This is a genomic window from Bradyrhizobium sp. BR13661 (assembly GCF_029892425.1).
Taxonomy (GTDB): domain Bacteria; phylum Pseudomonadota; class Alphaproteobacteria; order Rhizobiales; family Xanthobacteraceae; genus Bradyrhizobium.
The window spans coordinates 1-56,054 of sequence record NZ_JARXWB010000039.1; the positions used below are offsets into that span (position 1 = coordinate 1).

Sequence of the window (56,054 nt, forward strand, 5' to 3'; positions counted from 1 at the left end):
GACGCAGCGAGCGAGAAATAGATCGTCAAATCAACGGGAAACTCACACTCACTCACCCAGCTCCAAAGCCGAAACAGCATACTTTGGAATATATTTATCTCCAATTGGATCAGTTATTTAGCCAAAGACTCTGCCATTGCAGCTTCACTGGAGCGGCTTTCTGGACGCCGTAGCCTGAGCATCGATCGGCACCGTGCGCGCACCAGCGGCCTCGTCTGAAAGCCGATATTGCCGCGACCTTGTCCGGCTGCAATAAGCGAGCTTCGCGAGATCGCAGATGACCTTCTGGCCTGACGTCCGTATGGTTTGCATCTCACAACAAAAACAAACCTTCCGAGGAAGCAGACCCATGAGCTTTTCCCGCCGCACGCTTCTCAAGGCCTCCGCCGCGACCGCCGTCTTTGGCGGCGTCAGCGCGCCCTCAGTGGCCCGTGCCCAGGCCGCCGAGTTCTCCTACAAATACGCCAACAACCTGCCGGACACCCATCCGCTGAACGTGCGCGCCAAGGAGATGGCTGCGGCGATCAAGAGCGAGACGAACGGCAAGTTCGACCTCCAGATCTTCCCGAACAACCAGCTCGGCTCCGACACCGACATGCTGAGCCAGATCCGCTCCGGCGGCGTCGAGTTCTTCACGCTGTCCGGCCTGATCCTGGCGACCCTGGTGCCGGCAGCCTCGATCAACGGCATCGGCTTTGCGTTCCCGGATTACCCCACGGTCTGGAAGGCCATGGACGGCGAGCTCGGCGCCTATGTCCGCGGCGAGATCAACAAGGCCGGGCTCGAGGTCATGGACAAGATCTGGGACAACGGCTTCCGCCAGACCACGTCCTCGACCAAGCCGATCAACGGCCCTGACGATTTCAAGGGCTTCAAGATCCGCGTGCCGGTCTCGCCGCTGTGGACCTCGATGTTCAAGGCATTCGACGCAGCGCCCGCCTCGATCAACTTCGCCGAGGTCTATTCGGCGCTGCAGACCAAGATCGTCGAGGGCCAGGAGAACCCGCTGGCGATCATTTCGACCGCCAAGCTCTACGAGGTCCAGAAGTACTGCTCGCTGACCAACCACATGTGGGACGGCTTCTGGTTCCTGATGAACCGCCGCGCCTGGGCGGCGCTGCCGGACGATATCAAGACCATCGTCGCCAAGAACGTCAACGCGGCCGCGGTCAAGGAGCGCGAGGATACCGCCAAGCTGAATGCGGGTCTTCAGCAGGAGCTCGCGGCCAAGGGCCTGGTGTTCAATCAGCCCGAGGTCGGGCCATTCCGCGACAAGCTGCGCGCCGCCGGATTCTACAACGAGTGGAAAGGCAAGTACGGCGAGAAGGCCTGGGAGCTGCTCGAGAAGTCCGTCGGCAAGCTGTCGTAACGTGTAAGAAGCAATAGGGGCCTTGCCATGGCTCATGTCGACATGACGCCAGCCGTGACGCCCACCTTGGCCGGCGAGATGGTTGAGCCCCCTCGCCGCCGGTCTGTGCTCGGGTCCATCGAGCTTGGACTGAGATGGCTGGTCGAGATCCCGGCGGCGATCCTTGTCGTCGCCGAAATCGTGATCCTGTTTGCCGGCGTGGTCTCACGCTACGTGCTGCACGCGCCGCTGGTGTGGTCGGACGAGCTGGCCTCGATGCTGTTCCTGTGGCTGGCAATGCTGGGTGCGGCGGTCGCGTTCCGCCGCAGCGAGCACATGCGGATGACGGCGCTGGTCGCCAGCGCCGGCCCAAGGCTGTGGGCTTATCTGGACGTGGTCGCGACCTGTGCGGCGCTGGCGTTCCTGCTGCTGATCGTCCGTCCGGCCTACGAATACACCTACGAAGAAAGCTTCATCACCACGCCGGCGCTGCAGATCTCCAACAGCTGGCGCGCGGCAGCGCTGCCGGCGGGCGTCTGCCTGATGGTGCTGTTCGCGCTGCTGCGGCTGCTCCGCGTCAGCGATCTCAAGACGTTGTTGCTGGCCGCCGCCACGGTCATCATGCTGTGCGCTGTTTTCTGGTTCGCGCAGCCGCTGCTCAAGCCGCTCGGCAATATCAACCTGATCATCTTCTTCGTGGGCGTGGTCGGCTTCTGCGTGTTCGTGGGCGTGCCGATCGCATTCGCGTTTGGCCTCGCGATCTTCGGCTATCTGGCTTTGACGACGCGGACGCCGCTGATCGTGCTGGTTGGGCGGATGGACGAGGGCATGAGCCACCTCATTCTGCTCTCGGTGCCGCTGTTCGTGTTCCTGGGGCTGCTGATCGAGATGACCGGCATGGCGCGGGCCATGGTGGCGTTTCTGGCGAGCCTGCTCGGCCATGTCCGCGGCGGCCTGCATTATGTGCTGGTCGGCGCCATGTATCTGGTCTCCGGCATCTCCGGCGCCAAGGCGGCCGACATGGCGGCCGTTGCGCCCGTTCTGTTCCCTGAAATGAAGCAGCGCGGCGCCCGCCCCGGCGATCTCGTCGCCCTGCTCGCCGCAACCGGCGCCCAGACCGAAACCATTCCACCGAGCCTGGTGCTGATCACGATCGGCTCGGTCACCGGCGTCTCGATCTCGGCGCTGTTCACCGGCGGCCTGTTGCCGGGCGTGGTGCTGGCGCTGACGCTGTCGGGCCTCGTGTGGTGGCGTTATCGCGGCGAGGATTTGAGACACGTCACGCGCGCCACGTCCGCCGAGATCGCGCGCGCCTTCGTGGTGTCCATCCCCGCCCTCGCCCTGCCCTTTGTGATCCGCTACGCCGTGGTCGAAGGCATCGCGACAGCCACCGAAGTCTCGACCATCGGCATCGTCTACGCGCTGGTGATCGGGCTGCTGATCTACCGGCAGTTCAACTGGCGGCGCCTGTTGCCGATGCTGATCGAGACCGCCTGCCTGTCCGGCGCGATCCTGCTGATCATTGGTACCGCGACCGGGATGGCCTGGGGCTTGACCCAATCCGGCTTCTCGCGCGCGCTGGCGGCGGCGATGACGGGCCTGCCCGGCGGTGCCGCGAGCTTCATCGCCGTCTCGATCCTGGCTTTCGTGGTCCTCGGCAGCGTCCTCGAAGGCATTCCGGCGATCGTGCTGTTCGGGCCGCTGATGTTTCCGATCGCGCGGCTCGTCGGCGTGCACGAGGTGCACTACGCCATGATCATCATTCTGGCGATGGGTATCGGGCTATTCGCTCCGCCATTCGGCGTCGGCTATTATGCAGCCTGCGCCATCGGAAAGGTCGATCCGGCCGAAGGCATCCGGCCGATCTGGGGCTATCTGCTGGCGCTGCTGATAGGATTGATCATCGTCGCGGTCTTCCCCTGGATCTCGATCGGATTTTTGTAAGGAGGGTCCCGATGACTGAGCGGCAGAACCAGTACAATATCGGCCTCGACAAGACCCCCGCCAATTACGTGCCGCTGTCGCCGCTGAGCTTCCTCGCGCGCAGCGCCGCCGTCTATCCCGATCACATCAGCACGGTCTATGAAGGCCGCAGCTTCACTTGGGCTCAGACGCATGAGCGTTGCAAACGCTTTGCCTCGTATTTGGCCGGCAAGGGCATCGGCGTCGGCGATACCGTGGCGGCGATGCTGCCGAATATCCCGGCGATGAACGAGGCGCACTTCGCGGTGCCGATGACCGGCGCCGTGCTCAACGCGCTCAACATCCGTCTCGATGCGCCCTCGATCGCATTCCAGCTCGACCATGGCGGCGCCAGGATCATTCTGGTCGATCCGGAATTTTCCGGCGTGATCACCGACGCGCTCGCGCAGATGAGCGGACCGAAGCCGTTCGTGATCGACGTCGACGATGCCGCCTTCAGGGGCGGCAAGCGCATCGGCGAGATCGAATACGAAGCGGCCGTTGCGCAAGGCGATCCGGATTTTGCGGCGATCCCGCCGAGGGACGAATGGGATGCGATCGCGCTGAGCTACACCTCGGGCACGACGGGCAATCCCAAGGGCGTCGTCACCCATCATCGCGGCGCGTATCTCAACGCCGTCAGCAACATCCTTGCCGGCAATCTCGGCCAGCATCCGGTCTATCTCTGGACGCTGCCGATGTTTCATTGCAACGGCTGGTGCTTTCCCTGGACCCTGGCTGCGGCCGCCGGCATCAATGTTTGCCTGCGCAAGGTCGAGCCGACCAGGATCTTCGAGCTGATCAAGCAGCACGGCGTCACCCACATGTGCGGCGCGCCGATCGTCTACAACACGCTGATCAACGCGCCTGACGCGCCGAAAGGCAACGCAGCCCGCCGCGTCGTCGGACTGATCGCAGGTGCCGCGCCGCCGGTCGCCGTGCTCGAAGGCGCCGAAAGCATCGGCATCAAGCTCACGCATGTCTATGGCCTGACCGAAGTCTACGGCCCCGCCTCCGTCTGTGCCGAACAGCCCGGCTGGGACGAGCTGCCCGCCGCCGAGCGCGCGAAGATGAAGCGCCGGCAGGGCGTGCCCTACCCGCTCGAGGAAGGCGTCACCGTCATCAATCCGCAGACCATGCAGGAGGTGCCGCGCGATGGCGAGACCATCGGCGAGGTCATGTTCCGCGGCAACATCGTGATGAAGGGTTACCTCAAGAACGAGAAGGCGACCAAGGAAGCGTTCGAGGGCGGCTGGTTTCACACCGGCGATCTCGGCGTGCTCGACGAGCAAGGCTACGTCACCATCAAGGACCGCTCCAAGGACATCATCATCTCCGGCGGCGAGAACATCTCCTCCGTCGAAGTCGAGGACGTCCTCTACAAGCACCCCGCCGTGCTGTTCGCCGCCGTCGTCGCCAAGCCCGATCCGAAATGGGGCGAAGTGCCCTGCGCCTTCGTCGAGCTCAAGGACGGTGCAATCGCAACCGAGGCGGACATCATCGCCTTCTGCCGCACGCATATGAGCGGCTTCAAGACGCCCAAGGCGGTCGTGTTCGGACCGATCCCGAAGACGTCAACGGGCAAGATCCAGAAGTTCCTGCTGCGCAATGAAGTCGGATCTGCCAAGGCGATTACAGCTTAAGGCCCGCTTCAGCGTCAGACACAATTAGAAACACATATTGTTTCGCCGCGTCGTCGTCCTGAAATGATTTTGTACGTTTGACGACACCGCGACATCGCAGGAAAAGATTGGAAAACGTTAGAGACGCATTTACGTTTTGCTCCCGTCGGATTCGCTGATTCCACATGATTCGTCGCGCTAGCTGCGCGAACGGCGGCCGGCGCGGTTGGGGCGCTTCATGCGGTTCATGTCGTGAGCACAGACGTGCGTGCGCGTCTGGCGCTGCTGCTATTGACGGCCGGATTGCTGCTGCCGCGCGCGGCGGGTGCGCAGGTCACGCGTGAATCGGGCGCCTTCGCCGTGTCCGAGAATTTTGGTCCTGCCGGTCCGCGCGCACCGGGCGGTTTCGGCAATTCTGGTGGCGGCAACAATTTTGCTGGCATGGGTGGCCCGGTGTTCGGCGCTCCAAGCGGTCCGGGGATGCAGCCCAACTATGGCTGGAACGGCGAACCGCCGGGCCTCGCCGGGACCGGCAGGTTCGGCATGCGGCAGGCGTTCGGCGGCGGCTCCACGGGGCCGTCGCAGACCGAGACAGCGCAGGCCACGTTTCTGGCAATGAAGCAGTTCACCCAGACCCTGCTCGACCCGACCATCGACGGGCGCGGCACCGGCCGGCCCGAATTCGACTCGGAGCTCTCGGCCTATACCGATCTTGGCAACGATCGCACGCATGGCGGCATCGGCCGCGAAGCCTATGAGGCGATCTACGGCAAGCCGTCGCTCGCGGCTCAGCACTGGAGCATCTGGGCTGCGGGCTTCGGCGGCTCGCAGACAGCGACCGACGGCAGCGGCTCGTCGGCCCGCAGCTTTGCAACCGCCGTCGGCGCCGACTATGCGCTCTCACCGCAGACGCGAATAGGCTTTGCGCTCGCCGGCGGCGGCACCGGCTTTGCGAATAGTTTCTCCAGCGGCCGTTCCGATTTGTTTCAGGCCGGTAGCTTCGTCAGGCACTCCATCGGCGCAGCCTATGTCGCGACTGCGCTCGCCTATGGCTGGCAGGCCATCAGCAGCGACCATCAAGTGACGCCTGCTGGCAGCGACCAGCTCAACTCGGCCGTCAATGCCAATGCCTATTCGGGTCGCATCGAGAGCGGCTACCGGATCGCAACGCCCTGGCTCGGCATGACGCCCTATGCGGCTGGCCAAGTCACCATGTTCCGCCTCTCCGACTATACCGCGCAGCCGGCATACGCCGCAGATCAATCGGCGCCGTCGAGCAGCAACAGCTTCATTGACAGTCGCAGCGAACTCGGCCTGCGCACCAGCACGTCGTTCGCACTGGCTGGCAGTCTATTCGATCTGCGAGGACGCTTTGCCTGGGCGCATGATTTCAGCGCGACGCAGTCGATGCCTGCGGTCTTTCAGGCGATCACAGGCCAACGATCCGGCCAGGTATCCAGCCAGGCATCCGGCCAGGGCTTTGTCATCGGCAGCACAGCGCTTGCGCCAAACTCGGTCCTGGCAGGGGTCGCGCTCGAGCTGCGTGGCACCAACGGCTGGTCCGCGAGTGCGAATTTCGACAGCGAGCTGTCGAACCTCGTGCGCGCCTATACAGGCAAAGCCGTCGTCCGCTACGCTTGGTAAGGGTTACCTAGAGCCATTTCCGTTCCGACAGAATCGGAACGGGGCTCTAGCTTCTTGTTTTGTCGCGTTTTCTTCACGCGAACCGGTATCCACTTCGCTCGAAAACGCTCTAGTGCGTCTCAAGCCTTAAGCCGTCATAGGCCGGCACCACGCCCGCAGGCAATTTCTGCCTGATGACCTCGTAGTCGACATCGGCCGTCATGTTGGTGATGACGGCACGCTTCGGCTTGAAGCGTTCGATCCAGGACAGCGCATCGTCGATGCTGAAATGGCTGGGATGTGGGGTATAGCGCAGGCCGTCGACGATCCAGAGATCGAGGCCTTCCAGGGCGCCCCAGCTCTCGCGCGGGATGTCGTTGAGGTCGGGCGTGTAGGCGGCGTTGCCGATGCGATAGCCGAGCGCGGGAATATTGCCGTGCTGGACGAGGAACGCGGTCATCGTGACGTCGCCACCCTTGCCGCTGATGATCTGGCTCCCGCCGGCCTCGATCGAATGGCGGCTCAGGATCGGCGGATAGTCGCTGCCCTCCGGCGCGATGAAGCAGTAGGAGAATCGCGCCATGATGTCCTTGGCGGTCGACTGGTTGAAATAAACGGGAATGCGCTTGCGCATGTGGATCACGACGGAGCGCAGATCGTCCATGCCGTGGGTCTGGTCGGCATGCTCATGGGTCAGGAACACCGCATCGATATGATCGACATCGGTCGAGATCAACTGCTCGCGGAGATCAGGTGCGGTGTCGATCACGATGCGCGTAGTGCCGTGGTGTGATGTCCGCTCGACCAGCAGCGAGCAGCGGCGGCGGCGGTTCTTGGGGTTCGAGGGATCGCACGCACCCCAGCCGAGGGCGGGACGCGGCACGCCGGCGGAGGAGCCAGAGCCCAGGATGGTCAGCGTCAGCGTCATGCGGCTTCCTTACACTTTCACCTTGGAGAACAGGCGGAAGAAGTTTTCGCTGGTCTGGCGCGAGATCTCGTCGAGCGTCACGCCGCGGGTCTCGGCCAGAACCTTGGCGACTTCGACCACATAGGCCGGCTCGTTGCGCTTGCCGCGGAACTTGCCCGGCGCAAGGTAGGGCGAGTCTGTTTCAACCAGAATACGGTCAGACGGCAGTTCGGCCGCGAGCGCACGCAAGGCATCCGACTTCTTGAAGGTCAGGATGCCCGTGAAGCCGATATAGAGCCCGAGCGAGACCGCCTTCAGCGCCAGCTCGCGCCCACCGGTGTAACAATGCAGCACGGCGCGAAACGATCCGCGTTCCGCCTCCTCCTCCAGGATACGAGCGCAATCCTCGTCCGCCTCGCGGGTATGGATCACCAGCGGCAGGCCGGTGGCGCGAGCCGCCGCAATGTGGGCGCGAAAGCCCCTCGCCTGCGCCTCCGGGGAGCCGTCGTCGTAGAAATAATCGAGCCCGGCCTCGCCCAGCGCGACCACTTTCGGATGCTGCGTCAGCGCGATCAGCTCGTCCGGCGAAATACCGTCTTCCTCATCCGCGTGGTGCGGATGAGTGCCGACCGTGCAATAGACGTCGTCATAGCGCCCTGCGATGGCGAGAAGCTGATCGAGCTTGCGCACCCGTGTCGAGATCGTGACCATGCGACCGATCCCGGCCCCGCGCGCACGCGATACGATCCCGTCGAGATCCTCCGCAAAGTCCGGAAAATCCAGATGGCAGTGACTGTCGACCAGCATTCCAAGTACCGCTTTCCCAAGAAGCCCCGAGGCCGGCCGCGACCAGCCTTTCACAGGTAGGGGAAGCGTGTGGGGACGTCAACGGGACCGAAAATGGATGGTTCGACTGGTTCCGGAGCGCGTCCACCGAGCGCGGAGAGTAGGTGTCGCCGCGCGATCAGAGATCTAAGACTTCGCGCACCTTTTGCGCGAGCTTGTCGCTCCTATAGGGTTTTTGCAGCAGATGCACCCCAGGATCGAGGCGGCCATGATGGACGATCGAGTTCTCGGTGTAGCCCGACGTGTACAAGACCTTGATACCGGGTGCCATCTGCCCGACCCGCTCAGCGAGTTGCTTTCCAGTCATGCCGCCAGGCATGACAACGTCCGTGAACAATAGATCGGGGACACCGGAACGCGACACTTCCTGCAGTGCGGAGGGTCCGTCGCAGGCCTCGGTGACCCGATAACCCAGGCGGCGCAATTGCTGGACCGCGAACATCCGTACATGAGGATCGTCCTCGACGACGAGGATCGTTTCAATACCGGTCGCAAGGGTTGCAGGAGTTCGGGACGACTGAACGGCAGTCGGCGCATCGGCCTTGGCACGTGGCAAGAAGATCTTCACGCAGGTGCCGTGTCCGATCTCGCTGTAAATCTGGGTGTACCCACCTGTCTGCTTGACGAAGCCGTGCACCATGCTCAGCCCAAGTCCCGTTCCCCTGCCGACCGGCTTGGTCGTGAAGAACGGCTCGAAGATTCGATCGAGTATCTCCGGTGCTATGCCGCTTCCCGTATCGGACAAGGCCATCATGACGTATTGGCCCGGAGTCACCTCCACGTTGTGGGCGGCATATTCTTCCGACACGTCGACATTAGCCGTCTCAATCGTCAGCTTGCCTCCCTGCGGCATCGCATCGCGCGCGTTGAGGACGACGTTGACGATTGCGGTCTCCATTTGACGGATATCGGCGGTCACGGTCCACAACGGCTTCGTCAAGCGGAGATCGACTTCGACATTTTCCCCTATGGTCCGCCGCAACAGGCTGTTCATGTGCGTCACGACCTCATTCAAGTCGAACGTGCTCGGCTCGAGCGTCTGGCGTCGGGCGAAGGCGAGCATCAGCTGCGTCAGGCCTGCGCCGCGTTCGGCGGCGGCAAAAATCGGCTCGACCAGCTTGCGATGCGGATCGTCGCTCTTCATCTCGTCCAGCAGAACCTCTGCATTGCCGAGAATGACCGTCAGCAGATTGTTGAAGTCGTGGGCCACACCGCCTGTCAGCTGTCCAACTGCTTGTATTTTCTGCGCCTGCAGCAGTTGCGCTTCCACTCGCTTGCGATCGGTGATGTCCTCGGTCAAGAATGCGACGCCACCGATGTTGCCAAGGGTGTCAAACCATGGTCGCACCTCCCAGCGCAGCCATTGCACGCGTCCGTCGGCTCTCGTGAACGAGTCCTCTTCGGCATGAAGCGTCTCGCCCGCAAGGGCGCGGCGGTGAATCGCGCGCCAGCGATCCGGGATTTCGGGAAAAACTTCATAATGTGACAGGCCGTGCAAATCTCGGCCGACGAGGCCGTAGTCCGTAAGCCATCGGTCGCTGTAGACGAGGTAGCGCAGGTCTTTGTCGAGTATCGCAATCGCGGCCGGAGCGTACTTGATGAAATATCTCAGACGCTCCTCGCTTTCACGCAAGGCTTCGACTCCCTTTTGCTGAAGAGCCTCAAGAGCCCTGCGGGTTGAAATGTCCCTCACCGCTGCAATCGCTGCGGACCGATCTGCCATTGCAATTGGACTGAGGCTGATCTCGGCCGGGAATTCGGTCGAGTCTTTTCGTCGCGCCCATAACAACAGCCCTCCACCCATCATTCGCGTCTTGGGTTGCGTGAAGTAGGCGCCCAGATGGCTCAAATGTGCCTTGCGAAATCGCTCCGGGATCAGAATCTCGACGGGCTTGTCCACGAGTTCTTCGGGCGCGTACCCAAAAATGTCCGAGACGCGGTCGCTGGCGAACTCGATCACACCGGCATCGTTGACCATCAGGACGGCGTCTGGACTCGCAGCGAGGACGCCTTTGAATCTCGCCTCGCTTGCGTGCAAATCGGCTGCTGCCTTGGCCCGATATACGCTCCCCTTGCCGCGTCCCAGGTTGCGCAGCCGCTGTTGTAGTCTGAGCCACAACGAGGTTCCGAGCCTTCCGGAATCCTCGCCATCGTCTCGGGTATGTGAACGGCTCAATTCCCACCTGCCATACGGCACTGAAGGCCACTTCCGGGCGAACGACGCGACATCGAATTGACCGCCTCCCTTGGCAGGTTGCAATTCCTGCGAAGACTACCATAGGAACGGCTGTAGCTATGGACTTGTCATAACGCGTATCGCATTACCGCTGCGAACGTGCGCCGCCCACCGACCGCGAAGCTGCGTTATCTTTCGCCTCGTCGCATGAGAAGCGGAGACCTGCGTCTCATTTGCAATGATCTGGATCAATGAGGCGGGTCACGTCTGGCGCCTGATACCGCTCGCAGACGGCGGCGCCTATCTCGATACCGGCATGCGATCACCCCTGGGCGGGGTCGCGCGGGCTTTGGGTACGCGGCGCAGCCGGCTTTGGCCTATCGTGGCGACGCGATGCGGTTGCCAAGTCGCATCGCCACGAGATTGGGTAACGCTAGGCCGCTGGCTCGATGTAGCGCGGGAACGCGGGCGTCGGCGCCGGCAGCGTTGATCCGGGCGTGATGCGCTTGGCGCCGCCGAGCATGGCAAAGTTGCGCTCGCTCACGGGAATACCGAGACTGTCGAGCAGCAGGCTTGAAGCAGTTGGCATCGCCGGTTGAGCCAGGATCGCGATCTGGCGCACGACTTCGGCGGTGACGTAGAGCACCGTCTTCTGGCGCGCAGGATCGGTCTTGGCGAGCGCCCACGGCGCCTCGCCCGCGAAATAGCGGTTGGCCTCTGCCACCACGGCCCACACGGCGTTGAGCCAGTGATGGATCTGCTGCGTCGCCATGGCTTCGCGGCTGGCCGCGATCATGCCGTCGGCCATCGCCAGGATCGCCTTGTCGTTGTCGCTGAATGCGCCGGGCTCCGGCAGCCCCCCGCCGAATTGCTTGGCGATCATCGACAGCGAGCGCTGCGCGAGGTTGCCGAGATCGTTAGCGAGATCGGCATTGATGCGCGCGACGATGGCCTCGTGGTTGTAGTTGCCGTCCTGGCCGTAGGAGACCTCGCGCAGGAAGAAATAGCGCATCTGGTCGACGCCGTACTGGTCGGCGAGATTGAAGGGATCGACGACATTGCCGACCGACTTCGACATCTTCTCGCCCCTGTTGAACAGGAAGCCGTGGGCATACACCCGCTTCGGCAGCGCAAGGCCTGCCGACATCAGGAATGCCGGCCAGTACACCGCATGGAAGCGGATGATGTCCTTGCCGATGATGTGCAGATCGGCCGGCCAGTAGCGCCAATTCTTGTCGTCTTCGTCGGGGAAGCCGACACCGGTGATATAGTTGGTCAGCGCGTCGACCCAGACATACATCACATGCTCTTCGGCGCCGGGCACCTTGACGCCCCAGTCGAACGTGGTGCGCGAGATCGAGAGATCGCGCAGGCCGCCTCTCACGAAGCTCACGACCTCGTTGCGGCGCGCATCCGGGCCGATGAATTCAGGGTGCTGCTCGTAGAGCTTCAACAGCTTGTCCTGATAGGCAGACAGGCGGAAGAAATAGCTGTTCTCCTCGACCCAATCGACCGGCGTGCCCTGCGGCCCGAGGCGCACGCCGTCGTCGTTCAGGCGCGTCTCATCCTCGGCGTAATAGGCCTCATCACGCACCGAGTACCAGCCGGAATAGCTGTCGAGATAAATGTCGCCATTCGCCTCCATGCGGCGCCAGATCTCCTGGCTCGAGCGATGATGCTGCTCCTCGGTGGTGCGGATGAAGCGATCGAACGAGACGTTCAGGCGTTCGTCCATCTCCTTGAAGCGGCCGGCGTTGCGGGTCGCCAGCGCAGACGGGGTCAGACCCTCGTTCTGCGCCGTCTGAACCATCTTCTGGCCGTGCTCGTCCGTGCCCGTCAGGAAGAACACGTCCTTGCCGTCGAGCCGCGCGAAGCGCGCCAGCACGTCGGCCGAAATCGCCTCATAGGCGTGACCGATATGCGGGCTGCCGTTGGGATAGGCGATCGCGGTCGAGATGTAGAAGACGTTGTCGCGTGCGGGGGCGGCCGCGGGCGTTGTGGCCTTTGGCGCCGCCGCGGGCTTCGGCGCAGGCGGCGCCTTGGGTTTCAGGACCTTGGGTTTCGAGACCTCGGGTTTAGTGACCTTGGGCTGCACGGCCTTCGGCGAAGTGACGACAGGAGCCGGTGCCGCGATCACGGCGGGCTCGGTCACCTTCGCCTTCCTGGCTGCGGTCTTCGTCGGGGGCTTTGCAGGCTTTCTGGCAGCCGCCGTCTTCACTGCCTTCTTGGCGACAACCTGCTTCTTCGCGGCTTTCTTGCCGGCCTTCTTTGCCGTCTTCGCAGCGCTCTTCGTCGCGCCATTCTTCAAGCCGTTCTTGGCCGCGGCCTTCTTAGTCTTCTTGGTAGCTTTGCGCGCAGGCGCCTTCGCGGCTTTCTTCGCAGCCTTCTTCTTGCCCTTGGCGGTTTTCTTAGCTCGCGTTGCCACGACGACTTCCTTTACCGGCTTCTCAGAAATTTGGATTCAAACTTGCGCTCTAGCGCGTTGCGTCCGCCAGCCAGCCGAACACCGAAAAAACCAAGGGCTTTCGCTCCAGATTGTAGGTTTCGGTGTCGCGCGCGGCGCGGACGATCTTTTCCCATACCTCGCTCAAGCGCGCAAGGCGCGGCAGGTTCTGGTTGGCATTGGCGTCGTCCGCATGCAGGCGGTCCGCGATCCAGCGATCGATGCCGTCGACGAAGGCTGCGAGCGCCACGCGATCGCTGGTGCCAAGAGATTCGCCAAGGGTGTGCAATTCGCGCGGATCGACCTCCGGCAGGCGCGCCAACAGCGCCGCCGTGCGCTGCTGAAGTTTCAGCGCATCGCCGCCGAGCAGCGTCAGCGCCCGTGCAACGCTGCCCTCGGAGGCCTCCGCAGCCTCGCGCAGTGCCAGATCAGTTGGAGCAAGGTCGGCGGCCGCAGCGGCTGCGCCGAGGACCTCGTCGGTTGTCAGGGATCGCAAGCGCAGCTTGCGGCAACGCGACTGGATGGTGGCGAGCACGCGCGCCGGTGCGTGGCTCACCAAAAGGAACAACGATCGCTGCGGCGGCTCCTCGAGGATCTTGAGCAGTGCGTTCGCAGCATTGGGATTGAGCTCGTCGACGGTGTCGACGATGCAGACGCGCCAGCCTTCGGCGGCAGCCGTCGAGCCGAAGAACGCTATGGTCTCGCGCGTCTCGTCGACGGTGATGACGGTGCGCATCACCCCGCGGTCGTTGGCAGTGCGCTCCAGCGTTAGCAGCCCGCCATGCGAGCCAGCCGCGACCTGCCGCGCCACGGTGTCATCGGAATCAACCGCGAGGTCCTCGGCGCCCTGCACGGCTGGCGCCAGCGGCTGCCCGTGGGCAAGCACGAAGCGCGCCATGCGATACGCCAGCGTCGCCTTGCCAATCCCTTGCGGGCCACCGATCAGCCAGGCATGCGCGATGCGCCCGCTGCGATAGGCCGCCAGCAGCGCGGCCTCCGCCTCGCGATGGCCGAACAGAAGGCTGGTCTCGCGGGGATGCGGAATGGCGCTCTCGCGCTCGACTTGACGCGGGCTCATGCCGACACCACCGAGGCGGGCGTCGGCAGGAGACGGTCGCGCAGCGCGGTCCAGACACGGCCGGCGACCGTATCAGGATCGGAATTGGCGTCGATCAGCACGCAGCGCGCGGGATCGTCTGCAGCAATCTTGCGATAGGCCTCGCGCAAGCCTTGATGGAAGGCGATCTTTTCACCTTCGAACCTGTCGGGCGCGTCGCTGCCGCGCCGCGCCGCCGCACGGGCCAGGCCGATCTCGACCGGCAGGTCGAGGATGATAGTGAGGTCTGGCTTGAGATCGCCGATCGTGACCCGCTGCATGGCGTTGATCAACCCGGCAGGCACGCTGCCGAGGCTGCCCTGATAGGCACGTGTCGAGTCGGCGAAGCGGTCGCACAGCACCCAGATGCCCTGCTTGAGCGCAGGCTCGATCACGGTCCGAACATGGTCGTCGCGCGCGGCGGCGAACAGCAGCGTTTCGGCTTCAGGCCCGAGCAGCTTGCCCATCCCCGACAGCACCAGATGGCGCATGATCTCGGCACCCGGTGACCCGCCCGGCTCGCGCGTGACGAGGATGCGCATCCTTGCCGCCTTGAGACGGTCGGCGAGCTTCTTGATCTGGGTCGACTTGCCCGCCCCCTCGCCGCCTTCAAAGGTGACGAAGCGTCCGCGTCCGGACGGCCATGTTGCCGCGCTTTCACCCATGGTCAGAGCTTCTCGGCGCCCGCGCGGAACATGCCGATCACGAGCTCGCTGGCGCCGTCGATCGCGCGCCGCATGGTCGAGCCGGTGCCAACAGCCTCGGCCGCATAGACCGGTGTCTCCACCGCGATATTGCCGCTGCGCCAGACCCTGACCACGCCGACCTGCTGGCCGACCTGAACCGGTGCGCGCACGGGGCCGCTATAGACGACTCGCGCGATCAGCTTGTCGCCGCCGCTCTTGTGCACCATCACCTTCACCGGCTCTTTCGCGACCAGCTTCACCGAGCGGCTCTCGCCGCCAAACACCTTGGCATAGCCAACCTGCTGATCGGCCGCGATCAGGGTGCGGGTCTCGAAATTGCGAAAGCCCCACTCCAGCATCTTCTTGGCTTCGGTGGCGCGGTCCTCGGGATCTTCCAGGCCGTTGACGACGACGATCAACCGCGTGCCGTTCTGCACCGCCGAGCCCACCATGCCGTAGCCGCCCTCCTTGGTGTAACCGGTCTTCAGGCCGTCGGCGCCTTCCAGCGAATTCAGCAGCGGATTGCGGTTGGGCTGGCGGATCTTGTTCCAGGTGAACTCCTTCTCGCCGAACAGTTTGTAGAATTCGGGGAAGTCCAGGATGATGTGACGGGCGAGCATGCCGAGCTCGCGCACCGTCATCTTGTTGCCGGGATCGGGCAAGCCGTTGGAATTGGCGAAGGTCGATTTGGTCAGGCCCAGCTCGCGGGCGCGCTTGGTCATGAAGTCGGATGCAAAGATGCGCTCGTTGCCGGCGATGCCTTCAGCGAGCGCGATGCAGGCGTCGTTGCCGCTCTGGATGATCGCGCCGTGCAGGAGGTCGTCGACCGAAACCTTGCTGTTGATGGCTGCGAACATGGTCGAACCGCCGGAGGGAGCGCCGCCTTTGCGCCAGGCGTTCTCGCTGATCCGGTATTCGTCGGTCAGCTTGACGTCGCCCTTCTTGATCTCGTTGAACACGACCTCTGCGGTCACCAGCTTCATCATGCTGGACGGGGCGCGCAGCTCGTCGGCATTCTTCTCGAACAGCACGCTGCCGCTGGAAGCCTCGATCAGGATCGCAGTGGGCGCGTCGCCGTCGAAGCCGGCGTCCTCCGCCTTCTTGGCGCCCTGGACGCTCTGGTTGGCGGCGTAAATCACCCCGCCCCAGCTCAGGCTCACGGCAAGCGCCGCTGCGACCAACCCGCGCGCCAGCACTCCGGCTGTGACCCCGGTGTGACGAAGCGAGATGAGACGAAATGCCATGGCCAAGCCCTGAGAGCGGCGTTCTAACAAATGGAACCGGGGCGAACAACACGCGGATCGGTGCCTCTCCCGGAGATTGCACGATTCTCGTCGCATCCCTATCGTGGCACCTGATGTTTTTCGACCAAACCCCTGAAACAAGGCGGAAAAGCGATGTCCACCACGCGCGTGATCAAGGCCAATGGGATCGACCTCTTCATCCGCGAGGCCGGCCAAGGGCCGCTGGTGGTGCTGTGCCATGGCTGGCCGGAACTCTCTTATTCCTGGAGGCACCAGATTCCGGCGCTGGCGGCCGCCGGCTTTCACGTCGTGGCCCCCGATATGCGCGGCTACGGCCAGAGCGCGGCGCCGCCTGAGGTATCAGCCTATTCGATCCTGGATCTGGTCGGCGATGTGGTCGGGCTGGTCCAGGCGCTCGGCGAGACCAAGGCAATGGTGGTTGGCCACGACTGGGGCGCGCCGGTCGCTTGGCATTCAGCCCTCTTCCGCCCTGATATCTTCACGGCGGTCGCAGGCCTGAGTGTGCCGCCGCCGTTCCGCGGACGCGGCCGGCCGCTCGATCTGCTGCGCCAGGGCGGCATCACCAATTTCTACTGGCAGTACTTCCAGACGCCCGGTGTCGCCGAGGCCGAGTTCGAGCAGGACGTCGCCCGCACCATGCGCGTCGTGCTCGGCGGGCGTGGACTTGCCGATCCCAACGCTGCGATGTTCGTGCAGGAGGGCAAGGGCTTTCTCGGCCACGCCACGGCTGACGAGCCGCTGCCCGCGTGGCTGAGCGAGGACGATCTCGCTCACTTCACCGAAAACTTCCGCAAGTCCGGATTCCGCGGCGGACTGAACTGGTATCGCAATCTCGACCGCAATTGGGAACTGACCGCGCCTTGGCAGGACGCGCAGATCCACCAGCCTTCGCTGTTCATCGCGGGCGCGCAGGACGCCGTCATCACCGGCCTGATCGGCGCCAAGCGCGTCAACGAGCTGGAGCGCGTGCTGCCAAACCTCACGCGAAAGCTGATCATCGACGGCGCCGGTCATTGGGTGCAGCAGGAGCGGCCCGATGAGGTCAACGCTGCGTTGATCAGATTCTTGCGCGAAACGTCTTCGCGCTAGGCGGCGACAGCGCGAGATCAGTACAGGCCGCGGCCGGTGAGGATGCTGCGGGCCTCGGCGGCACCGTCGGAGCCGCTCTCGGCGGCATACCGGCCGTCCTCGTCGTAGGACACCTGTCGAGTATTCTGGATCGCCCGGCCGCGGCTGCGGCTCGAGGCCGACATCTCGGAGGTCGCGTTGATCGAGGCGACGTCGGCTGACGTGCTGCCGAGGCTATAGGGCCGCCCTTCGGGCATCGGGACCTCGCCGCGGATGGCGCCGCGGCTCGACGACGGTAGCTCCGGCAGGAAGGGCCGCGCCGAGGCGACCCGGACCATCGAGGGCGACGGCGCAGGAATGCCGGTGCGCAAGGTCGCCATCAGCTGGCGGTCGTCGGAGCCCTCAAGCGGCGCCCGGCCGACATATTCGACCCGCACCCTGGCGACACCATTGCCTTTGAATTCAAGCAGTTCGGCGGCCTTGTTCGAGACGTCGATGAGGCGGTTGCCATGATAGGGCCCGCGGTCATTGACGCGAACGATCAGCGACTTGCCGTTCGACAAATTGGTCACCCGCGCATAGGACGGCATCGGAAGTGTCGGATGGGCCGCGGTCAGCGAACCCATGTCGAAGACTTCGCCGTTGGCGGTCTGGCGGCCATGGAAATCGTCGCCGTACCAGGACGCCATGCCCTCGGCACGGTAGTTGACGTCCTCCTCCGGAACGTAGGTCCTGCCCGCGACGATGTAGGGCTTGCCGACGCGATAGGTGCCACCGCCCTTGGGCACGGGATCACCCCAGGCCACGACTCGCGGGCTCGAGGACACGCCGTATTTCGGATCGACCCGGCTGGCGAATTTGTTGGACGAGGCGCAATTGGCGAGCGCCAGGCAGGCCGAGACCACCGCGACGCACCGCGCGGCACGCACCACCGAATCTGACCGTCGGATCCCCATTCGCCCCAAATACCACTTCGCCGGAGATGGCACTAACCCGCTTGCTTGCGGGGAGCACCCTCCGGGCCGCGAACTCCGAGGCGGCCCACCACCGTCTCAGAGGTGGTAACGATAACGCAACCCGAACGCGGCGGAAATGGGGAGCCCACAGGGTTCGCGCTGGGATGGTAAACAGGACGTTCGGCATTCTCCGTTGATCTACGGGGCGAGAGGGCTTCGGCGCCGCCTCCTCTGTGCCAGACCTGCACAAGCTGTTGCGCCAAAACCTCACTCCACCCCCGATATCGCCGGCTTCACCGGAATTCTTTTGACTGTGCAAGGCCGCCCGCGTCTTCTCAGCTGCAGGGGCGGGATTGGAATTTAACGATGATCGAGACGGTTTCGGCACTGATGGGTCTGGTAAGCGCGGGGATCTTCCTGGCCCATGCGTTTGAAGGCTACCGCACGAGGGCCTGAAGGCACTCGCGCGGGCGACATTGCATCACCTCTTCAAGGCGGCACGTTCGGAGAATTTTAATCAATCCGATCGAGCATCGAAGACGAGAGCAGCAGGTGTCCCATGCGCAACCATGACCTCTTATCCGACGGCTTTCTGGCACTGACCGCAGGCGGTCTGGTCCTGCTCTGCTCGAGCCTCGTGGCCCTGGCCTTCGGCTAATCCGCACTCACGCTTTTCAATAGTTCGGACCGCTGCGCTACTGCGACGCAGCAATGCGCATCCGCTTCAGGATTGTGCCGCTCCCGTTTAGTTGATTGAATTTCCGCGTTCGGCGCCTCGACTCATTTCCAGAGAGGCCACACCAACGAAGGCGACGCACATGCTTTCCGAGAAATTCTTCCTGGTCCTGGAATCGCTGATCCGCGGCGACCGGACCTACCCCAACGGAAGCCCCCGGGTGATCAGCACCACACCGCACGTCCCGGTGACGCTGCCGCCTCAGAAATAGCCCTGCCCTTCAGCGCAGCCCCAGTGGCGAGCGACGATAGAGACTGTCGCGTGCTTCGGTGAGGCAGACGTAGCTGCCATCAAATCCCTGGGCATAGAGCTTCTGGCCCTTGCGGTAGTAGACGCCCTTCTTGAAATCCAGCCACACGACCTTGTCGCCGGGACAATGGCGCTGGGCCTGGTCCTCATAGCGGAACGGTGTCAGCGGCGTCGCCGAAACTTCCGTGGCTCCGCCTGCAAGGATCCACCCAAGGATCATCGCACTCACAAGCGCGACCTGACCGAGCCTTTTGCCATCACGCAGCACTGTCCGCCTCTCCCCGATCCCCGATCAGGCCGCACGATAGCATGAGACAGCACGGCCTGAAGCCCGCGCACCCGCGTGGCGTCTTCCACCTGCCAACCCGGCGGGGTACATGAGGACGAGATCATCCAGATGCGCGGACGCCAGATGACGGTAGAGCCTGAAACCACCGGACCCCGCCCGCCCTCGCCGCGGCTCGGCCTGCTGCCGATGATCATCTTCGGTTCGCGCTGGCTGCAGCTGCCGCTCTATCTCGGACTGATCGTGGCGCAGTGCGTCTACATCGTGCTGTTCCTGAAGGAGCTCTGGCACCTCGCTTCTCACGCGCTCGATCTCACCGAGCAGGAGATCATGATGAGCGTGCTGGCGCTGATCGACGTCGTGATGATCTCCAATCTGCTGGTGATGGTGATCGTCGGCGGCTACGAGACCTTCGTCTCCCGGCTCGACCTCAAGGGCCATCCCGACGAGCCGGAATGGCTCGGCCACGTCAACGCCAGCGTGCTCAAGATCAAGCTCGCGATGGCCATCATCGGCATCTCCTCGATCGCGCTGCTGCGCACCTTCATCGAGGCCGGCAATCTCGGCTCGAGCCGTGCCAGCCTCACCGAGAGCGGCGTGATGTGGCAGGTGCTGATTCACATCACCTTTGTCGCCTCCGCGATCGGGATCGCCTTCGTCGACAGGTTCAGCGACGTCACCACGCGCAAGCCTTCCGACTAATGCGCTGAAGCCAGCTAACCTTGCCGCGATGCGGCCTCGAGCTGCGCCAGCGCCTGATGCAGGCACTCCTGGACCTTTTGGGCAACCTGCTCGCGCGAAATCCCTTTCGCGGCGAGATCGCCCGACACCTTGTTCATGGTCTCGTCCATGGTCTGGTTCGCCAGATTGTCCGTGACCAGCGCGTTCGCGTAAGCCGCCGCGGCATCACCGCTGAGCCCGAGCTGGCTGGCGGCCCAGAGCCCGAGCATCTTGTTGGACCGGGCCGCGGCCTTGAACATGAGCTCCTCGTCATGGGCGAATTTGGCCTCAAAGCCCTGCTCGCGCTTGTCGAACGTGGTCATGGGTCAGCTCCATTTGCTTTGCGCTGATGGGATCCGGACTGGAATCTCCGCGGTTCTTGCCAATTGAGGATTATTTGAACCTTCCGGCCGAAGACGGGCGGCGTCAAGCCCGCGGGCGGCTGAGGGCGACCGCAGCGGTCAGCCCCGGACCAGCGTGATCCGCTAAACGACATATTTACGATTTGTTAACCAGACTCACGCAGGCATAGCCTCCGGGAAATCGAGAGCCGATGCATGAACAGAGAGCTTCGGGAATTTCGACGGCTTGAGCGCGTATGCCTGGAGCAGGCCGCGCTGTCGACCATGGACCTCACGCGATCAGGGCTGCTCAAGGTCGCCGACGACTGCCGCCTGGCGGCCGAAGCCATCGAGGCGATGCCCCCGCCCCGCGGCGTCATTGCTGTTGCCGTCCAAGCGCTCAGGGTCGTGCTGACGCCGGGACGTCCCCACCGGCACTGAGCCTAAGCTTTGTTTCGAGCTTAAGCCTTGGCCGCGGCCGCTTCGCGCGCCAGCCGCTCGGCCCTCAGCCGCTCGCGATTGGCGTAAAACGCCTTCTGCGCTTCCTCATGCTCGCGCATGGCCTTTTCCGCCTCGATCCGGCGTGCAGCATCACGGGCCTGGCGCTGTTCAGGTGTCAGGGGTTTGCGTCGGAAGGAAATGTCTTCAGTCATGACGAGATAACGCGCCGGTGAGGAGAAGGTTCCACTGGCGGCCGCCGAGCGCCCGCGCGCAAGCGCCGAAAACAACCCCATGCACAGTAGAGGATGCGTGTCGGATCAAGGCCTTATGCGTCGAGGTGCCCGGCTTCGCAAAAACCGATTGCTCTGTCGGGCAAAACACCGGCATAATGCGATTATTCCGAATTTCTGCCGACGGACCGGTCCGGCTTGCGCGCCCCGGGATGAGCGCCGCGACCGCTGATGTGATTTAACGCGCCACGGCCGCTCTGGTAGCTATGGGCCCGGCAGAAGCCCAGACCGCCATTGGCTTCGGCCCTCTGAGACCGTCCTTGAGGGCGTTATAGCTGGAGACTTAAGATGCGCACCGCAGTCCTCGCCCTGTTGATCCTTGTTGGATCTGTTCCTGCCGCGCACGCAGACCGCGACTATCCCTGGTGTGTCGTTGGCGACGATCTCGGCTGGCCTGGCGAGTGCATGTACGAAACCCGGGAGCAATGCCTGGCTTCGGCATCCGGCCGCTGGAACACGATGTGCGACATCAATCCGCGCGTGAGATTCAAGCAACAGCAGCAGGTCCAGCCCGGGACGAAGAAGCCGCAGGAGCGGCGCTGGTAGCAACTATTTCAGCTTCTTGAGTCGGCAGATCGCGTCGACGGACTTATCGACAGATGTCATCGTCACTGCCAGGTCGTCGGCAATCTCGATGCCGAGGGTTTCCTCGTAGGCCATCACCAACTCGACCAGGTCCAAGCTGTCTGCGCCCAGTTCCTGAAGTGTCGATGTCGGGGTCACGTCCGAGCGCTTCACGCCCAGATGCTCCACGATCGTGTTCTTCACGACATCGGCAACTTCCTTGCAACTCGAAACCTTGAGCTTCGTCCTTTTGGCATCAACGGGAACGTTGGCAGCCAAGCCGGCCGGCGAGATGCCTTCCAGCGAAACGAATGCAGCCAGTCCGGCGGCGGCTTTGCGCAGCATCGCGCGCCTCGTCTCCGACGTAGATCGCCAGCCATTGTCCGCCATACTCAATGCCCTGGGGACGCGTGATTCAGCGCATGTCCGGACATTACGCGCCAGGAATTCCTGCCGTTGGGCGGCGGAGCCGAATATGTCATCGCGGGTACAGCCAGTATTGGACGTGCGCCTGGTCTGGCATCAATCTCAGCGTCGGCGTTCGCTCGTTTGGCTTGAGGTGGGTGACTGACCGGATCAAACGTCCAAGATCGTCCAAAACCGCGCGACTGCCCGAGAACGTGCCATGATCCAGACCAAACATATCGTCGCCGACCGCGGTGACATCGATCACGTCGACTCCAGGAAATATGTTTGGGCCACCTGGTCCCACGTAGCCGAGCCGGGTGCCAAACGATAGTCGTCCGGAAGCCAGCAGCGCCTTGTCGCTCGCAGAAGCGTACAGCGTCATATACTTGGCAATCGAGCGGAACTGATCGGCCTTGCTCGCGAAGACGTCGCGGTCGACGTCAGGCGCTGCCATCACGAGCTCATTGATGGTGAGATTGGCCTTGGCGAGCGCGGACTGCACCAGCGCGTCGACCAGCACCTGGTTTCCCATGCTGTGGGCGACAACGTAGACGTCCTTCTTGCCGATCTCGCCGGACAGCAGGGTGAGGATCTGGGCGAGGTGCGGCACGGCGAATTGAGCACTCTCGCGATCCTGTTCGTATTTGGCGAGCTCGCCGGCCGACGGCCAGGAGAACAGCAGGACGGAGCCTGGGAAATTGGCATCGTATGCGATTTGAGCCGCCTTGAAGATCGCATCGGCGAATGGAACATTGTAACCGTGAATGAAGAGGAGCACGCTTTCAGCTCCCCCCTTGAGCTCGGTTACGAACGCCGCGCGATCAAGCGGGGTGATCGACTTGATGCGAAAGTGATCGGCGTCGGTTTCCTTCTCTCGGCCCAACTTCAAGATGCTGAAGTGCGGACGTTCGACGTTGCCGATGGTGTGGTTTTTCGGAATGCTCACGATCGACACGCCGTAGCTGATGTTCTTCGAACGCTCGGTTGTGAAGGCGGTTTCTGGAGCAGTCCCTTGCGCCGCCGCTTGCCGATCCGTTGCGTAGTACACCGGCTGCAGCGCCTTCACGTCACCTCCCGGCGCGATCGGCGGGGCTGTTGGCACCACGCCACTTAAAGGCGGCAGGTCGGACTCCGCGGGCCTTGTTGCCGTGGTGGCGCCCGCCCCCACCCCGGAAGGCAAGCCGTTATCGCTGAACAGGCCATTGCTGCCGAACACCAGTTTGAGCATTCGCTCGAGATCCTTGGGGTCGGAGCCTGCGGACTTGGATGGGGAATCGCCCGGCGCGGGAAGCGCGGCTATGCGAACCCCGGAAACCCATGCCTCGGTGGGAACATAGCCATCAGGCACGCTGTAGAGTGCGCAGAAGCGCCCCATGGGTCCGGCGGGACTGCTCAATGTAAAGGCCTGGCACCGACCATCTGCCGTGCAGCGCTTGACACAGTCCCCCACTGCGTCCTCCGCCGGGGAGTTGAACGCTCCCAGGAACGTCCCCGCAGACACCCGCGCGCCGCATCGCAGCATGAAGGTGCCAGCCATTCCACCAGTCTCCGCAACCGCTGCAGCCGAAGCAGGCTTCTTGCAAAACTCCGCCGTGACGACTTGCGACGCGGCCGGTTGCGCCGAACCGCGATCCGCGATCGTCGCAGCGACGGTCAATATCCCGAAGACCAATCCCAGACGCAGCGCAATGCCCGTGCTCATTGTGCTAACTCCATTCACGGCTGCTGGACGTGACGTGCAATCAAGGTATGCGCTACCCAAGGTTTGCTGCAAGGCGAAAGTTATGCAGATACCCGTTCAGATTGTTGTTGCGAATTGCTGGAACGCGGACAGTCTTTCGGCGGCTCGATCTTTGAGCCAATCGGCGCGCCGGCAGACGTCAGCAACGCACCAGGGTCAGGCGCCCCACCCTTGGATCAACCCCCGCATGATCCGCGCAAACATTCTCGCGCAACCGAGCGCTTGCTCGCGAGGCACTTGCCCAGGCCGCAGCCTTCGTGACGGAAGGTCATCGAAATAGAAATATCGACTTCGGCGCCCATCGACGAAGCGCACCTCGAAGCTACCAGTGCCGGGCACGGCTTCATGCTTGATCACACGCACACTCATGCCGGCATCGAAACTCGGCACAGCCGAGAGTCAAATTATCGATTCGTGGTGTTGCAGAGCGCGCGCGAGCTACTGCCGATCGTGGGTGTGGAAAACGATAGTGTCTCGCGGGCGGCATGGACGGCAGAGGGCGGCTGATGAACTGGAATGACGTCACCGCGTTCTCAGCTGCGGCCGGGGGTTCAGCCCCCTTTGGGAGTGGTCCCCGATTTGCCGCCAAGGCCGGGATTGATGGCGAGCGACGCTCCGGCGGCGCCACCTGCCTCATAGGCCGTCATCGACACCATCCGGCCGCTGCTGCGCCGGTTTCTGAGATTGAGGTCGAGCTTGTCGAATTCCGCATCGACCACCGAGGTCTTGAGGACGACCAGACCGCGGCCGGTGCCTTCGTTGACCTGATCGCGACCGGCCTTGATCGCCACCAGCCTGTTCGCGATGGACACCACCATCCCGAGCGCGAAGGAGGCATTGGCCAGATGCCGCTGCTGGTGCCGGAACCTCGCATAATCGACCGAGGTCTTGAAGCGGCCGAGTTCGGCGCGCACGGCGCCGTCGATCAACTCCGCCAGGTAATGCGCGACCTCGACATCCGCGCCGAGGCCGAAGAACACATAGCTGTTCTCGCCGGCCGCGTTCTTCTCGCGCCAGACCCGACAATCGCAGAAATGAGCGATCGCGCCGATACAGTCGTCCAGGGGAATTCGCTTCTTGCGATGGGTCTCAAAGACCCTCCGTTCGCACGGCGAGGCGCGCAGCTCGACGTCGGAGAGCGACAAATCGTGGCGATCCAGCAACTCGGCGACCTTGGCGGCGGCAGACAGCGCCTCGTCCTCGGTGCAGCCATTGGCGATCGTCTTGGCCCGCAACGCCTGAATGCGGAGCTTCAGCTTGTCGAGCGAGCCCGGATTAAACGTCTGATTCACCAATGACCTGCCCGGCAAGCCCGACCGACCCCGATCGGATCGATTTGGCGGAAGGGGTGGGATTCGAACCCACGGTACCCTTGCAGGCACGCCGGTTTTCAAGACCGGTGCCTTAAACCACTCGGCCACCCTTCCAGACCTGGCTGTCGCTTAACGTAGTCGGTGGCGCAAGGCAACGCGAAGTTAGGGCTGTTCGCAGCGACCTCGCCGGCAAGGGCGCCCTGTCAGGCGCGTGTCAGGCTGGTTCTCTAGGCTTGGAACCACTTCGGGTCGATTCCATTCGCCGTCGACCCTCAGCCATCCCTGACATTGGCGACACCGCCCAGGGCGTCGCTGGTCGCGAGGCCCGGTTTGGATTCGCCTCCGTTTCCGGGCCTCGTTTGGCTTTGCCGCAAAGAAAACGCGGCGCCCTTTCGAGCGCCGCGCGACGTCCTGATGTTGCGTTGGTCTTATGCCTGCGCCGGCTCAGTAGCCGCAATGGCTGCAAGCCGGCTGCACCGGCGCGTAATAGGAATAGCCCGGCGAGACCATCTCGACGCGCTGGCGCGTGGCGTATTGCGGCGGGATCTGTTCGTACTGGACGCTGGGCGGCGCCACCATCACGGTCTGCGGAACCATCACGGTGCGATACTGCGCGGGCGTACGGTGCGCGACGGTCGCGCCTGGCGACACCATCACGGTCTCATCGACGGTGCGGTATTGCGGCGCGACGTATTGCTGCTGATAGCAGGTCTGGCACGGCTGCGGCGGCGCGTAGCAATTGTAGCAGCCGGCGGAGGCCGCACCCGTCATGGCGATAGCAGCGACGACTGTTCCGAAAACAACAGCAAGAGTACGAGACATATTGGTGGTGCCCCAGTTGCCCAAAATGGATTTGCGAAGGTCGCATCAGTATACGCCGCAAAATCCAGGGCTGCCGAAGTTCGTTGAGGCATCCTTAATGCGAACGGCCTGATATCGCCGGCCGTTCAGAACTTGTTGACCATGCGCGAGCGCGAGGCTCGCAATCATGCCGACTGTCTTACGTCGTACGCCGCTTCACTTCGCGCACCGCGCCGCGCGCAGCGCTGGTGGTGAGCGCGGCGTAGGCCTGCAGCGCGGTCGAGACGTTGCGCTTGCGCGCGGCCGGCTGCCAGGCGGCATCGCCCTTCGCCTCTTCCGCCGCACGGCGCTTCGCAAGCTCCTCGTCGGAGACCTCGAGATTGATGCTGCGGTTCGGGATGTCGATGGCGATGCGGTCGCCGGTGCGCACCAGACCGATGTTGCCGCCCTCGGCCGCCTCGGGCGAGAGATGGCCGATCGACAGGCCGGACGAACCGCCGGAGAAGCGGCCGTCGGTGACGAGCGCGCAGGCCTTGCCGAGGCCCATCGATTTAAGATAGCTGGTCGGATACAGCATCTCCTGCATGCCGGGGCCGCCGCGCGGGCCTTCGTAGATGATGACCACGATCTCGCCGGCAACGACCTTGCCGCCCAAAATGCCTTCGACAGCTGCGTCCTGGCTCTCGAACACGCGCGCGGGGCCGGAGAATTTCAGGATCGAGCTATCGACGCCCGCGGTCTTCACGATGCAGCCGTCCTGCGCGAGGTTGCCGTAGAGCACGGCAAGACCGCCGTCCTTGCTGAAGGCGTGCTCGATGTTGCGGACGACGCCCTTCTCGCGATCGGCATCGAGCTCGTCGTAGCGGCGGTCCTGGCTGAACGCGACCTGGGTCGGGATGCCGCCGGGCGAGGCGCGATAGAAGGTGCGGACAGCCTCGCTCTTCGAGCGCTTGATGTCCCAGCGCTCCAGCGCCTCGTTCATGGTCGGCGCGTGCACGGTCGTAACAGAGGTGTCGATCAGGCCGGCACGGTCGAGCTCGCCCAAAATGCCCATGATGCCGCCGGCGCGATGCACGTCCTCGACATGGACGTCGGCGACCGAAGGTGCGACCTTGCACAGCACGGGGACGCGACGCGATAGCCGGTCGATGTCCTGCATCGTGAACTTGACCTCGCCCTCATGAGCGGCCGCCAAGAGATGCAGCACGGTGTTGGTCGAGCCGCCCATGGCGATGTCGAGCGTCATCGCGTTCTCGAACGCCTTGAAGTTCGCGATATTGCGCGGGAGGACGGATGCGTCGTCCTGCTCGTAATAGCGGCGGACGAGATCGACGATGGTGTGGCCGGCCTCGACGAACAGGCGCTTGCGGTCGGCATGGGTGGCAACGACAGTGCCATTGCCGGGCAACGCCAGGCCGAGCGCCTCGGTCAGGCAGTTCATCGAGTTGGCGGTGAACATGCCCGAGCAGGAGCCGCAGGTCGGGCACGCCGAGCGCTCGATCACCTTGACGTCCTCGTCGCTGACCTTGGAGTCGGCCGCAGCCACCATGGCGTCGATGAGGTCGACGGCCTTGGTCTTGCCCTGCAGCTTGACCTTGCCGGCTTCCATCGGGCCGCCCGAGACGAACACGGCGGGAATGTTGAGCCGCAGCGCGGCCATCAGCATGCCGGGCGTGATCTTGTCGCAATTGGAGATGCAGACGAGGCCGTCGGCGCAGTGCGCGTTGGCCATGTACTCGACGCTGTCGGCAATCAGCTCGCGCGACGGCAGGCTGTAGAGCATGCCGTCATGGCCCATGGCGATGCCGTCGTCGACGGCGATGGTGTTGAATTCCTTGGCGACGCCGCCGGCCTGCTCGATCTCACGGGCGACCAGCTGGCCGAGGTCCTTGAGGTGGACGTGGCCGGGCACGAACTGGGTGAAGGAGTTGACGACGGCGATGATCGGCTTGCCGAAATCCGCATCCTTCATGCCCGTCGCGCGCCAGAGGCCGCGGGCGCCCGCCATGTTGCGGCCGTGGGTGGTGGTGCGGGAGCGATAGGCTGGCATGGCGGTTTCCGTCCTCGGGTTTGGATCGGCCGGGCGGGAAAATCTGGAGCCGCCTCAGGCCTTTCCGGCCGGATAGCGCACGGGATGGGCGCGCGCAACGGGAACTTGGGCCGGACAGGGCTCCCCTGCTCCGGGCGCGGGGTCTCTCACGTGCCCCGGACGCGCGAAGCGCGAGCCGGGGCCCATGTGGCGGCGAGCGCTGTGGCCAGCTGGGTCCCGGCTCGCGCTTCGCGCGTCCGGGACACGAGATATGAGCCCTACTGCAATGTCGGATCGAGCCGGTCGCGCAGCCAGTCGCCGATCACGGAGACAGCCAGCGTCGTGACCACGATCGTGGTCGCCGGCGCCAGCATGATCCAGGGCGCCCGGGTCAAATATTCGCGGCCATAGCCGACCATGTTGCCGAGGCTGGTCATCGGCGGCTGCACGCCGAGGCCGAGGAAGGACAGGCCCGACTCCATCAGGATCACCTCGGGGAACACCAGCGTGGTCGAAACGATCAGGGTCGAGGCGATGTTGGGCAGGATATGGCGCAAATAGATCCGCGCCGGCGTGGCCCCTAACTGGCGGACGGCAGCGGCGTAGCCTTGCGCGTTGGCGGAGATGGCGAGGCCGCGGGCGATGCGGGCGTAGCGCTCCCAGCCGAACAGGCCCATCAGGCCGATCAGGAGCGGCAGCGAACTGCCGAAGAAGGCGAGCACGGCGAGCGCCATGATCAGGAACGGCATGCTGGCCTGGAAGTCGGTCAGCATCAGCACCAGTTGCTCGACGGCCCCGCGAAAATGCGCGGCGAGGAAGCCGAGCGTGGTGCCGACCACGGCCGAAATCGCGGTCGCGCCGAAGGCGATCAGCAGCGAGATGCGAATGGAAACGAGAAGGCGCGACAGCACGTCGCGGCCGAGCTCGTCGGTGCCGAGCCAATGCGCGACATTGCCGGGTGCGGACAGCCGGTTGCGCAGGTCGAGCTGGGTGTAGCCATAGGGCGCGAACTTCTCGGCGAAGGCTGCGATGACGAGCATGGCGATGATCCAGGTGACCGCAAGTGCGACCGAGACCGGGATCGCCGGGAAGCTAAAGCGCTTGCGAACGATGCTGTCCTTCAGCGTCGCGTCGGTCATGCGTGCGCTCCCTTGGCGCGGAGGCGCGGATCGAGGAAGCCGTAAAGGAAGTCGACGACCAGGTTCGACGTGACCATCGTCAGCGCGACGAGGAGCAAAATGCACTGCACGACGGCGAGGTCGCGATTGGCAACCGCAACGACAAGAAGCCGCCCTACTCCCGGCCAGGCAAACACGCTCTCGACCACGACGGCGCCCGCGATCAGCGTGCCGACCATGAAGCCGAGGATGGTGACGGTCGGGATTGCCGCGTTCGGCAGCGCGTGCGACGTCACCACCTTGCGCCACGGCACGCCCTTGGCCGAGGCCGTGCGGATATAGGGCTGGCCCAGCACCTCCAGCATGGCGCTGCGGGTGAAGCGCGCCAGCACGGCGGCGCCGCCGAGGCTGAGCGTTGCGATCGGCAGAATGGCGTGGCGCCAGCTGTCCTGCCCGCCCGATGGGAGCCAGCCGAGCTGCACGGCGAAAACCAGCACCAGCAGCAGCGCCAGCACGAAGCTCGGCACGGTGAAGCCGGCGACCGCCGTCATCATCACGGCGCGATCGATCGCCGAGCCCCGATGTAGCGCGGCGTAGATGCCAGCGGGAATGCCGAGCGCGACCTTGAAGAAGAAGGCCGGCAAGGTCAGCGCCAACGTCGCCGGAATGCGCTCCAGCACGAGCTGGATCGCAGGGCGTCCGTCGCGCATGGAGCGGCCGAGCTCGCCCTTGGCGATGGCGCCGAAGTAATCGAGGTATTGAAACCAGATGGGATCATCGAGCCCCCAGGCCTTGCGGAAGGCGGCGAGGACTTCCGGTGGCGCTTCGGGTCCCAGGATCATCAGCGCGGGATCGCCGGAGAGACGCACCACGACGAACGCAAAGGTGACGACGAGCACGATCGTCAGCGCCGCGCGCCCGATGCGAATGGCGAAATAGCGACCCATCACGCCGCGTCCTGTGTCTGGACTTGCGGCCCCGTCACGAGATGGCAGGCGACCTGTCTGTCACCGCCGACAGCGGAAAGAACAGGCACCTCACTCGCGCACCGCGCGACGGCGCGCGGACAGCGCGGATGGAAGGCGCAGCCTTGAGGACGCGCGGCCGGGTTCGGCGGATCGCCTGACAACACGATGCGGCCCGCGCTGCGGCGGCCCGGCGCGGGGGACGCCGAGACCAGCGCCTGCGTGTAGGGATGTTCGGGGCGCGCAAACAGATCGTCGGCGTTTCCGATCTCGACGATGCGGCCGAGATACATCACCGCGACGATATTGCTGATCTGCCTGACGACACGCAGATCGTGGCTGATGAACAGCAGCGTCAGCGAGAGTTGCGCCTGGAGATCGCAGAGCAGGTTCACCACCTGCGCCTGGATCGAGACATCGAGCGCGCTGACCGGCTCGTCGCAGACGAGGAAATCCGGCTTCGTCGCCAGCGCCCGCGCCAGCACGATGCGCTGACGCTGTCCGCCGGAGAGCGCGCCGGGATAGCGCGCCCCATGCGCTGGCGTCAGCTCGACCGCGCGCAGCAATTCGCGGACGCGATCCTCGCGCTCGGCGGCCTTACCGACGCCGTGAATGTCGAGCGGCTCGCGGATCTGGGCCGCGACCGGCAGGCGTCGGTCCAGCGCACCAAGCGGATCCTGGAAGATCATCTGCATCCGCGACCGCTGCGCGCGCCACGCCTGGGTCCCGAGCATGGCCATCGGCTTTCCGTCAAACCGCACCTCGCCGCGATCAGGCGGCTCGAGGCCGAGAACGATGCGGCCTGTGGTCGACTTGCCCGAACCGGACTCGCCGACGAGGCCGAGCGTCTCGCCCCTGGGAATGGTCAGCGACACTCCGTCGACGGCATGTACCGCCGTAGCACGGCCGAACATCCCGGAGCGCATGGAGTAGCTGCGCGAGATCGAGGACACCTCGACGAGCGGCGCGCTCATTCGGCGGCGATCCCGAGCAGTGCGCGGCGCGAGGCTTCGGCACGAATGCAGGCGACCGCGCGGTCATCGGCGATCGGTGCCAGGGTTGGGACCGCGGCGCCGCAAGGTTCGGCTGCAAGCGCACAGCGCGGCGCGAAGGCGCAGCCGCCGGGCATGTGCGCGGGATCTGGCACTGTGCCGGGAATGGCGGTGAGGCGACGGCGCGGCCCGTCGAGCGGCGGCAAGGCGCCGATCAGGCCCTGCGCATAGGGATGCACGGGATCGGCAAAGAGCTGGTTGGCGGGGGCCTGCTCGACGATGCGGCCGGCATACATCACGGCGACGCGGTCGCAGTTTTCAGCGACAACTCCGAGATCATGGCTGATCAGGACCATCGCCATGCTCATCTCGCTGCGGATGACGGAGAGCAACTCGAGGATCTGCGCCTGGATGGTCGCGTCGAGCGCGGTGGTCGGCTCGTCCGCGATCAGCACGTCAGGATTTCCGGCGAGCGCCATCGCGATCATGATGCGCTGGACCTGGCCGCCGGAGAATTCGTGCGGATAGGCGGACAGTCGCCGCGCCGCATCGGGAATGCCGACGAGATTGAGCAGCCGCAACGCCTCGGCCTTGATCGCCTCGCCCGAGAGATCGCGATGCAAGGCCAGCGCCTCGCAGAGCTGCTTGCGGATGGTCAGTACCGGATTGAGCGCGCTTGCCGGATCCTGAAAGATCATCGCGACGCGCCCGCCCCTCACCTGGTCGAGCTCGGAGGCTGGCGCACCCAGGAGCTCACGTCCGTCGAGACGAACGGAGCCCGAGACCTTTGCATGCCGCGGCAGGAGCCCGAGCGCCGCAAGCCAGGTCACTGACTTGCCGGAGCCGGATTCGCCGACGAGGCCGAGCGCCTCGCCCTTGCCAAGCGCGAGATCGACCCCGCGCAGGACCGGCACGCCGTTGAACGCGACGCTCAGGCCCTGGATGCTGACCAGCGGCGCCACGCCTTACGCCTCGTAATTGCCGGCGCGGAAATCCATCGCGAACGCCGGGGCCGCCTTCCACTTGATCGACTTCGGCTTGGCTGTGAAGGTCGCGTTCTGGTGCAGTACCGTGTAGGCGGGATCCTCGCGCTCGGCGATCTCCAGCATGCGTCGGAACGCCTTCTTGCGCGCGGGTCGGTCGGTCGAGGTCTCCAGGAACTCCGAGAGCTTGTTCAGCTCCGCATTGGTCCACTCGCCGATCTGCTGCTGCTGGCCGTTCGGACCATGCTGGGCAACAATCGACGAGACCGGATCGTTGAACGCGGCCGAGTTCGACCAGTCGCGCACGGCGCGGGTCGGCGCACGTTCCATGATCTGCGACCAGTTTTCCTTGGTCTCGATCTGGACGTTGAGGCCGACCGACTTCCACATCTCGACCAGCACCTGCGCGGTCGCGACCTGGTTGGTGTAGTAATTGTTGAGCAGGCGATACGGAATGGGATCGCCCTTGTAGTTGGCCTGCTTCAACAGATCCTGCGCGAGCTTGGGATCGTAGGCCGGCACATCCCAGTCGGCGTTGAACATGTCGCCGTAGAACTCCCACTGCAGGCCCTTCGGCACGCGGGTGCGGCCGGCCCACAGGCTGTCGACGATGGCCTGGCGGTCGATCGCGTGGGTAAAGGCGCGGCGCACCAGCGGATTGGCGAGCACGGCGTGGTTCTTGTCGAACACGGTCAGGCGGTGATTGAGGATGGTGCCGCCCTGCACCTCGAACGCGGAATTCTTCTCGATGCCGGCGATCTGGTCCGGCGGGATGTCGCAGGCGAACTGGTATTCGCCGGACAAGAGCCCGTTGATGCGGCTCGCGACTTCAGGGACTTCGAGGAAACGGATGCGCTTGAGCGGCGGCCGGCCGCCCCAATATTCGTCGTGGGCTTCCAGCGTCAGCGACACGTCGGGCTTGAGCTCGACGACCTTGTAGGGTCCGGTCGTGACGGGCTTGCGCGCCCAGTCGAGATAGCTTGCGGATTCATCCCAGGCGCGGCGGTTGGCGATGTCGGAGCCATAGCGCGACAACCGGCCCTCGATGGTGACGTCGGGCGTCGCGTTGTAGAAGCGCACCGTGTACTTGTCGACGGCGTCGACCCGCACCAGGTCCGGCCAGATACGGCGCGCGACCGCGGGCACGTCAGGCGGCAGCTCCTTGCCCGGCTTCGGCATCGGGATCTTCTCGAAGGCCTGGATGGTGGTGCGGCTCTTGGCCTCGGTCTCGCCGAACATGCGCTCGCGGCTGAAGGTGAAGACGACGTCTTCGGCAGTCAGTTCGTCGCCATTGTGGAATTTCACGCCCTGGCGCAGCTTCACCTCGACGGTTTGATCGTCGATGCGGCGCCATTCGGTGGCGAGACCCGGCACCGCTTCGAGATTGCCGCGCCAGTTCTTGGAGATCAGGCCTTCCCAGATCGAAGAGAAGAATACGCGCTCGCCGACATTGGACTGCTCGCGCAGTACGTCGAGCACGTTGGCGTTGGTCACCTTCTGCACGGCGATCGTCACCGACGGGCGGTTGTCGCCCTGCGCGATGGCAAAGCGCGGCAACAACAGCGTGCCGGCAGCAGCGCCGCCGGATTTCAGAATGGTGCGACGGGTGAACTTGCTCATGATGATGACCCCTGCCCTGTGATGGCGGTTATTCGGCGAGACCGAGCGCAGCGAGATGGGCGGCACCCTTGCGAACGTCGTCGTGATTGCGAAGCTCGAGGATCAGGCGCGGATTGGATGTCAGCCGGCTGAGCGCACGGAACACGGCGACCCAGGGGATGTTGCCTTCGCCGGGCGCCCAGTGGCGGTCGGCAAAGCCGTCGGTGTCCTGGAGATGCACATGCGTCAGCATGTCGCCGGCGGTCTCGACGTAATAGTCGACCGGCGGCGCGCCGGTGGAGATGTGGGCGTAGTTGGCGTGGCCGGTGTCGAGCGAAACGCGGACCTTGTTGCTTTCGAGCGCCTTGGCGAGACGGACGCGATCGCGCGGATCCTTGTCCTCGATGTTCTCGATGACCAGTTCGCAGCCGATGGCTTCGGCACGCGCGATCACCTCGGCCAGCGTTGCCTTGACGCGCTCGACGATGTTGGCGCGGTTGTCGGGATACAGATCGAGATTGTTGTGGTCCCAGGTCGTGAACGGCGAATGCATCACCATCTGCGTCGCGCCGAGGAATTCAGCGGCTTCAAGGCCCTGAAGCAGGCGCTTGGTCACCGCCTGGCGGATCATCGGATCATGGCTGTCGATCTTGAAGCCCCAGAACGGGCCATGGATGCCGAGGCGGCCGGTATGGCCCGAAAGCATCTGCTTGATTTCGGTGGCGGGCGTGCGCCAGTCGCCATCGAGCAGATCGGCGCGGAAGAAATCCTGAACCTCGAGGTCGCGTTGTCGTTCGAGAAGCCAGTCGCGGTGGGCGGGGATCGATTTGATGGACAGTGCGGCGCCCAACACCGGCTTCGACATGGCTTGCTCCTTTGACGTCGACGATGACGGGAGCAGCGCTAGACCAGTTCAATGACAGGCCGGTGAAATGCAGGTTCCGCAAGCCGCACGAGATGTGGACATCCCGTCGCGCGCTTGCATTGATTTCGTGCAGCGGCAAATACGGCGTGTGCAGACGCATGCATCTCCGCGCGAGATCAAGTGTTTTTCAGTCCGTAGTGATCCGGAATGGAATCCTAATTCGATCTCGCGTACATCGCACGACATCGATCGGCGGCCTTCCAAGGGCATCACCTTCTGATCGCGCACCACGGGGTTGGGGGACCATCTGGGGCGGGGGATCTAAAGGCTGGGGCAAGGTTACGAGGTCCGGACTCCTAGGCACTCCGGACCTCGTGCTTTTGAGATTGAACGTGATTTCGCGCCGCCGGCCTGATCAGCCGTGCGGTGCGAAGTCGTTTTGGGCTGCCATTCTCGATCAGTATTTGCCCGATCAGATCACTTCGGCACGTTCCGTTCGAGATCCTCGAGCCAGGCCGCAGCGCTCGAATCCGACGGCGCGCGCCAGTCGCCGCGTGGTGACAATGAGCCGCCAGCCGAGACCTTCGGTCCGTTCGGCATCGCCGAGCGCTTGAACTGGCTGAAGGCGAAGAAGCGGCGCAGGAACACGTCCAGCCAGCGGCGGATCTCGGGAAGATCGTAGGCGCGCCGCTTGTCGGCCGGAAACGCCGGCGGCCATTCGCCACCAGCGACATCCTTCCATGCCTGGTACGCCATGAACGCGATCTTGGACGGCCGCATGCCGAAGCGCAGCGTGTAGAACAGGTTGAAATCCTGCAGCTCGTACGGGCCGATGGAGGCTTCGGTGCTCTGCGGCTTCTCCCCCGGCTTGACCGGAACCAGCTCCGGCGAGATTTCGGCCGACAGGATCGAGGCCAGCGTTCCGTTCACATCGCCGCTGAACTGCTTTGACGCGATCACCCAGCGGATCAGGTGCTGGATCAGCGTCTTCGGCACGCCGGCGTTGACATTATAATGCGCCATCTGGTCGCCGACGCCGTAGGTGCACCAGCCGAGCGCAAGCTCGGAGAGGTCGCCGGTGCCGATGACGATGCCGCCATGGTGGTTGGCGAGCCGGAACAGATAGTCGGTGCGCAGGCCCGCCTGCACATTCTCGAAGGTGACGTCGTAGACCTTCTCGCCCTTGCCGAAGGGATGGCCGATATCCTTCAGCATTTGCGTCGCCGTGGTGCGGATATCGAGCTCCTGCGAGGTCGTCTTGAGCGCCTTCATCAGCGCCAGCGCATTGGTCTTGCTCTCGCTGCCGGTGGCAAAGCCCGGCATGGTGTAGGCGAGGATGTTCTCGCGCGGCAGGCCGAGCAGGTCGACGGCCTTGGCCGCCACGATCAGCGCATGGGTGGAATCGAGACCACCGGACACGCCGATGACAACGCGCTTGGTACCGGTGGCGCGCATGCGCTGCACGAGGCCGGCGACCTGGATGTTGTAGGCCTCGTAGCAATCCTGCTCGAGCAGGCTCTCATCGCTCGGTACGAACGGAAAGCGCTCGACCTTGCGGAGGAAGCCGATATCGGCCGCCGGCGGCTTCAGGGCGAAGCTGATCTTGCGATAGAAGCCCTCGCGCTGGCGGGCATTGTCGTCGAACGTGCCCATCAAGGCGCGTTCCTGCCTGAGCAGGTCGAGATCGACGTCGGCGAGCGTGATCTGCCCATTCTGGCGGAAACGCTCGCCCTCGGCGAGCAGCACGCCGTTCTCGTAGATCGAGGTCTGGCCGTCCCAGGCGAGGTCCGTGGTGGATTCCCCTGCCCCAGCCGCCGAATAAACATAGGCCGCAAGGCAGCGCGCCGAGGTCGACTGGCACAGCAGCGCGCGCGAACGCGCCCGGCCGATCGTGATCGGGCTGCCCGAGAGGTTGACCAGCACGCTGGCGCCCGCGAGCGCCAGCTCGGAGGCCGGCGTCACCGGGATCCACATGTCCTCGCAGATCTCGACGCCGATGGTGAGGCCGAGAACGTCCTCGGCCGAGAACAGCAGGTCGGTCCCGAACGGCGCATGCAGCCCGCCGAACGCAATCATCTCGCCGGCGATGCCGGCGCCGGAGGCGAAATGACGGCCCTCGTAGAATTCGCGATAGGTCGGCAAATAGCTCTTGGGCACGACGCCCAGGACATTCCCGTGATGGATGACGACGGCGCAATTGTAGATGCGATGGCCGAACCGCAGCGGCGCGCCCACGATCAACACGGTCATCAGGCCCGAGGAAGCCTCGACGATCGAGGCAAGCCCACGCTCGACCGCGTCGAGCAGTGGATCCTGCTTGACGAGGTCCTCGATCGCATAGCCTGAAAGGCACAGCTCGGGAAATAAGGCGACCGCGGCCGACTGCGCGTCGCAAGCCTTTGCCGCCGCCACGATGGCCTTCGCATTGGCCGCGGGATCGGCCACATGGGAGGTGGTGACGCAGGCCGCAACGCGCGCAAATCCGTGGGCGTAGATCGAGTGAAAGCTCATCGAGCGCAGTACCTTTGATCCTGTCGCGGCCGCAGCAGTTGGTTCCGGATCATATGTAACCCATCGACCGGGCCCCGTGCAGGCCATCCGCCATCATGCATAACGGGTTTGCAAGCCACGCCTGATGTCAGGCGCGGCGCGCCAGCGCGCTGGAGAGGTCGCTGAGCAACCATTCGGCGATCCGGGGCCAGGCATGGGCGTGGGTCCGCGCGCCCATGAACAGACCGAGATGGTCGCTGGGCTCGGAGCGAGCTGCAACAAAGGCCGGCGGCGTACCGACGAGCCTGGCCGTGGCGAACGCCTGCGTGGCCGGCACGACATCGTCGTCGAGCCCTGCCAGCAAAAAGACCGGCCCCTTGACGTCCCTCAGGTCGATCACACGGCCGAGCGCCGTGAAACGGCCTGATGCGATGCGGTTCTCGCGAAAGATCCAGTTGACGATCTGAAGATAGTAGGCGCCCGGCAGATTGAGAGTCTCCGTGTTCCAGCGCTCGAAGCGCGCGAGCAGGGCCGCGCCCTCCTCGTCCTGCAGGTCTCTCTGCAACGCCGTCGCGATGTCGTCGGGGCCCGGCGCCTTCGACCAGACATTCAGCATCTCCTCCCCGCTGACATTGCCGCCGCCACGCGCGACGAGCTGGTCATAGACGATCTTCGGCGCGTTGCGGGCGAGCTGTGCCAGCCTGGATTCGATCGAGAGATCGACCGGCGCGCCGACCAGCACGAGCCGCCGCACCTTGGCCGGAAAGCGCGCCGCATACAGCAGCGACAGCCAGCCGCCCTGGCACAGGCCGACCAGATCAACGGGCGAGCCGATCTCGTCGATGGCGACGTTGAGATCGGACAGATAGCTGTCGATCGAGAGATAGCGCATGTCGGGCGAGGCCGAGCGCCAGTCGGTGAGATAGACCCGGTCGATCCCGCCCTGCAGCAGCGACTGGACCACGCTGTGGCCGGGGGCGAAATCGGCGATCAGGGCCCGATGCAGTGCATAGGGCGCGCAGACCAGGGCCGGCTGGCCGGATCGCGTCCGCGCGCAGTCGCGCAGCCGCATGGTGGCGAGCTCCAGCGCCACGGTGCCTGATGTGGTCCAGCCGAGCTCGCTCTCACCCGCCTCAACAGGGTCTCGCTCGAGCCACCAGAAGCAGGCGTCCATGGCGAACCGTGCCGCTGCTAACGGCCACAGCACGGGATCGTCGGGACCACGTCCCGATCCGCCCGGCTGCCGGCCGCTCTTCTCGGATGCCATCACCGCGTGATCCTCACAGGAACGCCTCCAGGCTGATGGTGGGAATGCCGAGCTCCCGGAAGCTGCGATGGGTCGCCGCGACCGAGCCGTCGAGGTCGATGCCGCGGCAGGCATCCTCGATCACGGCAACCTCGAAGCCTGCCTTGCGCGCATCCTCCGCAGAGAAGCGGACGCAAAAATCGAGCGCGAGGCCGGCGACGAAGACGGTCTTCAGCTCGCGCTCGCGCAGATAGCCGAGCAGGCCGGTTGGCGTCTTGTGGTCGTTCTCGAACAGCGCCGAATAGGAATCGATCCCCCGGCGGAAGCCTTTGCGCACCACCAGGCTTGCACTAACGACGTCGAGCTCCCCGTGGAATTCGGCGCCGGCCGTACCCTGCATGCAATGGGCCGGCCAAAGCACCTGGGTGCCGTAGTCGAGCTCGATGGACTGGAACGGCTGTTTGCCCGGATGGTTCGGCGCGAACGAGACGTGGTCAGCGGGATGCCAGTCCTGGGTCAGCACCACATTGGCGAATTTTTGGGCGATCCTGTTGACGGCGGGAACGACCTTCTCGCCGCCGGGAACGGCGAGCGCCCCACCCGTACAGAAATCGTTCTGCACGTCGATCACCAGCAGCACATCGCGGTCGGATATCTTCATCGAGACCCCATGTCGTCCGCCCGGCGCAATTGGCGCCGCCGCAGCCCTAGTGTCGATCTTCCCGTGCGGCTTCGCAACCACCGTCCTTGAATGCAACGCTTTCGGTTCGTCCGTGTTGACTAGCCGCCCCCAAGGACGGATTCTGCGTCGCTCGCGCCATGCGGCTCGGGGCGAAGAAGTGGAGGAGGACACGTTGTCGCGGCCGCACGGCCACGGCAGCGAGATGATCATGAGTATCGGCAAGACCGGAAACATTCTTCTCGCCGATATCGGCGGTACCAATGCACGCTTCGCGCTGAGCAATGGCGAGCAGATCGGACCAATCGACTATGTGAAGGTCGCCGATCATCCAACGGTCCGCGAGGCCATCAGCGACGTGCTGCGTCGGGCCGGCGGCGAAAAGCCGGTCAGGGCCGTCCTGGCCGTCGCGGGCCCCGTCACCAACAACCGCTGCGTCATGACCAACAGTCCGTGGGTGATCGACGGCAACGAGCTGCAGCCCGCGCTCGGCTTCGACAGCGTCCACGTGCTCAATGATTTCGAGGTGGTGGCCTGGTCCCTGCCCGCCCTGCAGCCGGCCGACCTGATCCCGCTCGGCGGGCAGGACGGCATGCCCGGGGAGCCGCTGCTGGTGGTCGGGCCCGGGACCGGTTTTGGCGTCTCATGCCTGGTCGAGCGCCACGGCTCGCGGCTGGCCGTCGTCACCGAGGCCGGTCACGCCACCCTCCCGGCCGAGAACGAGCGTGAAGAGCGCGTGATCGCCTCCATGCGCCGGCGCTTCGGCCATGTCTCGATCGAGCGCGGCGCCCTGTCCGGCTCCGGCCTGCAATCCCTCTACGAGGCGATGGCCGAGGTCGACGAAGCCCAGGTGCCGCAGCGCGATGCCGCCGGGATCACCAAGGCGGCGCTGGACGGTTCTTGCGAGCACAGCCGCGCCACGCTGGAGTTGTTTTGCGCCATCCTCGGCTCGGTCGCCGGCAATCTCGCGGTGACGTTCGGCGCCAGAGGAGGCGTCTACATCGCCGGTGGAATCGCGCCGCGTTTTCCGGAGTTTCTTTCGGCTTCAGCGTTCCGGGCGCGGTTCGAGGCCAAGGGACGGTTCCAGGACTATCTTCGCAACATCCCGACGCGCCTCGTCATGAAGCCCGATGCGAGCTTCGTCGGGCTGAAGATGTTCGCCGACCACAATCTGGATTGAACGGCGGCTACCACCCACGCTATCCGTCTCCGGCAATTCACAGCTGATTGCGGCCAATGCGCGGTTCCACGCGGATCGTGCTTGCCGGCTTGTGTCCGATGGGAAACAATTCGTCCCGTGTGTGGCGTAGGTACGGGGGCGTGACATGCGTAAGCAGGATGTGGGCTTCGATTATCATCGCTATCACCGGCTGCTGACCGAGGCAGACGATGAAGCGAAACGGATGGCGCTGATCGAGCTGTTGATCGAGGAAAAAGCCAGGGATCGGCTGGCCGCCCAGCGCGCCTCGGACCGCGCCGCCATGACGGCCAATACCATCGCCAATGTGCTGAAGTCGGGCCGCAACTAACGATTGCAGGAGCCGCGAGTACAAGGCAACGAGTCCGAGATCGATTGCGATTCCGTTAAGGATCCCTGGCAATCCTGTGTCAAACTTTTTGCTCTAAGAGTTCCCTCACCTGATGCAATTCAGGATTATCACAAGGGGGGAATGAATATGAGCATGATTTCGCTCGCCGAAATACCGGCTGCCGTCCAGACCCGGTCGATCGATACTTCTTTCAAGGCTGTTGTTATTTTCTGCTGCCTGGGACTGCTCGCCTCGTTCAGCCTGATGGCGCACGGCGTCGACCTCAGCACCGGCCTGATGTGACGCACTGACGGATCCTCCGTCGCGACATGGCCGCCCCGTCGGGCGGCCATTTTCATTGACGGTGTCTCGATCGTCAGCAGTGTCAGAGCGGTGCTTTGGCGGCAGTATCCGGAAACATCGTGTCGATCATCGCCTTGAGCTGGTCGAGCGCAATCGGCTTGCGCAGGATCGGCCTGCGCCGGAGCAAGGACGGCAGCAGCTCCGGTCCATAGCCGGTCGCGAACAGGAACGGCTTGCCACGCCGCTCGATCAACTCTGCGACAGGGTCGACGTAAACGCCCATCAGATTGATGTCGAGGATCGCGAAATCGTACTGCGCGGTCATCGCGAAGGCGCTGGCATCGCGCACGTTATCCGCTTCAGCGACGACATGGTGGCCGAGTTCCTCCACCATGTCGGCGATCATCATCCGGATCAACGCCTCGTCTTCGACCAGGAAAACGGAGAGTGCGTCCGCCATATCAACCCCGCAAACCACATGCGGAGATAAGCATATCCGATTTGCAAGAAGGATTCACGAATTCGTGGCCTTCAAATTCCACGAATGCATGCAACCCGATTCAAGCTCGATCAATCCAGCCCACGCTCGTGGCTGAGGCGAACCATCTCCTGGATGAACACCTGCTTCTGCTTGTCATCGAGGCTCGAGAACAGCGGCTCGGCGGCATCGGCGACGTTGCGCTGGTCGGCGGCGCGGTCGATCAGGAATTGCGCCTCGTTGCGCATCTGCTCGATGATGTCGTCAGGCGGATCGCGCTTGGCCCGCTCAATGCGCAGGTTGAGCCGCTCGGCGCCATTGTGCCCGAGATAGTGCATGGCGCTGGAGAAGCCGAACCAGTGTTTCTCCTGATCAGGCGTGAGGTTCAGCTCGGTCTTGATGCGCTCGATATAGGAATCGCTGTTGGAGACAATCTGATCGGCGGTCAATTGCGGCGCGCCGGGCTGGGTCAGGACCGTGACATCCTTTTCATTGGTGTCGGCCGCGGGAGCGTTCTTGGCTTCCTTGCTGGCTTTGGCACCCTTGTCACCCTTGGCGCCTTTGGCCGTCTTGGCATCCTTGTCCTTGCCGGCGCCCTTGGCGTCCTTTGCATCCTTGTTCGCATCCTTTGATGCGTCCTTGCTTGCATCTTTGGCCGCCGGCGGCTGGCTGTTGTTGTTCCCGACGCCAAGAACACCAGAGAAGACGCCGACCACGCCGCCGATGGCGCCGCCGAGGACACCACCGACGGGACCCGCCGCCTTGTTGCCGGCGGCGGCTCCTTCCTGGACGCCCTTGACCAAACCTTGTGCATTCGCAACCGCGGCCGCGCCAACCAGCAGTGTCAGCACGGACCCGAGCGCGAGCCATCGATGCAGGCCAATTCTTGGGCCAAGCCGCGCTAGCGACGCCGGGGTGATCATTTGGGTCTCCATCTCGATCTGCTTGCCTTCTTACGGAAACGGCAGGCCTGCTGCCGGTTGCAACACTACCGTTTTCGCCGAGCCCAGGTCTAGGCGCGCACCAGCGCTGTCCCCGCCTGAAAGGTCCTCCGATGCGAAGCGGCAACGCAAGCTCGTTCGGAACTGCGGCGCAATTGCGCACGTGCTCTCTCTGGCCGCCAGGGCCCAAAGTGTGCGTCGCAATAAGAGCAGCCGCAGCCCAGGGCCAACCAACGCTGTCGTTGCTCCATACACAACGTTAGTTCTAGAGAGCGAGGCATTCGGCTTTCTCGACAGACGCAATCAATCATGATCTGATCGCGCTACCAATTTGTCCCGCACGCCAATTGCCGGTCGGGACAACGACGGCAACAAGAAACGACCAACAACAAAATCAAAAACAAACTTGGAAGAGTCAGAGGAAACGACAGAACAATAAAACGAACCAAGGCGAGGAAACGAGATGTCACGCAAGACACTGACGCGACGTCAATTTGTCGCTGCCACTGCAATGTCCTCCACGGCGCTGATCGCGGCGCCCTATGTTCGAGGCGCTTACGCTGCCGGCAAACTCTCGATCGGCTTCTGGGACCATTGGGTGCCCGGCGCCAACGACGCCTCCACCGCGCTCGTCAAGGAATGGGCCGACAAGGAGAAGGTCGAGGTCTCCATCGACTACATCACCAGCAACAACAAGAAGATCGAGCTGACCGCGGCGGCTGAAGCACAGGCCAAGTCGGGTCACGACATTCTTCAGATGCCGAGCTGGTGGCCGCATGCCTATTCCGAGAATCTCGAGCCGCTCAACGACGTCATGGAGCCGCTCATCAAGCAGAACGGCGAGGTCAACGGCACCGTCAAATATCTGGGACAGTTGGACGGCAAATGGCTTGCAGCACCAGCAACGCCGGGAAGCCAGATCAAGGGCCCCTGCTCCCGCATCGATCTCATGAAAAAGCACGCGGGCATCGACGTGCAGGAGATGTACCCGGCCGGCGGCCCGCCGAAAGACGACAATTGGACGTTGGAGACGTTCCTGAAAGCGGCGGAAGCCTGTCAGAAGGCCGGCTTCCCCTTCGGCATCGGCCTCGGCGAGACCACCGACAGCGTCGACACGGCGGGAGCAATCTTCCAGTCGTTCGGCGCCGAGCTCGTCAATGCCAAGGGCGACGTCACCGTCAAGACCGACGCGGTGCGGCAGGCGCTCGAGTTCTACAAGAAGCTGATCGCCGTGTTGCCGGCCGATGCGCCGTCCTGGGATGACGCCTCCAACAACAAATGGCTGATCTCGGGCCGCGGCGCGATGATCATGAACCCACCGAGCGCCTGGGCCGTCGCCAAGCGCGATGCGCCGCAGGTCGCCGAGCAATGCTGGACTCATGGCTTCCCGGCCGGGCCGAAGGGCCGCTTTGCGCCGTTCCTGCCTTATTTCTGGGGCGTCTGGAGCTTCGGGAAGAACAAGGAGGCGGCCAAGAGCCTGCTCGTCCATCTGTCCTCGCCCGCGGCGATTGAGAAGTTCGTCGTGGCGAGCGGCGGATACGATCTCCCCGCCTACGCGAACATGACGAAGTTCAAGACCTGGGCCGAGGAAGGGCCGCCGAAGGGCACGCTGTTCCACTATCCGGATCCCTACCACCGCCAGACCCTGTCGATCGCCGCATCGCCGGCGCCGCCGAAGATCGCCCAGCAGATCTACTTCCAGGCGACACTGACCAAGATGGCGCTGCGCTTTGCGCAGGGCGAGAAGATGGACACCGCGCTCGCCTGGGCCGAAGGCGAGTGCGAGGGCTTCATGCGGACCTGAGCCGGGTGTGTGCCATGGCGGTTCGCGCCTTCGGGCGTGAGCCGCCAAGGCGCGCTCTCACTCTCTCTTCATGTCACGAAGCCGACCGGTCGCCGGCTTCGCCGCAAAACCATCCGCCGAAACGCTTGCTCCTGAAAGTCTGATCCAGAGAGTTCCAACTATGGCTGATGTCGTCGTTGAGCAAGGCCGCCTCGCCCGTGCTGCCAATTCGCGCAGAAAAGGTACGAGCCTGCGCAATGTCCTGGGGCGGAAATCGACCGTGGCGTTCTTCCTGACGCTGCCGCTGATCCTCTTGATCGGGCTCCTCGTGCTCTATCCCGCGTTCTTCTCGCTTTATCTGGCGACGCTGAACAAGGCGATGACGAAATTCGTCGGCTTGGGCAATTTCACCTTCCTGTTCAAGCGCGAGACGTTCTGGATGGTGGTGAAGCAGTCCTGCATCTTTGCGATCACCGCCGTGATCTTCAAGGCGCTGATCGGCTTCATCGTCGCACATTTCGTCCACAATATTCCGGGCAAGAAGCAGCGCAAATGGCGCGGCATGCTGCTGGTTCCCTGGGTGATTCCGCCGGCCATGAGCACGCTGGCGTGGCTGTGGCTGTTCGATCCCTCCTACAGCGCCTTCAACTACACGCTCTCCTTCTTCGGCGTCGGCCCGATCCCCTGGCTCGGCGATACCTTCTGGGCCCGCTTCTCCGTCATCCTCGTCAACGTCTGGTATGGCGCGCCGTTCTTCCTGATCATGTACCTCGCTGCGCTCAAGTCGGTCCCCGACCAGCTCTATGAGGCGGCCGCCATCGACGGCGCCAATTGGTGGCAGAAGATGTGGTACGTCACGTTGCCGATGATGCGCAACATCATCGCCATCACCACGCTGTTCTCGCTGATCGTCACCTTCGCCAATTTCGACATCGTGCGCATCCTGACCTCGGGCGGGCCGCTTGATACGACGCATCTGTTTGCCACCTGGGCGTTCCAGGTCGGCATCCAGAGCAGCGATATCCCGCTGGGCGCCTGCGTCTCGCTCTTCATGGTGCCGATCCTCGCCGTCGCAGCGATCTTCATCCTGCGCGACGTCTCCAAACGCGGGAATGAAGCCTGATGAGCACGCTGGCAATCGACAAGGCCGGACCAACCCGCAAACTGGGCAGCATGAGCCGGGACCGCGCCTGGGCGCTGCGCTGGTCCTATTTCTTCCTGGTGCTGTTTGCGATCTTCTTCCTGACGCCGCCCCTTTACATGGTGATCACCTCGCTCAAGAGCAGCGCGGAGATTTCGGCCGCCACCAATCCATGGTGGGTGTTTCACCCAACCCTGTCGAACTATGTCGAGCTGCTGACCTCGAACCAGTTTTTGCGGTTCTTCTGGAATTCGTCGATCATCTCGATCGTGGTCGTGATGGTGACGATGCTGATCAGCATCCCCGCGGCGTTCGCACTGGCGCGAATGAAGTTCTGGGGCTCGGCGACGCTCGCGACCGGCGTGTTCCTGACCTATTTGATCCCGGACAGCCTGCTGTTCATTCCGCTATTCAAGATGCTGGCGGTGATCCAGGAGTTCACCGGCGTCACCCTGCTGAACCGCTGGTATGTGCTGGTGTTCATCTATCCCACGCTGACCGTGCCGTTCTGCACCTGGATCATGATCGGCTATTTCGCTTCGATCCCGAAGGAGCTCGACGAGGCCGCGATCATCGACGGCGCCTCCTGGCTGCAGACCTTGCTGCGGATCTTCATTCCGGTGGCGCTGCCAGGTCTGATCGCGGCGACGATCTTCGCCTTCACGGTGTCCTGGGCCCAATTCCTTTATCCCCTGGTGTTCACGACGTCGGTGGATCAGCTGGTGCTGCCGGTCGGCATCACGACGACGCTGATCAAGGGCGACGTCTTCAACTGGGGGCAGATCATGACCGGCGCGCTGCTCGGCGCGGCGCCGCCGCTGATCATCTACGCCTTCCTGATGGATTACTACATTGCCGGCCTGACCGCCGGTGCGACAAAGGGTTGAATGCTCATGGCTGACGTTGCATTGCGGAAAGTAGTCAAGCGTTACGACGATGTCGAAGCGGTGCGCGGCATCGACCTGGATATCGCCGACCATGAGTTCATCGTCCTCGTCGGCCCGTCCGGCTGCGGCAAATCGACGACGCTGCGCATGATCGCAGGCCTGGAGGACATCAGCGACGGCGACATCATGATCGGCGGCGATGTTGTCAACGACGTGCCGCCGAAAGACCGCGACATCGCCATGGTGTTCCAGAACTACGCGCTCTACCCGCACATGACGGTTGCGGAGAACATGTCGTTCGGGCTGCGGCTGAAGCACTACCCGAAGGCCGAGATCAAGGCGCGGGTGACGGAAGCCGCGCGCCTGCTCGACATCACCGATCTGATCGACCGCAAGCCGAAGCAGCTCTCCGGCGGGCAGCGCCAGCGCGTCGCGATGGGGCGCGCCATCGTGCGCAACCCGAAGGTCTTCCTGTTCGACGAGCCCTTGTCCAATCTCGACGCCAAGCTGCGCGTGCAGATGCGGATCGAGATCAAGAAGGTGCACCAGAAGGTGCGCACGACGACCGTCTACGTGACCCACGACCAGGTCGAGGCGATGACCTTGGCCGATCGCGTCGTGGTGATGAACAAGGGGCGGATCGAACAGATCGGCACGCCGAACGAGCTCTATCACAAGCCGGCAACGCGCTTTGTCGCAGGCTTCATCGGCTCACCCGCGATGAACTTCATCCCGTGCCGGCTGGAGGATGCCGCCGGCACGCTCCAGATCCGCCTCACCGACCGCATCGCCTTTGCGCTGCCGCCGGCCCGCGCTGCGCGCTACAATTCGCTACCGCGCACCGACCGGCTGCTGCTTGGTATCCGGCCCGAGCATCTGACCGAGTCGCACGCGCATCTCGGACCGGGCGTTGAGAGCTTCGACACCGTGCTCGATGTCACCGAGCCGATGGGGATGGAGACCCTGGTCTATTTCGGACTTGAGGGCACGCCCGTCTGCGGCCGCGTCGATCCCAATGCCGGCGCTACGGACGGGGCTCCCATGCGTTTGGCGATGGACCTCAACAATATGCACCTGCTAAACGAGGCGACTGGCGTCGTGCTGTGACGCCGGCGCGAGAAACGCGAGCAGGCAGGGAGCGATGACGACCAACAAGAAGAAGATCTTCGTTACACAAACTTTATCGCAAGGGGCACGCGCCCTCCTCACCCAGCGGGACGATATCGAACTCGTCGAGTTTCCGAACCTGATCTCTGCCAAGGATTTCGAGGCTCTGCTCAAGAGCCATGCACCGGTCCACGGCGTGGCGCTGGGCGCCACTGCTTTTGGCGAGACGGAGCTCGAAGCGTCGAAGGACATGAAAGTGGTGACCCGTATCGGCGTCGGCTACGACGCCGTCGATGTCCCCGCCCTCTCGCGCCGCAAGGTGCCGCTGATGGTCGCAGGCAGCGCCAACTCGCCTTCAGTCGCCGAGCAGGCACTGTTCATGATGCTGACGCTCGCCAAGCGCGCCAACGAGATGCATGCCTGCGTCAAGGACGGCAAATGGGCCGAGCGCCTCGGCATGCTGCCGTTCGATCTCTACGGCAAGACCGTGCTCATCGTTGGCTTCGGCCGCATTGGCAGCCGGACCGCCAAACGCTGCCAGGCGATGGAAATGAACGTTCAGGTCTACGACCCCTACAAGGGAGCAGCCGACATCAAGGCCGCCGGCTGCGAGCCGGTCGCTGATCTCGACGCGGCGCTACCCAACGCCGACTTCGTCACCATCCACTGCCCGAAGACGCCGGAAACAGTTGGCCTGTTCGATGCTGACAGGATCGGCCGGATGAAGCCGCGGTCCTACCTCATCAACACCGCGCGGGGCGGCATCGTGAAGGAGGCTGCGCTCTACCACGCGCTCGTCTCCGGCAACCTCGCCGGCGCCGGCATTGACGTCTTCGAGGTCGAGCCGCCGCCGGTCAGCAATGCGCTGTTCGGGCTGCCCAACGTCATCATGGCCCCGCACGTCGCCGGCGTCACGGTCGAGGCAGTCCAGCGCATGAGCGAACAGACCGCGCGCAACATCCTGAGTGTGCTGGACGGCGATCCCATCAGGCAGAACATCATCAATCAGGACGTACTGGGCTGAGGTAAATCCGAAGGCGGCAAATTTGCCCGCCTTCGGATGGCCAGAATGCGTCCCATTTTGGTGCAGATCGGGCCCCAACTCAGCCTTAATCAAACCCGCGTAATAAGTCCGGCCGCGGCGGCAGTGGGACAGACTTGCCGGCCGCGTCGAGCTGGAGGATGGACCCTTGTCAGATATCGACCCGACCGACCAAGCGCTGGCGACCATCGCCAGCATTTTCGAGCGCCCCGAGCCTGGTTTCGCCGTTCGCGACACCGAAGCTGAAGCGGTGGCTGCCGACGAATATGCGGTCGCAGACGAGCATCACGGCGCCGACGAGCATCCGGTCGTCGAGGAGCAACCGCTGGTGCCTGAGCACACCGATGCCGACGGCTACAGCAAGGTCGGTCCCGGGCCGATGGCGGCGATCCGGCTGAAATGGACCGTCCATCGCGGCGACGACGGCCAGTACTACGTGCACGAGACCATCGGCGAGCAGTCCGCTCCCGTGGTCAGCGGGCCGATGTCGAGCGAGGCCGCCGTGCAGTTCGTCGACGAACACGAAAGTGAGGCGCAGCGACGCTTTGAGCTGCTGCGCAGCGAGATCGCCGGCCGCAGTTCGCTCGCCGATTATGAGCGCAAGGGCGAAGCTTAATTACTTTCTGCCGAGGAAGTCCTTCTTCACGAGCTCGACGCCCGCGTGCCGCAGCAGGTCGTAGGCCGTCGTGACGTGAAAGAAGAACTGCGGAATGCAGTTGACGAGCAGCAGCGTCCGCCCGGTAAAGGGCAGCTCGGTCCCGTCCTTCAGCCTCCAGACGACCTTCCGTTCCGCAGCCGCGTCGATCTCGGCGTGCGGCAGGCTCTCGATGAATTCGATCGACGTCGCGATGCGCGCCTGAAGACCCGCCATGTCGTGCTCCAGCGCCGGCAGCGCGACCGGCTCGCGGTCTGCCAGCAAGGCCGAAGTGACCATGGCGTGGCGGCAGGCCTCGCCCACCTGCTGCGCCAGATCGTACATATTCGGCGCCAACCGCATGCCGAGCAGAACGGCCGAGTCGAACCGGCGCTTCTCCGCATAGGCAACGCCCTTGTCGAGCAGGACGGACAGGTTGCGCAAATAAGGCACGAACAGGCCCACCGAGGCCTCGTACATCGAGATCGTCACGTCGAGATTCCCTTCAATTCCGTCTCGCCAGAAACCGGCATCTGGTCTAAATCCTCTTGAGAGCTGCACAATGACAGCTCGGGCTTTGGTGGAAAAGACTTGGGCAAAAATGAGTTGGGTGGAAAAGAGATGATCGTTCGAATCGTGGCGGCCTTGGCCGTCGTCTTGCTGGCAACCCTTTCGGCACACGCGCAGCAAACGCCCTCGCGCCTCGACGAGATCATCAAGCGCGGCACCCTGCGCGTCGGCATGACCGGCGACTACAAGCCCTTTACCTATCTGGACAAGGCGACGCAGCAATTTTCCGGCTTCGACGTCGACATGGCGGAGTCGCTGGGCAAAGCGCTCGGCGTCAAGGTTGAGTTCGTCCCGACGGCCTGGCCGAAGCTGATGAAGGATTTCGAGGCCGACCAGTTCGACATTGCGATGGGCGGCGTCTCCGTGACCCTGGACCGCCAGAAGAAGGGCTTCTTCTCGACGCCGATCATGCGCGAGGGCAAGACGCCGATCGCGCGTTGCGCCGATGTCGGCAGGTACCAGAGCATCGCCGATATCGACAAGAAGGGCACCCGCGTCATCGTCAATCCCGGCGGGACCAATGAGCGTTTCGCGCGCGCCAACATCAAGGACGCTGACATTAGTGTCTTCCCCGACAATACCGAGATCTTCCACGAGATCGCCAAGGGCAATGCCGACCTGATGATGACGGACGCGTCCGAGACCCGCTACCAGCAGAAGCAGAACTCCGGCGTGCTCTGCGCGGTGCATCCGGACAAGCCGTTCGATTTCTCGGAGAAGGCCTACTGGCTCCAGCGCGACATGGCGCTGAAGGCCTTCGTCGACCAGTGGCTGCACATCTCCATGGAGGACGGCAGCTACAAGAAGATCTACGCCGCATGGTTCGACTAACCGCCGCGGCCTCCTGACGCTTGCCCCTCGCCAAACTTTGGACCGGCTCCTGGGGTATTGAACCCCGAACGTCCGGCAGACGACTCATACCGTGACAGTGATCTAGATCACTTTTCGCAATCGGGCCGGGGCGTAAGCGTCGGTGCGGCGATCAGCTTTTCGGGAGATAGAAATGAGGAAGCTGTTGGCGACGGCCGCATTCCTTTTGGTGAGCACCGCAGCGCAGGCGCAGTACACGTTCGAGTACGGCGGCCGCACCATCCGCATCGACCCAGACCGCGGCACGGTGCAGATTCCCGGCGTCTACGACAACACCGGCAAGGCCAAGAAAGCCAAAAAGAACGAGACGCCCCCGGCCCAGCAAACCCCGCAGCAAGCCAAGGTCGATCCACAAATCCCGGCCGCACCGGCGCCGCCGCCCGCTCCTGTCGTCGCGCCTTCCGCAGCGGAACAACCGCCGACGGCACCTGCTCCCGCAGCCGCGGCTCCGCCACCGGCCCCGCCGCCCCCAGCTACTCCGCCTCCGGCGGCGACGGCCAGTACCGCTCCCGCTGAAGACCTGATGGTGCCGCCGCCTCAACCGGCTCCAAACGCGGCCCCGACGGTGGCTACGGCGCCGGCCGCACCGGCCCCGCCACCCGCGCCAGCTCCGCCGCCGGCTCCGACAGTGGCTGTCGCACCGCCGGCTCCGCCTCCGCCGCCCGCTCCGGCGCCTGTGGCTGCCCCCGCGCCAGTTCAATCCGCGGCTGTCGCCCCGGCAGCTCCAGCGGTTGCGCCCGCACACGACCTCAATTCGCCGCTCGGCGTCTGGCTCACCGAGGAGAAGGAAGGCAAGGTCCGCATCGAGCAATGCGGCAGTAATCTCTGCGGCTATTCGGTCGACAGCAAATCGAACCAGAACGGCGAGCAGATCCTGATCAACATGAAACCTGGCAAGGACCAGAAATGGTCGGGCCGCATCCTCGATCCCAATACCAACTCGACTTACGACTCCACGATCTCGCTGAAGGGAACGGACCGCCTGCATGTCCAGGGCTGCGCCTTCGGCGGTATGTTCTGCGGCGGCCAGACCTGGACGCGCGTGAACTAGGTCAGCGTGACGTTCTTCGAGAGAGACAAGGGGCCCGTGATCCGGGCCCCTTTGCTTTTGTGCGTCTCCTCACAGAGGGCCTGGCGCGCGTGACTGTCCTCACATCGCGGGTTCCGCGCCCGTGACAGGTTCCCCGCACAGTCAACCAAAGGGGCGTGTCATGAACGGTTTTCGCAAAGGTCTCTTCGCTACGATACTCGCTATCGTTGTCCCGCTTGCGCATGCGGACGCTGCGGGCTCGACGTTCGACGGCACATGGAACGTCCGCATCTCCTCGTCGAGCCAGACCTGCGGCAACGGATCGACCGTCGCGATCGGCATCAACAACGGCCAGATCGCTTCGAGCAGTGCCGCGGTGACCGCATCAGGCCGCGTCGCTGACGCCGGCAGCATCAGCGTCGCCCTGAGCACCGGCATCAAGAGCGCTGTCGGCTCCGGCCGGCTCAGCGGCACCTCGGGCTCCGGCACATGGCATGGCGCCATGTGCTCGGGCACCTGGACCGCTGAGCGGATGTAAGCGTCAACCGAGCGCTGCCCCGTATTCGGCGTCCGTCACCGGCTCGAGCCAGGTCGAGAACACGCCGTCGAGTGCTTCCTGCATGGCAATGTGGCACATCGAGTTGCCCGGCGAGGCGCCGTGCCAGTGCACTTCCCCCGGCGGAATCCACACGGTGTCGCCGGGACGGATCTCCTTGACCGGGCCGCCCTTGGTCTGGACGCGGCCGACGCCCGAAATCACATACAGCGTCTGCCCGAGCGGATGGTGATGCCAGTTGGTGCGAGCGCCCGGCTCGAACGAAACGCGCGAGACGTTCAGCCGCGCCGGCGCGGGCGCCATGTTGATGGGGTCCTGCAACACGGTGCCGGTGAAGTGTTCCTTGGGCGCGCGGCGGGTCGGCCGCGTGCCTGCGAGGGTAATGTCCATGGTGTCCTCGTTTCCTGTTACTTCTTGCTGGCGGCGTAGCGCGCCTTGGTCTCGGCGTTCATGGGATAGAGGCCGGGCAGCACCGCGCCGTTGTTCACTTCGTTGACGATCCAGGCTTCCATCCGCTCCTGCTCGACGCCCTCGGCGAGCACGTGGTCGAGCATCGCCGCCGGGATCAGCACGCAGCCATCCTGATCGGCGACGACAATGTCGTTCGGGAACACGGCGACGCCGCCGCAGCCGATCGGCTCGCCCCAGCCGACGAAGGTCAGGCCTGCGACGGACGGCGGCGCGGCATAGCCATCGCACCACACCGGCAGATTGGTGCCGAGCACGCCCTCGACGTCACGCACGACGCCGTCGGTCACGAGCGCGGTGACGCCGCGCTTCATCATGCGGGCGCAGAGGATGTCGCCGAAGATGCCGGCATCGGTGATGCCCATGGCGTCGACCACGGCGATGCAGCCTTCCGGCATCGCCTCGATCGCGGTGCGGGTCGAGATCGGCGACGACCAGGATTCCGGCGTCGCCAGATCCTCGCGGGCCGGCACGAAGCGCAGCGTGAAGGCAGGTCCCACCAGGCGCGGCAGGCCCGGACGCAGCGGACGCGCGCCGCGCATCCACACATTGCGCAGGCCCTTCTTCAGCAGGACCGTGGTGATGGTGGCAGTGGTGATGCCGGCGAGGGTCTTGCGGGCTTCGGGGGACAGCGACATGGGCGAGAACGAGCTCCGAGGTGCAGGAAAGAACGCGCGCATCTTGCGAGCCGGGCGCCTGCCGTCAAGGCCCAAAGCCCTGACACAAACGCGCCCCTGCCGGGCTGTTATGCGACGCGATAACAAGGCTTTATCGGCACCCCCTGCATTAATTTATTGGACTTGCGGGCGCATTTACGCGAAGCAGGGTTGAGGCGGAACTCAAGGTCGAGCCCGCGTTTCCCGAGAAGCCCGATATCGACAGCCCATGGCCGCGACGCTTTCTCCGCCCCGCCTTCTGCCCAGTGGCGACAGCGCCGTCACGGTCGAGTTCAGCCGCACCATCGACGACGCCGCCAACGAGCGCGTGCTCGCACTCGACAAGGCGCTCGCAGCTTCGCCCATCGAGGGCATCTCCGAGACCATCCCGACCTATCGCTCGCTGCTGGTGCATTACGACCCCGGCAAGATCGGATTTGACGCGCTTGGCGAAAAGCTGGTTGCGCTCGCCAGCCAGAAGCTGCCGACGACGACGAGGGCGCGGCGCTGGCGCATTCCCGTCGCCTATGGCGGTGAGCACGGCATTGATCTGGAGGATGTCGCGAAGGCGCTCAACACCACGCCCGACGACATCGTCGCCCGTCATTCCGGAGGCGACTATCGCGTCGCAATGATCGGCTTCACGCCGGGCTGGTCCTATCTCAGCGGGCTCGACAAATCCCTGCACATGTCGCGGCGGCAGTCGCCCCGGCTGTTCACGCCCGCGGGCACAATCTCAATCGGCGGCATCCAGGCGGGCATCCAGTGCCTGGCCGCGCCGAGCGGCTGGCACTTGCTCGGCCGCACGCCTGTCAGAACCTATCAGCTCCACCGCAATCCAACCTTCCTCACCGAGCCCGGTGATCGCGTGACGTTCTTTGCCATCGACCACAAGACGTTCGAGGACATGGACCGCGCCGCGGAAGCCGGCGAGATCATCGCCGAGCGGGTCGACGCATGAGCCGGCTCATTGTCGCCAGCATCGGGCCCGCAAGCTCCGTCCAGGACGGCGGCCGCCACGGCGCGCAGCGCTACGGCCTGACGGTGAGCGGCGCGATGGACCGGCTGGCGTTGGCAGCGGCGAACACGCTGGTCGGCAACGAGCCCTTCGCAGCCGCTGTCGAGATCGGCCCGTTCGGCGCGACCTTCACGGCCAGGGACGGCGCCGTGCGCGTCGCGATATCGGGTGCGCCGCGCAATGCTGATGTCGCCGGCAAACCGGTGGCGATGGACAATTCGGTCACGCTGAAGGACGGCGAGACGCTGACGCTGGGCTTTGCCCGCGGCGGCGCGTTCACCTATCTCGCGATCGAAGGCGCCATCAAAGGCGAAGAGGTGTTCGGCAGCCTCGCGGTCAATGCCCGCGCCGGGCTTGGCAGTCCCTACCCGCGCGCGCTGCAGGCCGGCGACGAATTCACGGTCGATGCCGCCAGCGGCGCGCCCGAATTGCGGATCGAGCTGCCGAAGCCAATAAGCGGCCCGATCCGCGTCGTGCTGGGGCCGCAGGACGACGAGTTCGACGACGCCAACAAGGCGCTGTTCCTGGGGAGCGACTGGAAGATCTCGGCGACGTCAGACCGCATGGGCTACCGGCTCGACGGCCCCGCGATCAAGCATCTGCACGGCCACAACATCGTCTCCGACGGCACGGTCAACGGCAGCATCCAGGTGCCCGGCAATGGCGCGCCGATTGTGCTGATGATGGACCGCGGCACCTCAGGCGGCTATCCCAAGATCGCAACCGTGATCACGGCCGATGTCGGCCGGCTCGCGCAGACCTCGGCAGGAACGGCATTCCGCTTCAAGGCCGTCACGGTGGCCGAGGCGCAGGACGAGGCGCGCAAGTTTCAGCAAATAATCCGCACCCTGCCCGATCGCCTGCGCTCGTCCGACACGGTCGAGCTGAACATCGAGGCGCTCAGCAATGCCAACGTTGCGGGCTATGCGGTGAGCGCGATGGATGCCGGGACCTGGCAGGTCACGGCGGAGCCGTAACGACATCAAGACCAGAGGCGGAGAGCAACCATGAAGACGATCGATCTCAATTGCGACCTCGGCGAAGGTTTTGGCGCGTGGGAGATGGGCAACGATGCCGCCATGATTGACCTCGCAAGCTCAGTCAACGTCGCCTGCGGCTTCCATGCCGGCGACCCCGACATCATGCGCCGCACGGTGGAGCTGGCGAAGGCGCGCGGCGTCTCGGTCGGCGCGCATCCCGGCTATCGCGACCTGCACGGCTTCGGCCGGCATCCGATCGCCGGCCTGAAGGCTTCCGAAATCGAGAACCTCGTCGCCTACCAGATCGGCGCGCTGCAGGCGATCGCGACGGCGGCCGGTCACAAGGTCACGCATGTGAAGGCACATGGCGCGCTGTCGAATGTTGCCTGCGAGGACGACATGACGGCGAAGGCGATCGCTGCGGGAATCAAGGCCGTCGATCCCAGCCTGATCTTCGTGGTGCTGGCCAATTCGAAGCTGGTGAAAGCAGGTGAAGAAGCCAACCTGCCGATGGTGCACGAGGTGTTCGCCGACCGCGCCTATGAGGACGACGGCAATCTCGTCTCGCGCAAGAAGCCCGGCGCGGTGCTGCACGATGCCAAAGTGATCGCCGACCGCGTGGTGCGGATGGTGCAGGATGGCGCGGTGGTGTCGGTCACAGGCAAGGTCATCAAGATGCGCACGGACACGGTGTGCATCCACGGCGACACGCACGGCGCCGTCGAGATCGCGCGGACGCTGCGCCAAGCCTTGAAGGATGCGGGCATCGAGGTCGCGCCGTTCAAGCGCGGGTCGTGATCAGCGGCGAAGACTTGTTAAAACGGGTGCACCGACAGCGTGCCGAAGAGAAGCACTGCGATGAGCGCGCAGGCGCCGTAGATGCCGATGTGGGGCGCGCTCGCCTTTGTCCTGCGCGAGAGCGACCGCGCATAGAGATGAAGCCTGGCTTCCGCCGACAATGCCCGGATGGTCGATTTCCAACGCAGCATCCGGCGAGTATGAACGATCGAACACGACGACTGTAAGACGGCCGTGCAAATAGCGATGGAAGCGCTTTGAAAACTCGCTTTGCAGGTGAAAATTCTCCGCAATCGCGGGTTCCAGGAATCCTATTCGTTAAAGTCCGAGCCAAATGGAACCGGTTCCGGTTCCAACAAACCGAAACCGCGAAAACAACCCCATGCACAGTAGAACGCCGTCGCAGGCG

At 64.1% G+C, this 56,054-nt stretch carries 55 protein-coding genes and 1 tRNA gene; 24 read left to right on the forward strand and 32 right to left on the reverse strand.

Features of this window, described 5'->3' with window-relative positions; translation table 11 throughout:
• Positions 1-349 precede the first annotated feature (349 nt).
• The 4 genes from M2427_RS37205 to M2427_RS37220 all read left to right on the forward strand — a co-directional run bounded on the left by M2427_RS37205 (position 350) and on the right by M2427_RS37220 (position 6,576).
• Positions 350-1,369, forward strand: coding sequence for a TRAP transporter substrate-binding protein (locus tag M2427_RS37205; RefSeq protein ID WP_280711777.1), 1,020 nt, complete (start codon positions 350-352; stop codon positions 1,367-1,369).
• A gap of 27 nt (positions 1,370-1,396) precedes the next feature.
• On the forward strand, positions 1,397-3,292 hold the full coding sequence (locus M2427_RS37210) for a TRAP transporter large permease subunit (protein WP_280711778.1): 1,896 nt from the start codon (positions 1,397-1,399) through the stop codon (positions 3,290-3,292).
• 11 nt (positions 3,293-3,303) lie between these two features.
• Positions 3,304-4,953, forward strand: coding sequence for an acyl-CoA synthetase (locus M2427_RS37215; RefSeq protein ID WP_280711779.1), 1,650 nt, complete (start codon positions 3,304-3,306; stop codon positions 4,951-4,953).
• A gap of 243 nt (positions 4,954-5,196) precedes the next feature.
• On the forward strand, positions 5,197-6,576 hold the full coding sequence (locus tag M2427_RS37220) for an autotransporter outer membrane beta-barrel domain-containing protein (RefSeq protein ID WP_280711780.1): 1,380 nt from the start codon (positions 5,197-5,199) through the stop codon (positions 6,574-6,576).
• A 109-nt stretch (positions 6,577-6,685) separates the two neighbouring features.
• Here M2427_RS37220 and M2427_RS37225 read toward each other — a convergent pair whose 3' ends face one another.
• The 7 genes from M2427_RS37225 to M2427_RS37255 form a co-directional block, all read right to left on the reverse strand.
• Positions 6,686-7,483: an MBL fold metallo-hydrolase gene (locus tag M2427_RS37225; RefSeq protein ID WP_280711781.1), complete on the reverse strand. Its 798-nt coding sequence runs from the start codon at positions 7,481-7,483 to the stop codon at positions 6,686-6,688.
• A 9-nt stretch (positions 7,484-7,492) separates the two neighbouring features.
• Positions 7,493-8,269 carry a TatD family hydrolase gene (locus M2427_RS37230; protein WP_280711782.1) on the reverse strand — a complete coding sequence of 259 codons (777 nt, stop codon included), beginning with the start codon at positions 8,267-8,269 and terminating at the stop codon, positions 7,493-7,495.
• Between the two features lie 157 nt (positions 8,270-8,426).
• Positions 8,427-10,427: a PAS domain S-box protein gene (locus M2427_RS37235; protein ID WP_280711783.1), complete on the reverse strand. Its 2,001-nt coding sequence runs from the start codon at positions 10,425-10,427 to the stop codon at positions 8,427-8,429.
• Positions 10,428-10,917: 490 nt separating this feature from the next.
• Positions 10,918-12,909: a methionine--tRNA ligase gene (gene metG / locus M2427_RS37240; RefSeq protein ID WP_280711784.1), complete on the reverse strand. Its 1,992-nt coding sequence runs from the start codon at positions 12,907-12,909 to the stop codon at positions 10,918-10,920.
• 49 nt (positions 12,910-12,958) lie between these two features.
• Positions 12,959-14,005: a DNA polymerase III subunit delta' gene (locus tag M2427_RS37245; RefSeq protein ID WP_280711785.1), complete on the reverse strand. Its 1,047-nt coding sequence runs from the start codon at positions 14,003-14,005 to the stop codon at positions 12,959-12,961.
• A complete protein-coding gene (gene tmk / locus M2427_RS37250) occupies positions 14,002-14,688 on the reverse strand; it encodes a dTMP kinase (RefSeq protein WP_280711786.1) in 687 nt (228 codons plus the stop codon). Before tmk ends, M2427_RS37245 begins: the two co-directional genes overlap by 4 nt.
• 2 nt (positions 14,689-14,690) lie before the next feature.
• Positions 14,691-15,953, reverse strand: a complete 1,263-nt coding sequence (locus M2427_RS37255) for a D-alanyl-D-alanine carboxypeptidase family protein (protein ID WP_280711787.1) — start codon at positions 15,951-15,953, stop codon at positions 14,691-14,693.
• Positions 15,954-16,106: 153 nt separating this feature from the next.
• Between M2427_RS37255 and M2427_RS37260 the strand changes: the two genes are divergently transcribed.
• Positions 16,107-17,063 carry an alpha/beta hydrolase gene (locus tag M2427_RS37260; RefSeq protein ID WP_280711788.1) on the forward strand — a complete coding sequence of 319 codons (957 nt, stop codon included), beginning with the start codon at positions 16,107-16,109 and terminating at the stop codon, positions 17,061-17,063.
• Between the two features lie 17 nt (positions 17,064-17,080).
• Here M2427_RS37260 and M2427_RS37265 read toward each other — a convergent pair whose 3' ends face one another.
• On the reverse strand, positions 17,081-17,998 hold the full coding sequence (locus M2427_RS37265; protein ID WP_280711789.1) for a septal ring lytic transglycosylase RlpA family protein: 918 nt from the start codon (positions 17,996-17,998) through the stop codon (positions 17,081-17,083).
• Positions 17,999-18,816: 818 nt separating this feature from the next.
• Between M2427_RS37265 and M2427_RS37270 the strand changes: the two genes are divergently transcribed.
• Positions 18,817-18,945: a hypothetical protein gene (locus M2427_RS37270; protein ID WP_280711790.1), complete on the forward strand. Its 129-nt coding sequence runs from the start codon at positions 18,817-18,819 to the stop codon at positions 18,943-18,945.
• A gap of 9 nt (positions 18,946-18,954) precedes the next feature.
• Here M2427_RS37270 and M2427_RS37275 read toward each other — a convergent pair whose 3' ends face one another.
• A complete protein-coding gene (locus M2427_RS37275; RefSeq protein WP_280711838.1) occupies positions 18,955-19,203 on the reverse strand; it encodes a hypothetical protein in 249 nt (82 codons plus the stop codon).
• 192 nt (positions 19,204-19,395) lie between these two features.
• On the opposite strand from M2427_RS37275, the gene M2427_RS37280 reads away from it, so the two are divergent.
• Entirely contained in the window at positions 19,396-19,971 is a 576-nt protein-coding gene (locus tag M2427_RS37280; protein WP_280711839.1) for a TIGR00645 family protein, read from the forward strand.
• 14 nt (positions 19,972-19,985) lie between these two features.
• On the opposite strand, the gene M2427_RS37285 is transcribed toward M2427_RS37280, so the two are convergent.
• On the reverse strand, positions 19,986-20,312 hold the full coding sequence (locus M2427_RS37285) for a DUF1476 domain-containing protein (RefSeq protein ID WP_280711791.1): 327 nt from the start codon (positions 20,310-20,312) through the stop codon (positions 19,986-19,988).
• A gap of 234 nt (positions 20,313-20,546) precedes the next feature.
• Between M2427_RS37285 and M2427_RS37290 the strand changes: the two genes are divergently transcribed.
• Complete coding sequence (locus M2427_RS37290; RefSeq protein WP_280711792.1) at positions 20,547-20,771, forward strand: hypothetical protein; 225 nt, start codon at positions 20,547-20,549, stop codon at positions 20,769-20,771.
• Between the two features lie 20 nt (positions 20,772-20,791).
• Here M2427_RS37290 and M2427_RS37295 read toward each other — a convergent pair whose 3' ends face one another.
• Positions 20,792-20,983, reverse strand: a complete 192-nt coding sequence (locus tag M2427_RS37295; RefSeq protein ID WP_280711840.1) for a hypothetical protein — start codon at positions 20,981-20,983, stop codon at positions 20,792-20,794.
• A gap of 366 nt (positions 20,984-21,349) precedes the next feature.
• Here M2427_RS37295 and M2427_RS37300 point away from each other — a divergent pair, with 366 nt between their 5' ends.
• A complete protein-coding gene (locus M2427_RS37300) occupies positions 21,350-21,607 on the forward strand; it encodes a DUF3551 domain-containing protein (protein ID WP_280711793.1) in 258 nt (85 codons plus the stop codon).
• A gap of 3 nt (positions 21,608-21,610) precedes the next feature.
• Here M2427_RS37300 and M2427_RS37305 read toward each other — a convergent pair whose 3' ends face one another.
• From M2427_RS37305 to pncA, 15 genes are all read right to left on the reverse strand, one after another.
• Positions 21,611-21,904: an acyl carrier protein gene (locus M2427_RS37305; RefSeq protein ID WP_280711841.1), complete on the reverse strand. Its 294-nt coding sequence runs from the start codon at positions 21,902-21,904 to the stop codon at positions 21,611-21,613.
• Between the two features lie 199 nt (positions 21,905-22,103).
• Complete coding sequence (locus tag M2427_RS37310; protein ID WP_280711794.1) at positions 22,104-23,735, reverse strand: alpha/beta fold hydrolase; 1,632 nt, start codon at positions 23,733-23,735, stop codon at positions 22,104-22,106.
• A gap of 590 nt (positions 23,736-24,325) precedes the next feature.
• Positions 24,326-25,066, reverse strand: a complete 741-nt coding sequence (locus M2427_RS37315; RefSeq protein ID WP_280711795.1) for a DUF2786 domain-containing protein — start codon at positions 25,064-25,066, stop codon at positions 24,326-24,328.
• Positions 25,067-25,111: 45 nt separating this feature from the next.
• Positions 25,112-25,201, reverse strand: a tRNA-Ser gene (locus tag M2427_RS37320).
• Positions 25,202-25,531: 330 nt separating this feature from the next.
• The gene (locus M2427_RS37325) at positions 25,532-25,858 is read right to left on the reverse strand and encodes a hypothetical protein (protein ID WP_280711842.1); all 327 of its coding nucleotides are present in this window, start codon (positions 25,856-25,858) and stop codon (positions 25,532-25,534) included.
• Positions 25,859-26,087: 229 nt separating this feature from the next.
• Positions 26,088-27,938, reverse strand: coding sequence for a dihydroxy-acid dehydratase (gene ilvD / locus M2427_RS37330; protein ID WP_280711796.1), 1,851 nt, complete (start codon positions 27,936-27,938; stop codon positions 26,088-26,090).
• Between the two features lie 257 nt (positions 27,939-28,195).
• Entirely contained in the window at positions 28,196-29,056 is an 861-nt protein-coding gene (locus M2427_RS37335; protein ID WP_280711798.1) for an ABC transporter permease, read from the reverse strand.
• On the reverse strand, positions 29,053-29,982 hold the full coding sequence (locus M2427_RS37340) for an ABC transporter permease (RefSeq protein WP_280711799.1): 930 nt from the start codon (positions 29,980-29,982) through the stop codon (positions 29,053-29,055). The genes M2427_RS37335 and M2427_RS37340 overlap by 4 nt, the downstream gene beginning before the upstream one ends.
• On the reverse strand, positions 29,982-30,974 hold the full coding sequence (locus tag M2427_RS37345; protein WP_280711800.1) for an ABC transporter ATP-binding protein: 993 nt from the start codon (positions 30,972-30,974) through the stop codon (positions 29,982-29,984). The genes M2427_RS37340 and M2427_RS37345 overlap by 1 nt, the downstream gene beginning before the upstream one ends.
• Positions 30,971-31,954 carry an ABC transporter ATP-binding protein gene (locus tag M2427_RS37350; RefSeq protein ID WP_280711801.1) on the reverse strand — a complete coding sequence of 328 codons (984 nt, stop codon included), beginning with the start codon at positions 31,952-31,954 and terminating at the stop codon, positions 30,971-30,973. Before M2427_RS37350 ends, M2427_RS37345 begins: the two co-directional genes overlap by 4 nt.
• Positions 31,955-31,957: 3 nt before the next feature.
• Entirely contained in the window at positions 31,958-33,595 is a 1,638-nt protein-coding gene (locus M2427_RS37355; RefSeq protein ID WP_280711802.1) for an ABC transporter substrate-binding protein, read from the reverse strand.
• Between the two features lie 28 nt (positions 33,596-33,623).
• A complete protein-coding gene (locus tag M2427_RS37360; RefSeq protein ID WP_280711803.1) occupies positions 33,624-34,439 on the reverse strand; it encodes a sugar phosphate isomerase/epimerase family protein in 816 nt (271 codons plus the stop codon).
• Positions 34,440-34,916: 477 nt separating this feature from the next.
• Complete coding sequence (locus M2427_RS37365) at positions 34,917-36,950, reverse strand: NAD(+) synthase (protein WP_280711805.1); 2,034 nt, start codon at positions 36,948-36,950, stop codon at positions 34,917-34,919.
• Positions 36,951-37,077: 127 nt separating this feature from the next.
• Entirely contained in the window at positions 37,078-38,196 is a 1,119-nt protein-coding gene (locus M2427_RS37370) for an alpha/beta fold hydrolase (RefSeq protein WP_280711806.1), read from the reverse strand.
• Positions 38,197-38,209: 13 nt separating this feature from the next.
• Positions 38,210-38,836: a bifunctional nicotinamidase/pyrazinamidase gene (gene pncA, locus M2427_RS37375; protein ID WP_280711807.1), complete on the reverse strand. Its 627-nt coding sequence runs from the start codon at positions 38,834-38,836 to the stop codon at positions 38,210-38,212.
• Positions 38,837-39,065: 229 nt separating this feature from the next.
• Here pncA and glk point away from each other — a divergent pair, with 229 nt between their 5' ends.
• From glk to M2427_RS37390, 3 genes are all read left to right on the forward strand, one after another.
• On the forward strand, positions 39,066-40,034 hold the full coding sequence (gene glk / locus M2427_RS37380) for a glucokinase (RefSeq protein ID WP_280711843.1): 969 nt from the start codon (positions 39,066-39,068) through the stop codon (positions 40,032-40,034).
• A gap of 145 nt (positions 40,035-40,179) precedes the next feature.
• Positions 40,180-40,383, forward strand: coding sequence for a hypothetical protein (locus M2427_RS37385; RefSeq protein WP_280711808.1), 204 nt, complete (start codon positions 40,180-40,182; stop codon positions 40,381-40,383).
• Positions 40,384-40,530: 147 nt separating this feature from the next.
• Positions 40,531-40,686: a hypothetical protein gene (locus M2427_RS37390; protein WP_280711810.1), complete on the forward strand. Its 156-nt coding sequence runs from the start codon at positions 40,531-40,533 to the stop codon at positions 40,684-40,686.
• Between the two features lie 82 nt (positions 40,687-40,768).
• Here M2427_RS37390 and M2427_RS37395 read toward each other — a convergent pair whose 3' ends face one another.
• Positions 40,769-41,146 carry a response regulator gene (locus M2427_RS37395; RefSeq protein ID WP_280711811.1) on the reverse strand — a complete coding sequence of 126 codons (378 nt, stop codon included), beginning with the start codon at positions 41,144-41,146 and terminating at the stop codon, positions 40,769-40,771.
• 110 nt (positions 41,147-41,256) lie between these two features.
• Positions 41,257-42,087, reverse strand: a complete 831-nt coding sequence (locus tag M2427_RS37400; RefSeq protein ID WP_280711812.1) for a Spy/CpxP family protein refolding chaperone — start codon at positions 42,085-42,087, stop codon at positions 41,257-41,259.
• A gap of 481 nt (positions 42,088-42,568) precedes the next feature.
• Here M2427_RS37400 and M2427_RS37405 point away from each other — a divergent pair, with 481 nt between their 5' ends.
• The 6 genes from M2427_RS37405 (at position 42,569) to M2427_RS37430 (ending at position 48,681) form a co-directional block, all read left to right on the forward strand.
• Positions 42,569-43,909 carry an extracellular solute-binding protein gene (locus M2427_RS37405; RefSeq protein ID WP_280711813.1) on the forward strand — a complete coding sequence of 447 codons (1,341 nt, stop codon included), beginning with the start codon at positions 42,569-42,571 and terminating at the stop codon, positions 43,907-43,909.
• Positions 43,910-44,069: 160 nt separating this feature from the next.
• On the forward strand, positions 44,070-45,011 hold the full coding sequence (locus tag M2427_RS37410; protein WP_280711814.1) for a sugar ABC transporter permease: 942 nt from the start codon (positions 44,070-44,072) through the stop codon (positions 45,009-45,011).
• Entirely contained in the window at positions 45,011-45,916 is a 906-nt protein-coding gene (locus M2427_RS37415) for a carbohydrate ABC transporter permease (protein WP_280711815.1), read from the forward strand. The genes M2427_RS37410 and M2427_RS37415 overlap by 1 nt, the downstream gene beginning before the upstream one ends.
• A gap of 6 nt (positions 45,917-45,922) precedes the next feature.
• Positions 45,923-47,023: a sn-glycerol-3-phosphate ABC transporter ATP-binding protein UgpC gene (ugpC, locus tag M2427_RS37420; RefSeq protein ID WP_280711816.1), complete on the forward strand. Its 1,101-nt coding sequence runs from the start codon at positions 45,923-45,925 to the stop codon at positions 47,021-47,023.
• 34 nt (positions 47,024-47,057) lie between these two features.
• Positions 47,058-48,047, forward strand: a complete 990-nt coding sequence (locus M2427_RS37425) for a hydroxyacid dehydrogenase (protein ID WP_280711817.1) — start codon at positions 47,058-47,060, stop codon at positions 48,045-48,047.
• A gap of 166 nt (positions 48,048-48,213) precedes the next feature.
• Positions 48,214-48,681 carry a hypothetical protein gene (locus tag M2427_RS37430; protein ID WP_280711818.1) on the forward strand — a complete coding sequence of 156 codons (468 nt, stop codon included), beginning with the start codon at positions 48,214-48,216 and terminating at the stop codon, positions 48,679-48,681.
• Here the strand turns inward: M2427_RS37430 and M2427_RS37435 are convergent, their stop codons facing one another.
• Positions 48,682-49,179: a DUF1993 domain-containing protein gene (locus tag M2427_RS37435; RefSeq protein ID WP_280711844.1), complete on the reverse strand. Its 498-nt coding sequence runs from the start codon at positions 49,177-49,179 to the stop codon at positions 48,682-48,684.
• A 141-nt stretch (positions 49,180-49,320) separates the two neighbouring features.
• Here M2427_RS37435 and M2427_RS37440 point away from each other — a divergent pair, with 141 nt between their 5' ends.
• The 3 genes from M2427_RS37440 (at position 49,321) to M2427_RS37450 (ending at position 51,707) form a co-directional block, all read left to right on the forward strand.
• Positions 49,321-50,100, forward strand: a complete 780-nt coding sequence (locus tag M2427_RS37440) for a transporter substrate-binding domain-containing protein (protein ID WP_280711819.1) — start codon at positions 49,321-49,323, stop codon at positions 50,098-50,100.
• 172 nt (positions 50,101-50,272) lie between these two features.
• Positions 50,273-51,190, forward strand: a complete 918-nt coding sequence (locus tag M2427_RS37445; RefSeq protein ID WP_280711820.1) for a DUF2147 domain-containing protein — start codon at positions 50,273-50,275, stop codon at positions 51,188-51,190.
• 160 nt (positions 51,191-51,350) lie between these two features.
• Positions 51,351-51,707, forward strand: coding sequence for a hypothetical protein (locus M2427_RS37450; protein ID WP_280711821.1), 357 nt, complete (start codon positions 51,351-51,353; stop codon positions 51,705-51,707).
• A gap of 3 nt (positions 51,708-51,710) precedes the next feature.
• Here M2427_RS37450 and M2427_RS37455 read toward each other — a convergent pair whose 3' ends face one another.
• Both M2427_RS37455 and M2427_RS37460 read right to left on the reverse strand, forming a co-directional pair.
• Positions 51,711-52,115, reverse strand: coding sequence for a cupin domain-containing protein (locus M2427_RS37455; RefSeq protein WP_280711822.1), 405 nt, complete (start codon positions 52,113-52,115; stop codon positions 51,711-51,713).
• 17 nt (positions 52,116-52,132) lie between these two features.
• The gene (locus tag M2427_RS37460) at positions 52,133-52,831 is read right to left on the reverse strand and encodes a ribonuclease activity regulator RraA (protein ID WP_280711823.1); all 699 of its coding nucleotides are present in this window, start codon (positions 52,829-52,831) and stop codon (positions 52,133-52,135) included.
• Between the two features lie 247 nt (positions 52,832-53,078).
• Here M2427_RS37460 and pxpB point away from each other — a divergent pair, with 247 nt between their 5' ends.
• From pxpB to M2427_RS37475, 3 genes are read left to right on the forward strand one after another with little or no spacing between them, the layout of a single operon-like run.
• A complete protein-coding gene (gene pxpB, locus M2427_RS37465; RefSeq protein ID WP_280711824.1) occupies positions 53,079-53,810 on the forward strand; it encodes a 5-oxoprolinase subunit PxpB in 732 nt (243 codons plus the stop codon).
• Positions 53,807-54,844 carry a biotin-dependent carboxyltransferase family protein gene (locus M2427_RS37470; RefSeq protein WP_280711825.1) on the forward strand — a complete coding sequence of 346 codons (1,038 nt, stop codon included), beginning with the start codon at positions 53,807-53,809 and terminating at the stop codon, positions 54,842-54,844. Before pxpB ends, M2427_RS37470 begins: the two co-directional genes overlap by 4 nt.
• Positions 54,845-54,874: 30 nt before the next feature.
• Positions 54,875-55,645: a 5-oxoprolinase subunit PxpA gene (locus tag M2427_RS37475; protein ID WP_280711826.1), complete on the forward strand. Its 771-nt coding sequence runs from the start codon at positions 54,875-54,877 to the stop codon at positions 55,643-55,645.
• A gap of 17 nt (positions 55,646-55,662) precedes the next feature.
• On the opposite strand, the gene M2427_RS37480 is transcribed toward M2427_RS37475, so the two are convergent.
• Positions 55,663-55,836, reverse strand: a complete 174-nt coding sequence (locus M2427_RS37480) for a hypothetical protein (protein ID WP_280711827.1) — start codon at positions 55,834-55,836, stop codon at positions 55,663-55,665.
• Positions 55,837-56,054: the final 218 nt, after the last annotated feature.

What these genes read in the sequence shown, in the direction of transcription:
- M2427_RS37205 (WP_280711777.1), top strand. Translation starts at nt 350, where the DNA reads ATGAGCTTTTCCCGCCGCACGCTTCTCAAGGCCTCCGCCGCGACCGCC.
- M2427_RS37210 (WP_280711778.1), top strand. Translation starts at nt 1,397, where the DNA reads ATGGCTCATGTCGACATGACGCCAGCCGTGACGCCCACCTTGGCCGGC.
- M2427_RS37215 (WP_280711779.1), top strand. Translation starts at nt 3,304, where the DNA reads ATGACTGAGCGGCAGAACCAGTACAATATCGGCCTCGACAAGACCCCC.
- M2427_RS37225 (WP_280711781.1), bottom strand. Translation starts at nt 7,483, where the DNA reads ATGACGCTGACGCTGACCATCCTGGGCTCTGGCTCCTCCGCCGGCGTG.
- M2427_RS37230 (WP_280711782.1), bottom strand. Translation starts at nt 8,269, where the DNA reads ATGCTGGTCGACAGTCACTGCCATCTGGATTTTCCGGACTTTGCGGAG.
- M2427_RS37245 (WP_280711785.1), bottom strand. Translation starts at nt 14,005, where the DNA reads ATGAGCCCGCGTCAAGTCGAGCGCGAGAGCGCCATTCCGCATCCCCGC.
- tmk (WP_280711786.1), bottom strand. Translation starts at nt 14,688, where the DNA reads ATGGGTGAAAGCGCGGCAACATGGCCGTCCGGACGCGGACGCTTCGTC.
- M2427_RS37255 (WP_280711787.1), bottom strand. Translation starts at nt 15,953, where the DNA reads ATGGCATTTCGTCTCATCTCGCTTCGTCACACCGGGGTCACAGCCGGA.
- M2427_RS37260 (WP_280711788.1), top strand. Translation starts at nt 16,107, where the DNA reads ATGTCCACCACGCGCGTGATCAAGGCCAATGGGATCGACCTCTTCATC.
- M2427_RS37265 (WP_280711789.1), bottom strand. Translation starts at nt 17,998, where the DNA reads ATGGGGATCCGACGGTCAGATTCGGTGGTGCGTGCCGCGCGGTGCGTC.
- M2427_RS37270 (WP_280711790.1), top strand. Translation starts at nt 18,817, where the DNA reads ATGCTTTCCGAGAAATTCTTCCTGGTCCTGGAATCGCTGATCCGCGGC.
- M2427_RS37275 (WP_280711838.1), bottom strand. Translation starts at nt 19,203, where the DNA reads ATGATCCTTGGGTGGATCCTTGCAGGCGGAGCCACGGAAGTTTCGGCG.
- M2427_RS37280 (WP_280711839.1), top strand. Translation starts at nt 19,396, where the DNA reads ATGACGGTAGAGCCTGAAACCACCGGACCCCGCCCGCCCTCGCCGCGG.
- M2427_RS37285 (WP_280711791.1), bottom strand. Translation starts at nt 20,312, where the DNA reads ATGACCACGTTCGACAAGCGCGAGCAGGGCTTTGAGGCCAAATTCGCC.
- M2427_RS37290 (WP_280711792.1), top strand. Translation starts at nt 20,547, where the DNA reads ATGAACAGAGAGCTTCGGGAATTTCGACGGCTTGAGCGCGTATGCCTG.
- M2427_RS37295 (WP_280711840.1), bottom strand. Translation starts at nt 20,983, where the DNA reads ATGACTGAAGACATTTCCTTCCGACGCAAACCCCTGACACCTGAACAG.
- M2427_RS37300 (WP_280711793.1), top strand. Translation starts at nt 21,350, where the DNA reads ATGCGCACCGCAGTCCTCGCCCTGTTGATCCTTGTTGGATCTGTTCCT.
- M2427_RS37310 (WP_280711794.1), bottom strand. Translation starts at nt 23,735, where the DNA reads ATGAGCACGGGCATTGCGCTGCGTCTGGGATTGGTCTTCGGGATATTG.
- M2427_RS37325 (WP_280711842.1), bottom strand. Translation starts at nt 25,858, where the DNA reads ATGACGGGTGCGGCCTCCGCCGGCTGCTACAATTGCTACGCGCCGCCG.
- ilvD (WP_280711796.1), bottom strand. Translation starts at nt 27,938, where the DNA reads ATGCCAGCCTATCGCTCCCGCACCACCACCCACGGCCGCAACATGGCG.
- M2427_RS37335 (WP_280711798.1), bottom strand. Translation starts at nt 29,056, where the DNA reads ATGACCGACGCGACGCTGAAGGACAGCATCGTTCGCAAGCGCTTTAGC.
- M2427_RS37340 (WP_280711799.1), bottom strand. Translation starts at nt 29,982, where the DNA reads ATGGGTCGCTATTTCGCCATTCGCATCGGGCGCGCGGCGCTGACGATC.
- M2427_RS37345 (WP_280711800.1), bottom strand. Translation starts at nt 30,974, where the DNA reads ATGAGCGCGCCGCTCGTCGAGGTGTCCTCGATCTCGCGCAGCTACTCC.
- M2427_RS37355 (WP_280711802.1), bottom strand. Translation starts at nt 33,595, where the DNA reads ATGAGCAAGTTCACCCGTCGCACCATTCTGAAATCCGGCGGCGCTGCT.
- M2427_RS37360 (WP_280711803.1), bottom strand. Translation starts at nt 34,439, where the DNA reads ATGTCGAAGCCGGTGTTGGGCGCCGCACTGTCCATCAAATCGATCCCC.
- M2427_RS37365 (WP_280711805.1), bottom strand. Translation starts at nt 36,950, where the DNA reads ATGAGCTTTCACTCGATCTACGCCCACGGATTTGCGCGCGTTGCGGCC.
- M2427_RS37370 (WP_280711806.1), bottom strand. Translation starts at nt 38,196, where the DNA reads ATGGCATCCGAGAAGAGCGGCCGGCAGCCGGGCGGATCGGGACGTGGT.
- pncA (WP_280711807.1), bottom strand. Translation starts at nt 38,836, where the DNA reads ATGAAGATATCCGACCGCGATGTGCTGCTGGTGATCGACGTGCAGAAC.
- glk (WP_280711843.1), top strand. Translation starts at nt 39,066, where the DNA reads ATGAGTATCGGCAAGACCGGAAACATTCTTCTCGCCGATATCGGCGGT.
- M2427_RS37385 (WP_280711808.1), top strand. Translation starts at nt 40,180, where the DNA reads ATGCGTAAGCAGGATGTGGGCTTCGATTATCATCGCTATCACCGGCTG.
- M2427_RS37390 (WP_280711810.1), top strand. Translation starts at nt 40,531, where the DNA reads ATGAGCATGATTTCGCTCGCCGAAATACCGGCTGCCGTCCAGACCCGG.
- M2427_RS37395 (WP_280711811.1), bottom strand. Translation starts at nt 41,146, where the DNA reads ATGGCGGACGCACTCTCCGTTTTCCTGGTCGAAGACGAGGCGTTGATC.
- M2427_RS37400 (WP_280711812.1), bottom strand. Translation starts at nt 42,087, where the DNA reads ATGATCACCCCGGCGTCGCTAGCGCGGCTTGGCCCAAGAATTGGCCTG.
- M2427_RS37405 (WP_280711813.1), top strand. Translation starts at nt 42,569, where the DNA reads ATGTCACGCAAGACACTGACGCGACGTCAATTTGTCGCTGCCACTGCA.
- M2427_RS37410 (WP_280711814.1), top strand. Translation starts at nt 44,070, where the DNA reads ATGGCTGATGTCGTCGTTGAGCAAGGCCGCCTCGCCCGTGCTGCCAAT.
- M2427_RS37415 (WP_280711815.1), top strand. Translation starts at nt 45,011, where the DNA reads ATGAGCACGCTGGCAATCGACAAGGCCGGACCAACCCGCAAACTGGGC.
- ugpC (WP_280711816.1), top strand. Translation starts at nt 45,923, where the DNA reads ATGGCTGACGTTGCATTGCGGAAAGTAGTCAAGCGTTACGACGATGTC.
- M2427_RS37425 (WP_280711817.1), top strand. Translation starts at nt 47,058, where the DNA reads ATGACGACCAACAAGAAGAAGATCTTCGTTACACAAACTTTATCGCAA.
- M2427_RS37435 (WP_280711844.1), bottom strand. Translation starts at nt 49,179, where the DNA reads ATGTACGAGGCCTCGGTGGGCCTGTTCGTGCCTTATTTGCGCAACCTG.
- M2427_RS37440 (WP_280711819.1), top strand. Translation starts at nt 49,321, where the DNA reads ATGATCGTTCGAATCGTGGCGGCCTTGGCCGTCGTCTTGCTGGCAACC.
- M2427_RS37445 (WP_280711820.1), top strand. Translation starts at nt 50,273, where the DNA reads ATGAGGAAGCTGTTGGCGACGGCCGCATTCCTTTTGGTGAGCACCGCA.
- M2427_RS37450 (WP_280711821.1), top strand. Translation starts at nt 51,351, where the DNA reads ATGAACGGTTTTCGCAAAGGTCTCTTCGCTACGATACTCGCTATCGTT.
- M2427_RS37455 (WP_280711822.1), bottom strand. Translation starts at nt 52,115, where the DNA reads ATGGACATTACCCTCGCAGGCACGCGGCCGACCCGCCGCGCGCCCAAG.
- M2427_RS37460 (WP_280711823.1), bottom strand. Translation starts at nt 52,831, where the DNA reads ATGTCGCTGTCCCCCGAAGCCCGCAAGACCCTCGCCGGCATCACCACT.
- pxpB (WP_280711824.1), top strand. Translation starts at nt 53,079, where the DNA reads ATGGCCGCGACGCTTTCTCCGCCCCGCCTTCTGCCCAGTGGCGACAGC.
- M2427_RS37470 (WP_280711825.1), top strand. Translation starts at nt 53,807, where the DNA reads ATGAGCCGGCTCATTGTCGCCAGCATCGGGCCCGCAAGCTCCGTCCAG.
- M2427_RS37475 (WP_280711826.1), top strand. Translation starts at nt 54,875, where the DNA reads ATGAAGACGATCGATCTCAATTGCGACCTCGGCGAAGGTTTTGGCGCG.
- M2427_RS37480 (WP_280711827.1), bottom strand. Translation starts at nt 55,836, where the DNA reads ATGCTGCGTTGGAAATCGACCATCCGGGCATTGTCGGCGGAAGCCAGG.